General features: G+C 69.4%; 48 protein-coding genes. 21 read left to right on the forward strand and 27 right to left on the reverse strand.

The genetic code is table 11. From position 1 onward, the window contains the following. Positions 1–69 precede the first annotated feature (69 nt). On the reverse strand, positions 70–1,644 hold the full coding sequence (locus ACWDTP_RS09130; RefSeq protein WP_450018741.1) for a PucR family transcriptional regulator: 1,575 nt from the start codon (positions 1,642–1,644) through the stop codon (positions 70–72). Positions 1,645–1,727: 83 nt separating this feature from the next. Here ACWDTP_RS09130 and pruA point away from each other — a divergent pair, with 83 nt between their 5' ends. Both pruA and ACWDTP_RS09140 read left to right on the forward strand, forming a co-directional pair. After that, the gene (pruA, locus tag ACWDTP_RS09135; protein WP_450018743.1) at positions 1,728–3,356 is read left to right on the forward strand and encodes an L-glutamate gamma-semialdehyde dehydrogenase; all 1,629 of its coding nucleotides are present in this window, start codon (positions 1,728–1,730) and stop codon (positions 3,354–3,356) included. Positions 3,357–3,409: 53 nt separating this feature from the next. Next, a complete protein-coding gene (locus tag ACWDTP_RS09140; protein ID WP_450018835.1) occupies positions 3,410–4,342 on the forward strand; it encodes a proline dehydrogenase family protein in 933 nt (310 codons plus the stop codon). Positions 4,343–4,355: 13 nt separating this feature from the next. On the opposite strand, the gene ACWDTP_RS09145 is transcribed toward ACWDTP_RS09140, so the two are convergent. The 4 genes from ACWDTP_RS09145 to ACWDTP_RS09160 form a co-directional block, all read right to left on the reverse strand. Beyond that, the gene (locus ACWDTP_RS09145; protein ID WP_450018745.1) at positions 4,356–5,054 is read right to left on the reverse strand and encodes a GntR family transcriptional regulator; all 699 of its coding nucleotides are present in this window, start codon (positions 5,052–5,054) and stop codon (positions 4,356–4,358) included. 78 nt (positions 5,055–5,132) lie between these two features. Then, entirely contained in the window at positions 5,133–6,839 is a 1,707-nt protein-coding gene (locus ACWDTP_RS09150) for a dihydroxy-acid dehydratase (RefSeq protein ID WP_450018747.1), read from the reverse strand. A gap of 21 nt (positions 6,840–6,860) precedes the next feature. Then, entirely contained in the window at positions 6,861–7,835 is a 975-nt protein-coding gene (locus ACWDTP_RS09155) for a cyclase family protein (protein WP_450018749.1), read from the reverse strand. A 16-nt stretch (positions 7,836–7,851) separates the two neighbouring features. Further along, entirely contained in the window at positions 7,852–8,724 is an 873-nt protein-coding gene (locus ACWDTP_RS09160; protein ID WP_450018751.1) for a carbon-nitrogen hydrolase family protein, read from the reverse strand. Between the two features lie 118 nt (positions 8,725–8,842). On the opposite strand from ACWDTP_RS09160, the gene ACWDTP_RS09165 reads away from it, so the two are divergent. The 4 genes from ACWDTP_RS09165 to ACWDTP_RS09180 are packed head-to-tail and all read left to right on the forward strand — an operon-like array spanning position 8,843 to position 14,380. Beyond that, on the forward strand, positions 8,843–9,619 hold the full coding sequence (locus ACWDTP_RS09165) for an SDR family NAD(P)-dependent oxidoreductase (RefSeq protein WP_450018753.1): 777 nt from the start codon (positions 8,843–8,845) through the stop codon (positions 9,617–9,619). 29 nt (positions 9,620–9,648) lie between these two features. Continuing rightward, positions 9,649–10,665: an ABC transporter permease gene (locus ACWDTP_RS09170; RefSeq protein ID WP_450018755.1), complete on the forward strand. Its 1,017-nt coding sequence runs from the start codon at positions 9,649–9,651 to the stop codon at positions 10,663–10,665. Positions 10,666–10,691: 26 nt separating this feature from the next. After that, on the forward strand, positions 10,692–11,840 hold the full coding sequence (locus ACWDTP_RS09175; RefSeq protein WP_450018757.1) for a substrate-binding domain-containing protein: 1,149 nt from the start codon (positions 10,692–10,694) through the stop codon (positions 11,838–11,840). Beyond that, positions 11,837–14,380: an ATP-binding cassette domain-containing protein gene (locus ACWDTP_RS09180; protein ID WP_450018759.1), complete on the forward strand. Its 2,544-nt coding sequence runs from the start codon at positions 11,837–11,839 to the stop codon at positions 14,378–14,380. Before ACWDTP_RS09175 ends, ACWDTP_RS09180 begins: the two co-directional genes overlap by 4 nt. Positions 14,381–14,404: 24 nt before the next feature. Here the strand turns inward: ACWDTP_RS09180 and ACWDTP_RS09185 are convergent, their stop codons facing one another. Genes ACWDTP_RS09185 through ACWDTP_RS09220 form a run of 8 tightly spaced genes read right to left on the reverse strand, consistent with a single transcriptional unit; the run spans position 14,405 to position 21,610 of the window. Then, positions 14,405–14,956, reverse strand: coding sequence for an NUDIX domain-containing protein (locus tag ACWDTP_RS09185; protein ID WP_450018761.1), 552 nt, complete (start codon positions 14,954–14,956; stop codon positions 14,405–14,407). Positions 14,957–14,963: 7 nt separating this feature from the next. Beyond that, complete coding sequence (locus tag ACWDTP_RS09190) at positions 14,964–15,458, reverse strand: DUF309 domain-containing protein (protein WP_450018763.1); 495 nt, start codon at positions 15,456–15,458, stop codon at positions 14,964–14,966. A gap of 16 nt (positions 15,459–15,474) precedes the next feature. Next, positions 15,475–15,993: a MaoC/PaaZ C-terminal domain-containing protein gene (locus tag ACWDTP_RS09195; protein WP_450018765.1), complete on the reverse strand. Its 519-nt coding sequence runs from the start codon at positions 15,991–15,993 to the stop codon at positions 15,475–15,477. Between the two features lie 56 nt (positions 15,994–16,049). Continuing rightward, positions 16,050–17,063 carry a LacI family DNA-binding transcriptional regulator gene (locus tag ACWDTP_RS09200; protein WP_450018767.1) on the reverse strand — a complete coding sequence of 338 codons (1,014 nt, stop codon included), beginning with the start codon at positions 17,061–17,063 and terminating at the stop codon, positions 16,050–16,052. A gap of 15 nt (positions 17,064–17,078) precedes the next feature. After that, positions 17,079–17,861: an SDR family NAD(P)-dependent oxidoreductase gene (locus ACWDTP_RS09205; protein WP_450018769.1), complete on the reverse strand. Its 783-nt coding sequence runs from the start codon at positions 17,859–17,861 to the stop codon at positions 17,079–17,081. Position 17,862: 1 nt separating this feature from the next. Next, positions 17,863–19,227, reverse strand: a complete 1,365-nt coding sequence (locus ACWDTP_RS09210) for an MFS transporter (RefSeq protein WP_450018771.1) — start codon at positions 19,225–19,227, stop codon at positions 17,863–17,865. 44 nt (positions 19,228–19,271) lie between these two features. Then, positions 19,272–20,804 carry an acyl CoA:acetate/3-ketoacid CoA transferase gene (locus tag ACWDTP_RS09215; RefSeq protein ID WP_450018773.1) on the reverse strand — a complete coding sequence of 511 codons (1,533 nt, stop codon included), beginning with the start codon at positions 20,802–20,804 and terminating at the stop codon, positions 19,272–19,274. Next, positions 20,801–21,610, reverse strand: a complete 810-nt coding sequence (locus ACWDTP_RS09220; protein WP_450018775.1) for an enoyl-CoA hydratase/isomerase family protein — start codon at positions 21,608–21,610, stop codon at positions 20,801–20,803. Before ACWDTP_RS09220 ends, ACWDTP_RS09215 begins: the two co-directional genes overlap by 4 nt. Before the next feature lie 120 nt (positions 21,611–21,730). On the opposite strand from ACWDTP_RS09220, the gene ACWDTP_RS09225 reads away from it, so the two are divergent. Both ACWDTP_RS09225 and ACWDTP_RS09230 read left to right on the forward strand, forming a co-directional pair. Further along, entirely contained in the window at positions 21,731–23,137 is a 1,407-nt protein-coding gene (locus ACWDTP_RS09225) for an acyl-CoA synthetase (RefSeq protein WP_450018777.1), read from the forward strand. After that, on the forward strand, positions 23,128–23,475 hold the full coding sequence (locus tag ACWDTP_RS09230) for a VOC family protein (RefSeq protein ID WP_450018779.1): 348 nt from the start codon (positions 23,128–23,130) through the stop codon (positions 23,473–23,475). Before ACWDTP_RS09225 ends, ACWDTP_RS09230 begins: the two co-directional genes overlap by 10 nt. Positions 23,476–23,578: 103 nt before the next feature. On the opposite strand, the gene ACWDTP_RS09235 is transcribed toward ACWDTP_RS09230, so the two are convergent. Next, positions 23,579–25,027 (reverse strand): cell division protein FtsK, encoded by a 1,449-nt coding sequence (locus ACWDTP_RS09235; RefSeq protein WP_450018781.1) that lies wholly within the window; start codon positions 25,025–25,027, stop codon positions 23,579–23,581. 998 nt (positions 25,028–26,025) lie between these two features. Here ACWDTP_RS09235 and ACWDTP_RS09240 point away from each other — a divergent pair. After that, positions 26,026–26,235, forward strand: coding sequence for a hypothetical protein (locus ACWDTP_RS09240; RefSeq protein ID WP_450018783.1), 210 nt, complete (start codon positions 26,026–26,028; stop codon positions 26,233–26,235). 536 nt (positions 26,236–26,771) lie between these two features. Continuing rightward, positions 26,772–28,061: a glycoside hydrolase family 27 protein gene (locus tag ACWDTP_RS09245; RefSeq protein WP_450018785.1), complete on the forward strand. Its 1,290-nt coding sequence runs from the start codon at positions 26,772–26,774 to the stop codon at positions 28,059–28,061. A gap of 65 nt (positions 28,062–28,126) precedes the next feature. On the opposite strand, the gene dapD is transcribed toward ACWDTP_RS09245, so the two are convergent. After that, positions 28,127–29,080, reverse strand: coding sequence for a 2,3,4,5-tetrahydropyridine-2,6-dicarboxylate N-succinyltransferase (gene dapD, locus ACWDTP_RS09250; RefSeq protein ID WP_450018787.1), 954 nt, complete (start codon positions 29,078–29,080; stop codon positions 28,127–28,129). Between the two features lie 25 nt (positions 29,081–29,105). On the opposite strand from dapD, the gene dapE reads away from it, so the two are divergent. The 3 genes from dapE to ACWDTP_RS09265 all read left to right on the forward strand — a co-directional run bounded on the left by dapE (position 29,106) and on the right by ACWDTP_RS09265 (position 33,220). After that, positions 29,106–30,170: a succinyl-diaminopimelate desuccinylase gene (gene dapE / locus ACWDTP_RS09255; protein ID WP_450018789.1), complete on the forward strand. Its 1,065-nt coding sequence runs from the start codon at positions 29,106–29,108 to the stop codon at positions 30,168–30,170. Between the two features lie 170 nt (positions 30,171–30,340). Next, on the forward strand, positions 30,341–31,360 hold the full coding sequence (locus tag ACWDTP_RS09260) for a mechanosensitive ion channel family protein (protein WP_450018791.1): 1,020 nt from the start codon (positions 30,341–30,343) through the stop codon (positions 31,358–31,360). A gap of 231 nt (positions 31,361–31,591) precedes the next feature. Next, entirely contained in the window at positions 31,592–33,220 is a 1,629-nt protein-coding gene (locus tag ACWDTP_RS09265; RefSeq protein WP_450018793.1) for an ABC-F family ATP-binding cassette domain-containing protein, read from the forward strand. On the opposite strand, the gene ACWDTP_RS09270 is transcribed toward ACWDTP_RS09265, so the two are convergent. Both ACWDTP_RS09270 and ACWDTP_RS09275 read right to left on the reverse strand, forming a co-directional pair. After that, on the reverse strand, positions 33,195–33,914 hold the full coding sequence (locus tag ACWDTP_RS09270; RefSeq protein WP_450018795.1) for a type VII secretion target: 720 nt from the start codon (positions 33,912–33,914) through the stop codon (positions 33,195–33,197). The genes ACWDTP_RS09265 and ACWDTP_RS09270 overlap by 26 nt on opposite strands. A gap of 34 nt (positions 33,915–33,948) precedes the next feature. Continuing rightward, positions 33,949–36,024, reverse strand: a complete 2,076-nt coding sequence (locus ACWDTP_RS09275; RefSeq protein WP_450018797.1) for an AAA family ATPase — start codon at positions 36,022–36,024, stop codon at positions 33,949–33,951. Between the two features lie 75 nt (positions 36,025–36,099). On the opposite strand from ACWDTP_RS09275, the gene ACWDTP_RS09280 reads away from it, so the two are divergent. The 4 genes from ACWDTP_RS09280 to ACWDTP_RS09295 all read left to right on the forward strand — a co-directional run bounded on the left by ACWDTP_RS09280 (position 36,100) and on the right by ACWDTP_RS09295 (position 40,473). Then, positions 36,100–36,654, forward strand: a complete 555-nt coding sequence (locus ACWDTP_RS09280) for an LOG family protein (protein WP_450018799.1) — start codon at positions 36,100–36,102, stop codon at positions 36,652–36,654. A 74-nt stretch (positions 36,655–36,728) separates the two neighbouring features. After that, positions 36,729–38,510 (forward strand): long-chain-acyl-CoA synthetase FadD6, encoded by a 1,782-nt coding sequence (gene fadD6 / locus ACWDTP_RS09285; protein ID WP_450018801.1) that lies wholly within the window; start codon positions 36,729–36,731, stop codon positions 38,508–38,510. Between the two features lie 116 nt (positions 38,511–38,626). Next, on the forward strand, positions 38,627–39,523 hold the full coding sequence (gene folP / locus ACWDTP_RS09290) for a dihydropteroate synthase (RefSeq protein WP_450018803.1): 897 nt from the start codon (positions 38,627–38,629) through the stop codon (positions 39,521–39,523). Then, positions 39,520–40,473: a glucosyl-3-phosphoglycerate synthase gene (locus ACWDTP_RS09295; RefSeq protein WP_450018805.1), complete on the forward strand. Its 954-nt coding sequence runs from the start codon at positions 39,520–39,522 to the stop codon at positions 40,471–40,473. The genes folP and ACWDTP_RS09295 overlap by 4 nt, the downstream gene beginning before the upstream one ends. A 10-nt stretch (positions 40,474–40,483) precedes the next feature. Here the strand turns inward: ACWDTP_RS09295 and ACWDTP_RS09300 are convergent, their stop codons facing one another. The 10 genes from ACWDTP_RS09300 to ACWDTP_RS09345 form a co-directional block, all read right to left on the reverse strand. Further along, positions 40,484–41,599 (reverse strand): Gfo/Idh/MocA family protein, encoded by a 1,116-nt coding sequence (locus ACWDTP_RS09300; RefSeq protein ID WP_450018807.1) that lies wholly within the window; start codon positions 41,597–41,599, stop codon positions 40,484–40,486. Continuing rightward, positions 41,596–42,642 carry a class II fructose-bisphosphate aldolase gene (gene fbaA / locus ACWDTP_RS09305; protein ID WP_450018809.1) on the reverse strand — a complete coding sequence of 349 codons (1,047 nt, stop codon included), beginning with the start codon at positions 42,640–42,642 and terminating at the stop codon, positions 41,596–41,598. Before fbaA ends, ACWDTP_RS09300 begins: the two co-directional genes overlap by 4 nt. 18 nt (positions 42,643–42,660) lie before the next feature. Further along, a complete protein-coding gene (locus ACWDTP_RS09310; RefSeq protein ID WP_450018811.1) occupies positions 42,661–43,968 on the reverse strand; it encodes an MFS transporter in 1,308 nt (435 codons plus the stop codon). Positions 43,969–43,996: 28 nt separating this feature from the next. After that, on the reverse strand, positions 43,997–45,184 hold the full coding sequence (locus ACWDTP_RS09315) for a DUF993 family protein (protein WP_450018813.1): 1,188 nt from the start codon (positions 45,182–45,184) through the stop codon (positions 43,997–43,999). 37 nt (positions 45,185–45,221) lie between these two features. After that, positions 45,222–46,472, reverse strand: a complete 1,251-nt coding sequence (locus tag ACWDTP_RS09320) for a CaiB/BaiF CoA transferase family protein (RefSeq protein ID WP_450018815.1) — start codon at positions 46,470–46,472, stop codon at positions 45,222–45,224. Continuing rightward, positions 46,469–48,067: an acyl CoA:acetate/3-ketoacid CoA transferase gene (locus ACWDTP_RS09325; protein WP_450018817.1), complete on the reverse strand. Its 1,599-nt coding sequence runs from the start codon at positions 48,065–48,067 to the stop codon at positions 46,469–46,471. The genes ACWDTP_RS09320 and ACWDTP_RS09325 overlap by 4 nt, the downstream gene beginning before the upstream one ends. Beyond that, entirely contained in the window at positions 48,064–48,855 is a 792-nt protein-coding gene (locus tag ACWDTP_RS09330) for an SDR family NAD(P)-dependent oxidoreductase (RefSeq protein WP_450018819.1), read from the reverse strand. The genes ACWDTP_RS09325 and ACWDTP_RS09330 overlap by 4 nt, the downstream gene beginning before the upstream one ends. Further along, positions 48,852–49,364 (reverse strand): MaoC/PaaZ C-terminal domain-containing protein, encoded by a 513-nt coding sequence (locus ACWDTP_RS09335; protein WP_450018821.1) that lies wholly within the window; start codon positions 49,362–49,364, stop codon positions 48,852–48,854. Before ACWDTP_RS09335 ends, ACWDTP_RS09330 begins: the two co-directional genes overlap by 4 nt. Positions 49,365–49,395: 31 nt before the next feature. Continuing rightward, positions 49,396–50,415, reverse strand: coding sequence for a D-erythronate dehydrogenase (denD, locus tag ACWDTP_RS09340; protein WP_450018823.1), 1,020 nt, complete (start codon positions 50,413–50,415; stop codon positions 49,396–49,398). A 62-nt stretch (positions 50,416–50,477) separates the two neighbouring features. Next, positions 50,478–51,809 (reverse strand): four-carbon acid sugar kinase family protein, encoded by a 1,332-nt coding sequence (locus ACWDTP_RS09345; RefSeq protein ID WP_450018825.1) that lies wholly within the window; start codon positions 51,807–51,809, stop codon positions 50,478–50,480. A 111-nt stretch (positions 51,810–51,920) separates the two neighbouring features. On the opposite strand from ACWDTP_RS09345, the gene ACWDTP_RS09350 reads away from it, so the two are divergent. The 4 genes from ACWDTP_RS09350 (at position 51,921) to ACWDTP_RS09365 (ending at position 53,989) form a co-directional block, all read left to right on the forward strand. After that, positions 51,921–52,577 (forward strand): GntR family transcriptional regulator, encoded by a 657-nt coding sequence (locus ACWDTP_RS09350; RefSeq protein ID WP_450018827.1) that lies wholly within the window; start codon positions 51,921–51,923, stop codon positions 52,575–52,577. Positions 52,578–52,643: 66 nt separating this feature from the next. Beyond that, positions 52,644–53,033: a DivIVA domain-containing protein gene (locus tag ACWDTP_RS09355; protein WP_450018829.1), complete on the forward strand. Its 390-nt coding sequence runs from the start codon at positions 52,644–52,646 to the stop codon at positions 53,031–53,033. Then, a complete protein-coding gene (locus ACWDTP_RS09360; protein ID WP_450018831.1) occupies positions 53,030–53,653 on the forward strand; it encodes a DNA-3-methyladenine glycosylase I in 624 nt (207 codons plus the stop codon). The genes ACWDTP_RS09355 and ACWDTP_RS09360 overlap by 4 nt, the downstream gene beginning before the upstream one ends. A gap of 168 nt (positions 53,654–53,821) precedes the next feature. Further along, positions 53,822–53,989, forward strand: coding sequence for a DUF3117 domain-containing protein (locus ACWDTP_RS09365; protein ID WP_019510482.1), 168 nt, complete (start codon positions 53,822–53,824; stop codon positions 53,987–53,989). Positions 53,990–54,028 lie beyond the last annotated feature (39 nt).

The following is a 54,028-nucleotide window of genomic DNA, read 5'->3' on the forward strand; positions in this document are numbered from 1 at the left end:
CGCCGCGGTACCCGACACGCCCGGGATTTGGGTACCGGCGCGTCTGCTCGCCAAGGGATTGGCGGGGATTCAGGCGGTCGCCCGCAGGCTCAGCGCCAGCAGCAGCCGCACATCGGCATCGTTGAGCGAGGCTGCCAGCAACTGCTCGACCCGGCGGATCCGGTACCGCACGGTGTTGGGGTGCACGTGCAGGTGCCGCGCGGCCGCGCCGACATCGCCGAAACAGTCCAGATAGACGCCGAGGGTTTCGGCCAGCACCGGTTCGTCGGCGCGCAGCGTCCGCACCCGCGGATCGATCAGCCGGTCGTCGGCGCCGATCGCGGTGACGATCTCGTCGAGCAGCACCGTGGTGCGTGCCTCGGCCAGCGAGGTGACTGCGGCCAGCGTTCCGGGGTGGCGCTCGGCGGTGTCGAGCACCCGGTCCACATCGGCGCGGGCGCCCGCGGCGCCGCCCAGCCCGGTCACCGGGCCGGCGATCACCGCGCGCAGTTGCAGCCCGAGTTCGGCGCGCAGCGCCGCGACGGTGCCGCGGACCCACGACGTCACCGCCTTGCCGGTGCTGGGAAACAGCACATAGACCCGTGAACCCGCCGAGGCCATCTGGGCGTCGTGACGAAAAGCGCTGGCGCTCAACGCCAGCACGTCGGCGAGCCGGGTACCTGGGCTGCCCCCGTCGAATCCGACCACCGTGGCGCGGCCGTCGGCGCGCACCCCCAGCTCCCTGGCGATCAGCTCCACGTCGAGAACCGCGTCCGGCTCGCCCAACCCCAGCAGTTCCTGGACCCGGACGGCGTGCGTCGACGGGGTCGCGGCCAGCCGCGCCATGATGCGCGCGGCCAGCACCGCGGCCCCGCGGAGGATCTCCGCGGCGTCGTCGGCCAGTGGGCGCGCGCCCTGCTGCACCCAGATGGTGCCGACGAAGGCCGGGGCCCGGCGCTCGTCGGCGGCGGGTGCGAAGATGCCGATCGCCAGCCGGGGGCGCAGACCCAGTTCGGGGCGCTCGGCCACCCGCACCGCCTCCGGTCGCGAGCGCAGCGCGTCGAAGATGCCCCACTGGGCGATCCAGGCCAGATGTTCCGGCGGCCCGGCCCGGCCGAGGATCGACAACCGGCGCAACTCGTCGGCCTCGTCGCTTGAGGCCGAATAGGCCAGCACATGTGACTGGGCGTCCTCGATGCTGACCATGCCGTGCGTGCGCTCGGCGACCGATTGGGCCAGACCGAACAGATCGGTGCCCGAATCGTGCAGGGCGCCGTCGCCGTGATGGTGTTCGAAGACGTGGTCGACCAACCGGTACAGCCGTTCCCAGCGGGCCCGCGGGTCGACGGCCACCACCGCGGTACCGGCCGCGACGGCCCGTTCGACGACGGCGTCGGAGGGCTCCTTGATGAAGATCGCGGCAGGAGGCCGCCGGGCGCCCTGCTGCTCGACCCAGCGCAGCGCGTCCGGCTCGGACACCCCGAGCAGGAAGAACACATCGGCCGCCCCGGCCGACGGGGCCAGACCCAGGCGCACATCGTCGGAATCGATCAGTGCGGCCGAGGCCACGGCCAGGTCCAGGCCGCGCGGTGCCCGCACCAACCGGACCAGCGTGGCATCCAGGGCCAACAGCAGTTGGCCGAGGCTGACACCCGTCGTCCGCATATTGTCCGATTTTACGGATAGTCGGCGGCAAGGTTGTCGGATCAGACAAGAGTTGCGTGGGACACATCGGGGATTCTTGACGTATGGATGCCATCACCGCCGTGCCGATGCCGGCCAACGAACCGGTCCACGACTACGCCCCCGGCTCGGGTGAACGCACCCGGCTCGGTGCCGCACTGTCCGCACTCTCCGACGCCCCGATCGACCTGCCGCACGTCATCGGCGGCCGGCACCGGATGGGCGGGGGCGCCCGCATCGACGTGGTTCAGCCGCACCGCCACGCGGCCCGGCTGGGCACCCTGACCAACGCCGAGCACGCCGACGCCACCGCGGCGATCGATGCGGCACTCGCCGCCAAGAACGACTGGGCCGCGCTGCCGTTCGACGAGCGCGCCGCGGTGTTCCTGCGGGCCGCCGATCTGCTGTCCGGGCCGTGGCGCGAGAAGATCGCCGCGGCCACCATGCTGGGCCAGTCCAAGACGGCTTACCAGGCCGAGATCGACGCGCCGTGCGAGCTGATCGACTTCTGGCGGTTCAACGTCGCCTTCGCCCGCGAGATCCTGGCCCAGCAGCCGGTCAGCAGCCCAGGGGTGTGGAACCGCACCGATCACCGGCCGCTGGAGGGGTTCGTCTACGCCATCACGCCGTTCAACTTCAGCGCGATCGCGGGCAACCTGCCGACCGCGCCTGCCCTGATGGGTAACACCGTGGTGTGGAAGCCCTCACCGACCCAGACCTTCGCCGCCTACCTGACCATGCAGCTGCTGGAGGCGGCGGGCCTGCCGCCCGGCGTGATCAACCTGCTGACCGGTGACGGGATCGCGGTCTCCGATGTGGCGGTGGCCGATCCGCGGCTGGCCGGGATCCATTTCACCGGCTCGACCGCGACCTTCCAGCATCTGTGGCGCGAGGTCGGGGCCAACATCGACCGCTACCACACCTATCCGCGGCTCGTGGGGGAGACCGGCGGCAAGGACTTCGTGCTGGCACACTCCTCGGCCCGGCCGGATGTGCTGCGCACCGCGCTGATCCGCGGCGCGTTCGACTATCAGGGCCAGAAGTGCTCGGCCGCCTCGCGGGCGTTCGTCCCGCGCTCGGTGTGGCAGCAGATGGGCGACGATTTCCTCTCGGCCGCATCGGAACTCAAGTACGGCGACGTCACCGACCTGACCAACTACGGCGGTGCGGTGATCGACGAGCGCGCCTTCGCCAAGAACGTCAAGGCCATCGAACGAGCGAAGGGCGCGCCGGGGGTCACGATCGCCGCGGGCGGCGAATACGACGACAGCGAGGGGTATTTCGTCCGGCCGACGGTGCTGCTGTCCGACGACCCGACCGATGAGGCGTTCTCCACCGAGTACTTCGGCCCGATCCTGTCGGTGCACGTGTACCCGGATGCCGACTACGACAAGATTCTCGACGTCGTCGACACCGGTGCCCGTTACGCCCTGACCGGTGCGGTGATCGCCGACGACCGGAGCGCGGTGCTCGCCGCGCAGGACCGGCTCCGGCACGCCGCGGGCAACTTCTACGTCAACGACAAGCCCACCGGCGCGGTCGTCGGCCAGCAGCCGTTCGGCGGCTCACGCGCCTCGGGCACCAACGACAAGGCCGGTTCGCCGATGAACCTGCTGCGCTGGACGTCGGCGCGGTCCATCAAGGAGACCTTCGTGCCGCCCACCAACCACACCTATCCCCACATGGAGGTCTGACGGTGCGTACCCGAGCAGCGATCGAGTCGACATTCCAGCGGGTGGCCCGGCCGATGATCATGGCCGCGTCGCGGTCGCGGCGGCTGCGCCGGACCGCCGAACGGCTGCCGGTGACCCGGCGCGTGGTGGACCGGTTCGTCGCCGGCGATACCATTCCCGACGCGCTCGACACCGTTGCGGCACTGAGTGATTCGGGGCGCCTGGTCACGGTCGACTATCTCGGTGAGGACACCACCAGCATCGACGACGCCGAGCGGACGGTGCAGGCCTACCTGGCACTGCTGGACGGGCTGCAGCTGCGCGACGCCGACCGGGCGGCGCCGGTGCGCCCACTGGAGGTGTCGCTCAAGCTGTCGGCGCTGGGTCAGGCGCTGCCCCGCGACGGCGAGAAGATCGCCTACGAGAACGCGCACACCATCTGTGTCAAGGCGCGCGAGGTGGGCGCCTGGGTGACCGTCGATGCCGAGGACCACACCACAACCGACTCGACGTTGTCCATCGTGCGCGATCTGCGGACCGAATTCGACTGGCTGGGAACGGTTCTACAGGCCTACCTGAAGCGCACCCAGGCCGACTGCGCCGAGTTCGCCGCGGCCGGGGCCCGGATCCGGCTGTGCAAGGGAGCCTACGACGAGCCCGCTTCGGTGGCCTACCGCGAGGCCGACGAGGTCACCGACTCCTACCTGCGGTGCCTGCGGATCCTGATGGCAGGCAACGGCTATCCGATGGTGGCCTCGCACGATCCGGCGATCATCGGGGCCGTGCCGGCGCTGACCGCTGAATTCGGCCGCGGTGTCGATGATTTCGAGTATCAGATGCTCTACAACATTCGCGACGGCGAGCAGCGCAGGCTGGCCGATGCCGGTAACCACGTCCGGGTCTACGTCCCGTTCGGCCAGGAGTGGTACGGCTACTTCGTGCGGCGCCTGGCCGAGCGACCGGCCAACTTCGGCTTCTTCCTGCGGGCGCTGGCCGAGCGCGGGTGAGGCCCGCGCCGCGCTAGTCCACCGGAAGGGGAGGCGGCGTATAGGCGCCGGCCATGGTGTCGTCGCCGGTGGATTGCGTCAGCAGCAGCCGCACCGTCTCGACCAGGTGATCGCGCATCCGCCCGGCGCTGGCCGCGGGGTCGCGGCCGGAGATCGCGTCGAGGATCCGCTTGTGCACCAACAGGATGTCGGCGAGGGTTCGGGTCGCCGTGGTGGACAACCCGCGGTCCATCATCTGGATCCGGGTGTTGGCGGCGGCCTCGGAGACCCGGCGGTTACCCGCGGCGGCGATGATCGCCGCGTGGAAGTCCACATCGGCCGCGCGGAAGCGGGACTCGTCGCCGGCCTCGGCGGCCTCGGCCATCCGGTCGAACGCCTCCTGCACCGGCGCCAGCAGATCATCGGTCATCAGCTCGGCCGCCCGATACGCCGAGGGCACCTCGAGCATCATCCGCAGCGAGTAGATCTCCTCGATGTCCTGCGTGGACACCTCGAGGATACGTACCCCCCGGCTGCGTTCGAACCGCACCATCCCGTTGCCGGCCATCCGCAGCAGCGCTTCGCGCACCGGGGTCCGCGAGACCCCGAGCCGGCCCGAGATCTCGACCACGGAATGCATCGTCCCCGGCCGCAGCTCGCCCTCCCGAACGGCGCGCATCAGCTCGTCGTAGACCCGATCGGTCAGCGACACCTGCTCGGCGTCGAACACCATTCACGCCCCCTGCTCAACCGGCATTCGGTTCAGCATAGATGCATGCAGCATGCGCCGTGCCGGTCCACGTCCGCGTTGCTAGAGAAATGACAGGTCCGCGCCCTGGCTGGCAGGCAACACCGTCTCCTCGTACAGGCGCCGCCACCCGCGGGCCGCCCGCGGCGGCGGGGTGAACGACCGCAGCCGCTCGGCGATCTCCTCGGCGGGCACCAGCAGATCGATCGACCGGTTCGGCACGTCCAGCCGGATCAGGTCGCCGTTGCGGACCACCGACAGCGGCCCGCCCGCGGCGGCCTCGGGATCGCAGTGCAGGACCACCGTTCCGTACGACGTGCCGCTCATCCGGGCGTCCGAAACGCGCACCATGTCCCGCACCCCGGCCCGCGCGAGTTTCGCCGGGATCGGCAGCGCACCCGATTCCGGCATACCCGCCGCGACCGGTCCGGAGTACCGCATCACCAATACGTGCTCGGGGGTCACGTCCAGATCGGGGTCGTCGAGGATCATGGCCGCGTCGGCGGGGTTGTCCACCACCAGCGCCGGCCCGGTGTGCTGCATCAGCTGCGGGCTGGCCGCCGACGCCTTGATGATGGCCCCGTTCGGCGCCAGGGATCCCGACAGCACCGCCAGCGCCCCCGGCGGCCCCAGCGGTTCCTCGAGATGACGGATGGTGTCCTGCCATTCGGCCGGTTTCTCCGCCCGGGCGATCAGCTCGCCCACCGACCGGCCGCTCACCCCCCGGGGGTCGTGGTGCAACAGCGGCGCCAACTCCGTCAACAGCGCGGGCACGCCACCGGCCCGGTGGAAATCCTCCATGTAGCCGACGCCGGAGGGTTTGCAGTCGACCAGAAGTGGGGTGTCCGAACCGATCTTGTCGAAGTCCGCCAGCTCCAGCGGGACTCCGGCCCGGCGCGCCACCGCGACGATATGGATCAGCGCATTGGTCGACCCGCCGATCGCCGCCAGCACCCGGATCGCATTCTCGAAGGCCTCCCTGGTCATCACCTCACGCGGCAGTGGGCCGCCGGTGCGCGCCAGTTCGACGGCGCGCCTTCCAGTTTCGGTGGCGTGCCGCAGCCGTGCCCCGCTCACCGCCGGCGGGGTGGCACCGCCGGGAAGCATCATGCCCAGCGTCTCGGTCACCGTCGCCATGGTCGACGCGGTGCCCATCACGGTGCACGTGCCGGTGGTCGAGACCAGTTCCTGGCGCACCGAGACGATCTCGTCGCCGTCGAGTTCGCCCCCGCGGTGCGCACCCCAGAACCGCCGGCAGTCGGTGCACGCACCGAGCCGCTCACCACGCCACGACCCGGTCATCATCGGGCCGACGACCTCCAGCAGCACCGGGACATCCGATGACGCGGCCGCCATCAACTGGGCAGGCACGGTCTTGTCGCAGCCGCCCAGCAGTACCGCGGCGTCCATCGGCAACGCCCGGATCATCTCCTCGGTGTCCATCGCCATCAGATTGCGGAACAGCATCGTGGTCGGCGAGGTGAGAATCTCGCCGAGCGAGATGGTCGGGAAGTCCATCGGCAGACCACCGGCCTGCTCGACGCCGCGCCGGACCGCGGCGAGCAGCGCGGGCATGTCACGGTGGCAGGTGTTGTAATCGCTTTGGGTGACCGCGATTCCGACGATGGGCCGCTCCAGGCTCTCGTCGTCGTAGCCCGCAGAGGCCAGGAACGCCCTGCGCAGATAGCGGCTGAAGCCGGCATCACCGTAGGACGTGCGACTGTTGTCGACGGCCGAGGTGCCCGCCCGGTACCCGGACGATTCAGACATGTGAATCCTTTCAGTGCCAGGTCAGGGCAGCAGCGGCATCGCCAGCGGGCGCATCGGCGCCCCGGTGGCGCCCCGCACCTTCATGCAGGCACCGATGAATGCGAACTCGTAAAGCCCTTCGCCGGCCAGGGTTTCGCAGTCGACCACCTCCATGATCGGCACACCGGCCTCGGCCAGCAGATAGGTGTGCACCACCTGCCAGTTCTCGGCGTCGGGGGAGGGGGACTGCTCCAGTGCCAGGTTGTCGCCGCCGATGACGGCCGCTCCGGCCTCGGCCAGAAACTCCGCGCCCTCGCGGTTGAGGCCGGGCGCGTTGTCGATGTAGCGGTCGGTGTCGGGCCAGTGGCGCATCCGGCCGGTGCGCACCAGGGCGACGTCGCCGGGGCGGAACTCGACCTGCTGGCGGGTCAGCGCGTCGGCGAGGTCCTTCGCGCCGATCCCGTAGTTGTCGGGCAGCACGTCGACGCCGTGCAGGCCGGCGATGTCGAACAGCACCCCGCGGGTGATGATCGGCGGGAACTTGTCGGCCCCGCACTTGATCCAGTGCCGCGAGCTGATGCATTGCGCGGCTTCGTATCCGTTGAAGATCTTGCCGTGATAACCGAAGTGGTTGAGCGTGTCGATGTGGGTTCCGCAGTGGGTGTACATCGACATCGCATCACCCGAATAGGACACTAGGTGGTTCTGGTCGACTCCGACGCCGGTGATGTCGTCGAGCACGGTTCCCGGCGGGGTGTGGGTCATCCACTGCTGAAAGCCCGGGTCGCCGGCCTTGGTCCACGATGGCATGCCGACGAAGTAGTCCACCGAAAGGTCGATCGCCGCGCCGCCGTCGGCGGCACGCATGACCTCTCGCGACTTCTCGGCGCTGATCAGGTTCAGCATGCCGGTCTCGTCGTCGGGCCCGAACGGGCTCATGGTGACCTCGCGGAACTTCGCGGCGTGCGCGGCGATGAGGTTGCGGGTGCGCTCGTCGATGATGCCCGGTCCACACATGGCGTCCTCCTCCTGTCTAACGGTCCGTGGGGTTGGTGAGCGCCGAGTACAGCTCGGGGCGGCGGCCTTCGAACACCGGGAGCGAGTACGGCGGATCGTCGAATGTCAAAGTCTTGGTGCGGGATCGGGTGAGGTCGATCGACGCCACGGCGATCCCCTCCGCGGTGCCCGCGTTGACCAGGACCTCACCCGACGGTGCCACCACCTGGCTGCGGCCGAGGAAGTCGGTGCCGGTCTCGCGATCGCACCGGTCGGCGACGGCCAGGTAGACGAGGTTCTCCACGGCGCGCACCCGGGTCATGTGATCGGCCAGGAATCCCGCCGTCATCGGCCAGTTGGTCGGCATGGCAATCACATCGGCGCCGCCGAGGGCCGCGGCCCTGGCGCATTCCGGGAATCGCAGGTCGAAGCAGATCATGATGCCGACCCGCAGCGCACCCGCCTGGTAGACGCGCTGGGCACCGTCACCGGGGTCGACGAATCGGTCGGCGCCCAACATCGGCAGGTGCTGCTTGCGGTAGGTGCCCGCGATGCCGTCCGGCCCGATCAGCACCGCGGCGTTGTAGACCTTGTCCGCGTCGCGTTCGAGCAGCCCCACCACGGCGAATGTGCCGGTAGCCGAGGCGGTCTCGACGAGTGGCGCCAGCCGGTCCTCGGTGGCCTCGATCGCCGCGGCCTGGACCTGGGCCCGCGAGTCCATCATGTAGCCCGACAGGGTGCACTCGGGGAAGACGGTCAGCCGCACCCCACCTGCCGCGGCGTCGCGCATCCAGCCGGCCGTCGACCCGATATTGGCGTCCGGGTCGCCGAGCACCGAGGGGACCTGGGCGACGGCGACGACCGGGTGCTGCGCACCCGCGTCGACGCGGCTCGAGTGAGTGTCCGACACCTGTTCCTCGCTTCCGATCGGCTGCTGCCACATTGACATGCTGCATGCAGCATGTCAATGTGTGTGACGTGGGATACTCTGCGTGCTGCATGCAGTATGTCGAAGGGTGGTCGGGCTCATGACCGACGCCACCTCGACCACTGCGCGAACAACCTTGATCACGGGCGCTGCCAGCGGAATCGGCGCGGCGACCGCCACCCTGCTGGCCGGGCGCGGACACCGGCTGGTGCTCGCCGACATCGACGGCGAGCACCTGGAACGGGTCGCCGAGGACGCCCGGTCGGCCGGCGCCGAGGCGGTCACTGCCATCGCCGACGTCTCCGGGGAAAGCGCCGCCGCGGCCGCGGTCGACGCCGGATATCGGGCCTTCGGCGGCATCGACGGGCTGGTCACCTCGGCCGCGGTGATGATCTCCAAACCGCTGACCGAGACCACGCTGGGCGACTGGAACGCCCTGCAGTCGGTCAACGTGACGGGTGTCTTCCTGATCTGCCGCGAGTTCATCCGCCGTCTCGTCGACACCGGCCGGCCGGGCGCCATCGTCAACCTGTCCTCCATCTCGGGCACCGTCGCGCTGCCCAACCAGGCCGCGTACTGCGCCTCCAAGGGCGCGGTCGCGCAGCTGACCCGCCAGATCGCGGTCGAGTACGCCGCGCGCGGCATCCGGGCCAACGTCGTCAGCCCCGGGACCGTCGAGACCCGGCAGCTGGCGACCTACCTCGGATCGCAACCCGATCCCGACGCGGCCCGCCGCGCGCTGTATGCCGCGCATCCGATCGGCCGCGTCGCCGAGGCCGCCGAGGTGGCGTCGGCGATCGCGTTCCTGCTCGGGGCCGACTCGAGCTTCGTCACCGGTGCGGCCCTGGCCGTCGACGGTGGCTACACCAGCATCTGACCGGCACAACACCTTTCGAGGAACCCACCATGTCAACTCTCACATCACAGACCGGGCCGGACAGTGAGCTCAGCCCCGCCCACCCCGGGCTGTGGCAGCGGATCCGGACCGACCGGTTCATGCCGATCTGGTTGCTGGCCATCGTGGTCTTCGTGATCAGCCCGTTGATCGCACCCGGCAGCATGACGCCGTCGGCGCTCACCGCCATGCTGCCGTTCGCCGCGGTGATGGCGATCGCGGCGCTGGGGCAGACCCTGGTGATCACCCACGGCGGTATCGACCTTTCGGTGCCGGGAGTCATGGCGATCGCCGCGGTGTGCGTCACCAAGCTGGCCCAGGGCGGGCTGCCCACCGTGCTGTGCGTGCTGCTCGGGGTCGCCGCCGGGGCGGTCTCCGGGCTGGTGATCGGCGTTGCGGTGGTGCGCTTCTCGGTGGCCGCGTTCGTCGCGTCGCTGGCCGTCAACTCGCTGCTGACCGGCCTGGTGCTGGTGGCCTCCAGCGGGTTCCCCGGTACCGCCGACCCCGCCGTCAGCGCATTCGCCGTCAGCTCGGTGGCCGGCATCCCCACGGTGTTCCTGCTGGCGGTCGGGCTGGTGATCGTCACGCAACTGGTGCTCAAACGGAGCGTGGCGGGCCGCCGGTTCGTCGCGGTCGGTGCCGGCGTCCCCGCGGCCCGCATCGCGGGGCTTCGCACCTCCACCAACGGTGTGATGGCCTACGTCCTGGCCGGAATCGCCTATGCCGCGGCCGGAATGCTGCTCGCCGCCTATCTGCGCACCCCCGACCTGCAGCTGGGGCAGAGCTATCAGCTCACCACCATCGCCGCGGTGGTGCTGGGCGGCACGTTGCTGCGCGGCGGCATCTCCTCGATCACCGCCACCGCGGTCGCCGCGCTGTTCCTGACCCAGCTCGGCCAGGTGGTGCTGGCCGCCGGTGCGTCGACGGCCATGCAGCTGCTGATCCAGGCCCTGGTCCTGGCCGCGGCCATCGTGCTGCGCGGGGTGGACTGGCGGCGCTTCGTCCGGCTCCGCGGCACCGCAGCCTAAAAGCCTCGACCAACAGGAGAATTGGCGTGAACACTCGAATCAGGGCGGCCCTCGCGGCGCTGCTGGCCGGCGTCACCGTGACGTCGTGCGCCGGCGGACCGTTCAGCGAGCCCGCCGCATTCCAGGTCGACCCGGTCTACCTGGACCCCACCCTGAGCGGCTCGGTCGAACAGCTCAAACCCATCAGCGACTTCTGCGGCGACCGCCCGGTCAAGGTGGCCCTGGCCGACGGTGTCGGAGACAACGCCTTCCGCAAGACGGCCAGGGCCGAATTCGAGGACGAGGCCGCCAAATGCCCCAACATCGAGGTACTGCCCTACGCGGACGGGCAGAACAACCCGCAGAAGGCGATCAGCGATATCAAGGCCCTGGTCGCGCTGGGAGTGCAAGCCCTGGTGGTGTTCCCCGACGCCGGGCCCGCCCTGCTGCCGACCCTGCGCGAGGCGTTCGAGGCCGGTGTGGCCGTGGTGCCCTACACCGCCAGCCCGGGAGGGACCGCGGGTGTCGACTACACGACGTTCGTCGGGCACAACACCGTCACCGACGGTGCGAAATGGGCCCAATGGGTGTGTGGCGCACTCGGTTCCAAGGGCGGCAACGCGATATTTCTGGGCGGCACCCCCGGTAATGCCCAGAGCCTCAGCGAGATCCACGGCATCGAGGACGAACTCGCCGACAACCCCGACTGCAGGAACGTGACCCTGCTCAACGATCCCGGCGCCCCGATCGACACCGGCTGGAACCCGGCGCAGACCCAGCGCGTCGTCGCGGGCCTGCTGGCCAAGTACGCCAAGATCGACGCCGTCATCACCGACTCCGGTGACAGTTCGCTCGGCGGCATCCGCGCGTTCCTGCAAGCCGGGCGGCCGCTTCCGGTGTGGACGGCCAACGACAACAACGGATTCGCGTGCGCCTACGCCGACAACAAGCCCAAGCAGCCGCAGTTCCAGATCGTCGCCGTCACCGCGCGCACCTGGATCGTGCGGCTGGCACTGCGCAAGGCCGTCGCCGCCGCCCAGGGCATTCCAGAACCCGAACCCGACATCGTCAACGTGCCCATCGTGATGAACTCACTGGACCCCAAGCTCATTCCGGAGTGTGACCGCGCCCTGCCCGCCAGCGCCGTCACCTCCTCGGAGCTGAGCACCGAGAAACTCGCGGAGATCTACCGATGACCCAGAACCCCACCGCACCGGCCCGGACTGACCAGCGGTCAAAGACCCTGCCCCGCACCAAAGGTCGCGGACTGTCGGTGGCCGGCGTCACCAAGACGTTTCCCGGTGTGACCGCACTCGACGATGTCGGCTTCGACGCCGAACCCGGTGAGGTGCACGCCCTGGTCGGCGGCAACGGGGCCGGGAAGTCGACCCTGATGGCGGTCGCCTCGGGAGCCCTGGCCCCGGACCGCGGCACCGTGCACATCGGCGCCGACGAACTGCGGGCGGCATCGCCGTTGGCGGCCAAGGAGGCCGGCCTGGCCATCGCCTACCAGATCCCGGCGATCCTGCCCGACCTCACGGTGGCCGAGAACCTCGCGCTGGCCGTACCGCCGAGCCTGCGCCCACGGCTCGGTGAACTCGACGCGTGGGCGGCCGAAAAGCTCACGCCGATGGGCATTCCGATCGACCCGGCGCTGCCCGCGGGCCAGCTCGGTCTTGCCGAGAAGCAGGCCATCGAGCTCTGCGGCGCGCTCGCGTGCGAGCCCAGCGTGCTGATCCTCGACGAACCGACCGAACCGTTCGCCGCGGCGGAATCCGCGCGGCTGTTCGAGCTGATCCGGGAACTGTCCGCATCGGGTGTGGCGGTCATCTACATCAGCCACCGGTTGCCCGACGTGTTCGAACTGGCCGACCGGATCACCGTCCTGCGGGACGGGCGGATCCGCGGCCGGTTCGCGGCCACCGAGGTCACCGAGGACGAGATCGTCACGCTGATCGCCGGGCGCACGGTTGAGGCGCTGTTCCCGGCCCGCTGCGGCGATCCGGGCGATCCGGCCGTGGTGGTTTCCGACTTCGGCGCCGTCGACGCCCCCGGCGTGTCCACATCGATCCGGCGGCACGAGATCCTCGGGCTGGCCGGCGTCGAGGGCAACGGGCAGCGCGAGTTCATCCGGGCGCTCGGCGGCGCCGTCGCCTCGCGCGGCGAGGTGTCCGTCGACGGCGGCGGGCTCAGGCTGTCGTCGCCGCGCGCGGCCCGCGACAAGGGGATCATCCTGATGCCCCAGGAACGCGGCATCGAGGGCATCGCCCCGATCCTGTCGGTACGCGAAAATCTGTCCCTGGCCGCCTTGCGCCGGGTCTCGCGGGCCGGTTTCGTCGCACCGGCCGTCGAGCGCGAGCTGGCTCATGAGCAGGTCGCCGAACTCGGCGTGAAAACGGCCTCCATCGACGCCGAAGTGGGCACGCTGTCCGGCGGCAACCAGCAGAAGGTGGTGCTGGGCCGGGCCCTTTTGGCGGCGCCCGAACTGCTGCTGTGCGATGAGCCCACTCAAGGTATCGACGTGGGCGTCCGCTCGGAGATCTATCACCGGCTGCGCGACGTCGCCGATGCGGGAACTCCGGTGGTGGTGCTCAGCTCCGACGATGTCGAGCTCGCCGGGTTGTGCGACCGTGTGCTGGTGTTCTCCCGGGGCCGGGTGGTCGCCGAACTCACCGGCGACGAGGTGACCGAGCATGCGATCACCCAGGCCTCGCTCACCGCCGGCCGCGGCGACACCGAACGCGAGACCGTGACGGCGCCGCGGGTCGGCCGACCCGGCCGCTGGCAGCGCCTGATCGGCAGCCAGCAGTCACCGAGCCTGGTGCTGCTGGCGGTCATCCTGGCCCTCGGCGCGGTCACCACCGCGGTCAACGGGCGGTTCCTCTCGGAGTTCAACATCGCCAACCTGCTGATGCTGATGGCCCCCGTGCTGTTCCTGGCGGCCGGGCAGCTGGTCGTCATGCTGACCGGCGGTATCGACCTGTCGGTGGGGCCGCTGAGCGGGACGCTGGTGGTGGTCGCATCGTTCTTCATCGTGGAGGGCTACGGATTCGGCTGGTGGATACTGGGATTCGTGCTGATGTTCGCGCTGGCGGCCGGCGTCGGCGCGGCGAACGGCGCCATGGTCCGCTATTCGCGGGTGGTGCCGGTGGTGGCCACCCTGATCACCTACACCGCGCTGCAGGGCCTGTCGCTGGTGTGGCGCGACGCGCCGGGCGGCATCATCGCGCTCGACGTCGTCGAGGCGATCAACACCCGCATCGGACCGTTCCCGATCGCCGTGATCATCGGCGTCGCGGTGCTGGTCCTGTTCGAATTCGCCTCGCGCCGGACCACGTTCGGGTTGCGGCTGCGCGCGTCCGGGTCGGATGAGGCGGCCGCCCGCAAGCGCGGTGTCGGCGTCGGCTCGATCCAGCTGATCGCCTATGTCGCCAGCTCGGTGCTGACGGCGGTGGGTGCGTTGCTCTTGATGGCCCAGATCGGCGTCGGTGATCCCACCGCGGGCATCACCTACACGCTGGCCGCCATCACCGCGGTGGTCCTCGGCGGGGCCTCGATCTTCGGTGGCCGTGGCAGCTTCGTCGGGGTGGTCTTCGGTGTGCTGCTGCTGCAGGTGATCAGCAACGCGACGATCTTCCTCAAACTGTCGCAGGCCTGGCAGTACCTGTTGGTCGGCCTGATGGCCCTCGCGGCGACCGCGGCCTACGCCCAGGTGCAGCGCAGAACCGCACGGTGACGGTGTCCCGGTGGCCGGGCCGGGTCAGCCGCGCCGGTGCAGCAACAGCATCGCCCACGCGGCGATCGTCTGCGCGTCGGTGATCTCGCCGTCGCGGATCATCCGCTCGACCTCGGCGGGCGAGAACCATGCGCTGTGCATGTCCTGCTCCTCGTGCTCGCGTTCGTGCTCACCCTCGGTGAGCTCGGTGGCCAGGAACACCCAGCCGCGCTGGCTGCTCATGCCCGGCGCGACGTCGAGTTGGCCGAGCCGCACCACGCTCGCGGCGCGCAGCCCGGTCTCCTCGCGCAGCTCCCGCTCGGCCAGCGCGGCCGGTTCGAGGTCCTTGCGCTCGGGTGCGGTGCCCTGCGGGAACTCCCAACGCCGCAGCCGCAGCGGATACCGGTACTGCTCGACGAGGTGATATCGGTCCCCTTCGGAATCCGACACACACGGGATCACCAGCGCATAGGTCGGTTTGTCCACCACGGCGTAGATCCCGGTGCTGCCGTCGGGGCGCACGATGTCGTCCTCGCGAAGCGTCATCCAGTTGTTTCGATACACCTCACGCGTCGCCGTCGGCCGGATTTCTCCCATCGCCCCATTATCCCGGCGCGGTGCCGACCAGGTGGATGCGCATCCGCTCGGCGGCGATGTCGCCGGGCTGCTCCAGATCGTCGGCCAGGGCCGTGGCATAGCCGGTCAACCGGGCGACGTCGACGCCGTACGGTGCGGGTTGTGCGACGAGGGCGAGCCGCGCCGCCGCGCGCCGGAGCAGGGCCGCACCGCCGTTCCGATTTCCGCGCTGCACATGGGTGATGCCGACGGCCAGCTGGGCCAGCCCCTGCCACAGCGGCCGCTCGTCGTCCGGGCCGTTCTTCCAGGCCGCCTCGAGGACCTCATGGGCGCCGAAGGCCTGACCGTCGTCGAGCAGGCGCTGGGCGTAGCCGAGCGATTCGGCCGGCGCGAGGTCCAGATCGTCGGGGATCCGCGGGACGCCCTCGCTGCCATAGGGCAGTGGCCTGCCGAGCGCGTCGCGGGGACGCGTATTGCGCGGCCGGCCCGAATCGTCGCGGTCGCGCCGCGCTGCTGTGCCCATGGGGACCAGCCTGTCGTCAACCGCGCGCGCTGTCGAGTCCTGGGCCGTGGCCGGTCGGGGCGTGCAACAGCAGGGCCTTGCGCCCGGATTGGGTGACCTCGGCGCGCTGGTTGACCACCTCGACCTCGAAGGTGGCGATACCCTGTTCGGGTTTGCTTGTACGGCGCCGCAATTCGGCGATCTCGAAGTCGACGTGGATGGTATCGCCGAGGGCTATCGGCGCGCGAAACGACCAGTCCGAGAGCCCGAGGAAGGCGATGGCGTTGCTGCCGAGCAGCCCGCTGCCGAACATCAGACCGTGTGCCACGGACAGGCCGAGCAGCCCGTGGGCGATGCGCCCGCCGAACTGCGACTGCTCGGCGAACTCGCGGTCGATGTGCATGGGGGAGTAGTCCGCGGTCAGCCCCGCGAACGACCCCACATCGGATTCGGTGATGGTCCGGGCCGGGCTCCGGAAGCGTTGTCCGACCGTGAGTTCCGGCCAGGACAGCGCGCGGTTCAGGGGTTGGCGGTTGGTTCGGTCAGTAGCGGGCATACCCCCAAGGTAACCGGTTACATTCCGGCCGGCAACATCCTGCGACCGGATCGGTCCTATCGAGCGCGCGGGCCCGTCGAATCCCGGAAGACCGGATCGGCCCGAAACGTCGTGTCGACGGTTTCCGGCGTCGTCGAGAGCAGCCGCTTCATCGCGTCCCAGGCCGCACGCCCGAGTTGGTCCTCGTGCATCCGTGCGGTGGTCAGGCGCGGGGTGACCCAACGCGCCAGCGGTGTGTCGTCGAATCCGGTCACCGAGATATCGCCTGGCACACGGAGTCCCATTTCGGACAGGGTGTACATCACGGCCGTCGCCATCAGGTCGTTGACCGAGATGATGGCGGTGCAGCCACGCTCGACGAGGCCACGCAGATCGGCGGTGAGGTCGCCGAGCGCATCCGAGAGGTCGGCCATGACGGCGTCGGCACCCGCGGCCGACACCATACGTTCGATCACGCCCCAGCGGATGGCGTTCTGCTGAGACTCCAGCCCCGTCACCACGAACGCGAATGAGCGGTGGCCGAATCGAAGTAGCCCGTCGACGATCTGTTCGGTGGCGTCGACCACATCGGTGCGTACCGACGATGCGCGCGGCGATTCCGGGAACGGCCGGTTGATCGTGACCACCGGCTTGCCACCCTCGAGGATCGGCCGCAGATCGGTGAACGAGGACCGCGGGCTGCACAGGATCAAGCCGTCGGAGCGCAACAGCATCTCGGCGGACAGTGCGACCTCCAGATTCGGGGAGTTCAACGAGTCCCCGACGAATACGTGCATCGAGTCCTCGCCGGAGGCGTGGATCAGCGACTGCACGATGATGGTGAAGTGCTGGTTGCTGAGATCGGGAACCAGCACCGCCACATTGCCGTTGCGGCCGGTCGCCAGCGATTTGGCGGCGACGTTCACTTCGTATCCGAGACGCGCGGCCGCATCCAGAACCCGTTTCTGGGTCCGGTCGGTCACCACCTTGGACGTGCCGGCCAGCACGCGCGACACCGTCGCCACAGAGACCTGCGCCTCGGCCGCGACATCGCGCACCGTCGGCTTCCTCGCGTCGGGCCGCACAGTCATCGCCGGGATTCTATTTCACGGCATCACCCCACCACCATTGACATGCAGTGTCTGACCGTGCAGCAGCACCGCGGCCGGGGAGGCCAGGAACACCACGGCCGGTGCCACCTGTTCGGGGGTGGCCAGTTCACCGGTGACCGAGCCCGTGGTGCGTTCGCGCACCCAGGTGGGATCGGTGACGAGATCAGCGATCAGCGGTGTCGCGACCGGCCCGGGGGCGATCGCGTTCACCCGGATCCGGGGCCCCAGTTCGCGGGCCAACGCCCGGGTCAGGCCGAGCACACCGGCCTTGGCGGCCGAGTACGACACGAAATTGTGCGCGCCCTTCACCGCCAGCTGGGACGACACGTTGACGATGCAGCCGCGCGCGTCGGGCTGACGGGCGAACCGCTGCGACACCAGCATCGGTCCGGTCAGATCACCGGTGATGGTGGCGTTCCACTGCCGCAGCGACATGTCGACGAATGCGGACTCCTCCATCATCCCGGCGTTGTTCACCACGATGGTGCAACGCCCCAGATCTCGCGCCACATCGGCGAAGATCCGGTCCACCTGTGCCTCATCGGTGACGTCACCCCGCACGGCCGATGCCGTTGCCCCGTGGGCGGTCAGCTCCGCGACGAGTGCGTCGGCGCGGACCGCGTCGTCGAGATGATGAACGGCCACCGACGCGCCGGCGGCGGCGAACGCGCGGCACATCGGGGCGCCGAGACCGCCCGTGCCCCCGGTGATCAGGACCACCTCGCCGTCCAGCCGGAACGGTCCCGGCGCTGCGGCGGTCATCGATGCGGTGGTCATCTCAGCCACCCGCCGGGGCATACGACGATGCCGGAGCCGACGACTCCCGGCGCGCGCGGACGGCGGCGATGCGCAGCGACAGCAGGGTGACCGCGCAGCACACCCCGAGCAGAACCGCGACCAGCCAGGGCTTTCCGCCGCCGGCGATGACCAGGCTCGCGGCCACCAGCGGCGCGGGCCCGCCGATCAGGGTGCCCGCCAGCTCGCGGCACAGCGCGACACCCGAGAACCGCACGTCGGCCGGGAACAGATCGACCAGGAAGGCGCCCTGCGCGCCGGCCATCGCGCCGAACGACACCGAATAGGTGAGCACCAGCGCCAGCCCGATGAGCACCGGTGTGCGGGTGTCCAGCAGGGCGAACATCGGGAACGCCATCAGCAGACAGAACGCCGCGCCGAACGCGAAAACCTTTGGAGCTCCGACCCGGTCGGCCGCGGCGCCGAAGAAGGCCGCCAGGAACGCACCGATCAGTGAGGCGATCAGCGATGCGGTCAGCGCGACACTGCGCGGCATGGTCAGCGTGCTGGTGATGTAGCTGAGGGCGAACGTCGTGGTGATATAGGACATGGCCTGGTGCCCGGCCATCGCGCCGAACCCGATCAGCACACCGCGCCAGTGGCCGCGGACCAGGCGCCAGGCCGGGATGCGCGCCGCGGGTTGCTGTTCGGCTCTGGCCTTGGCCGCCAGGAATTCCGGTGCTTCCTCGACGCGTTTGCGGATGAACACCGCGACGCCGAAGATGACGGCGCTGAACAGGAACGGGATCCGCCAGCCCCAGGTGAGGAAGACGTCGCCGGGCAGGGTGGCCACGATCAGGAAGGTCACCACGCCGAGTGCCGAGCCGATGGCGGTGGCGCCGTTGGGAACCGCCGTCCCGAAGGCCCGGCGGCTGGGCCGGATCGTCTCGGAGATGATCGTCATGGTGCCTGCCAGTTCGGCTCCCGCCCCGGCGCCCTGGCACAGCCGCAACGTGACCAGCAGGATCGGTGCCCAGATGCCGATCTGTTCGTAGGTGGGCAGGCAGCCCATCAGGAACGTCGACAGGCCCATCAGCACCAGGGTGAAGATCAACGCGGGTTTACGGCCGAACCTGTCGCCGAAGTTGGCGATCAGCATCCCGCCGACCGGCCTGGCGAAGAAGCCGACGGCGAAGGTGGCGAAGGCCGCCAGGGTCGCGGCCGAGGCCGAGAGGTCCTCTGAGAAGAACAGCGGGCCGATGACGAGGGCCGACGCGGCGCCGAACAGGCCGAAGTCGTACCACTCGACGACGGATCCGACGGTGCCTGCGACCAGCACCCGTCGTTCCTGTACCGGATTCACTCCGGGCGGTGGGGCGGAGGGTTCCGCGGGAGATTCCTGGGTCATGGGACGTCCTTGTCTGCGAGGGTGGGGCTTGCCGGGGTGGGTTGTCAATACGAACTGTCGAACAGCGCGCGGTCCATCTGCTTGGGCTCGTAGGGCATCGAGACGTCGAATCCGATGTGGGGCAAAACATCACGATCCACATCGATACCGGGCGCGACCTCGACCAGCTGGAGCCGGCACCGGTCGTCGAGCTCGAACACCGCCCGTTCGGTGATGAACACGACCCGCTGCCCCCGGTCGCGGGCCAGCGCGCCGTTGAACGAGATCTGTTCGACGGCCGAGACGAATCGCCGGGAGCGGCCCTCCTCCTCGATCGACAGCCGCGCGGCCCGGGCATCCCATGAGGTCCGCAGCCCGCCCGCGGTGAGGGTGCCGCTGAACACCACGGTGCGCGCGCCCTGGCTGATGTTGACGAAGCCGCCGACGCCGACGATCCGGCCGCCGAACCGACTGATGTTGACATCGCCACGGGCCGAGACCTCCGCGAACGACAGGAACGCGATGTCGAGTCCGCCGCCGTCGTAGAAGTCGAACTGGTAGGGCTGATCGATCATGGCGTCGTAGTTGACCGCGGCGCCCGCGTCCAGCCCGCTCATCGGCAGACCCCCGACCAGACCCTGTTCATTCGTCAGCACGACGTCGTCGAGGATGCCGGTCTCCGCGGCGGCCATCGACACCCCGGTCGAGATTCCGGAGCCCAGATTGCAGACCGCGCCGCGGTAGAGCTCCTGCGCGGCCCGCCGGGCGATCAGGCCGCGCGGCCCGTTCGGCAACGGTTCCAGCGTGTCCAGGGCCACCCGCTCCAGGCCGGCATACGCATCGCTGGTGGTCTGATAGGTGGTGGGCTGGTCCTCGTCGACTACGACGAGATCGACCAGAAAGTGCGGGATCTTCACGGATTTCGGTGGGATGGCGTGGGTTTCGACGACGCGGGACACCTGGACGATGACCGTGCCGCCGTTGTTGCGCACGGCCTGGGCCATCGACAACATCTCGCCGAAGTAGGCCTCGCCCTCCATCGAGATGTTGCCGAGCCGGTCGGCGGTGGTGCCGCGCAGCAATGCGACCTGCGCGCGGATCGGCCGGTAGTGGATCAGCTGTCTGCCGTCGATGTCGATGGCCGCCGAGGGGCCGTCGGTGCAGGGTGCACCCTGGCTGCCGCCACCCTGACGCGGATCCACGTAGGTGCCCACCCCCACGTCGGTGAACAGCCCGGGCCTTGCGGCCGCTGATTCGCGCATCAGCTGGGACAGGGATCCCTGTGGGACGGTGAAGAGTTCGATCTCGCCGCGCATCGCGGCCTCGGCGATGCCGGGGGCATCCACCACGGTTCCGCAGACGACGCGTTTGAGCAGACCCGGGTGGCGTAACCGGTGTGCGCCCTTGGTCGCCTTGTCCCCGATGCCGACCGGGTGGATGGTGGTGATGCCCCGGGGTTGCGCGTCGCGAAGAAAGCGTCGCTCCAGGGCTTCGATGAGGAGTTCGGGGACGGCGTGGCCGCCGCCGGACCCGCCGATCAGCACGGTGTCGGCCGAATCGACTGTGCGGGCTGCCATATCGGCGTCGACGATCTTCACCGGGCCGAACCCTCCAGTCCCGGCAGCCGGTGGGTGAACTCCGGGGTTCGTTTCTCGATGAACGCGCGGGCTCCCTCCCTGGCGTCGTCGGAGCTGTAAATCGCCGAGATGGAGTCGATCTCGGCCTGCCGGCCGGCGGTGCGGCCATGGCGCAGCCCGGTGTTGACGCAGTGCTTGGTGGCGCGCAGCGCCAGCTGCGGCAGCTCGGCCAGTTGGCCCGCGATCCGCATGGCCTCGGCTTCGCCGTGCCCTTCGGTCGTCACCGCCGTGACCAGCCCCCACTCGAGTGCGGTCGCCGCGTCGACCGGCTCACCCAGCAGGAGCAGGTGGCGGGCCCGGCCCGCGCCGACGACCTCGGGCAGGCGTTGGGTGCCGCCGCCGGATGCGAAGACACCGATCCGGACTTCGGGCAGGCCGATGGTGGCGGTGTCCTCGGCCACCCGGATGTCGGCGACCAGCGACAGCTCGAGGCCGCCGCCGAGGGTGTGGCCGCGGATCACCGCCACCAACGGTTGCGGCATGTTCTCCAGTGCGTCGTAGGCCGCGTGTTCGGCGGCCGACACCTCCCGGCCCGCCTCGGGGGTGGTGGGGAACCCCTTGATGTCCGACCCGACCGACAACGCCATGGGGCTGGCCGAGGTGAGGACGACGGCGCGGACGTCGTCGCGGGTGGAGATGATCTCGGCAACCTCGCGCAGCCGGGTGCGCATGGTGTCGGTCAACGGGTTGAGCGGCGGGTTGACCAGGCGAATCACGCCGACGGCCCCGACCGTTCCGAACTCGACACGCGCTTGGGTGCTAGACATCGAACCTCTCAGGTAACCGGTTACATTTGTGGTGACGGACGTTACAAGTTCTGCGGACCGGCTGCAAGGGGGCCGGTCGGGCGATCTCGCCGGGACGGCCCGCCCGGTAGCCTCACAGGCGTGTTGCTGGCCTCCCTGAACCCCGCAGCGGTCGCCGCAGGCGCCGACCTCGACGGTGCGGTCCGTATCGACGGCGCCGTGCTGAGCCGCAGCGACCTGGTCGGCGCGGCCACCTCGGTCGCCGAACGCGTCGCCGCCGCCGATCGGGTCGCGGTGCTCGCGACACCGACCGCGACGACGGTGCTGGCCATCACCGGCTGCCTGATCGCCGGTGTGCCCGTGGTGCCGGTGCCTGCCGACGTCGGCGTCGCCGAACGCAGGCACATCCTCACCGATTCCGGCGCCCAGGCCTGGCTGGGGGAGCGGCCCGACGCGCCGGAAGGGCTGCCGCACATCCCGGTACGCCTGCATGCCCGGTCCTGGCACCGGTACGCCGAGCCGCCGCCGGAGGCGACCGCGATCATCATGTACACCTCCGGCACCACCGGGCCGCCCAAGGGCGTGCCGATCAGCAGGCGCGCCATCGCCGCCGATATCGACGCGCTCGCCGGGGCCTGGCAGTGGACCGCCGCCGACACCCTGGTGCACGGGCTGCCGCTGTTCCACGTCCACGGGCTGGTGCTGGGTCTGCTCGGCTCACTGCGGATCGGAAACCGGTTCGTGCACACCGGAAAACCCACCCCCACCGGGTACGCCGAGGCCGGCGGATCGTTGTATTTCGGGGTGCCGACGGTGTGGTCGCGGGTGGCCGAGGACGCCGAGGCGGCCCGGGCCCTGTCCGCGGCGCGGCTGTTGGTGTCGGGCAGTGCGCCGCTGCCGGTGCCGGTGTTCGAGCGGTTGACCGCACTCACCGGCCACCCGCCGGTGGAGCGGTACGGCAGCACCGAATCGCTGATCACGCTGAGCACCGTCGTCGACGGTGAACGCAGGCCCGGCTGGGTGGGGCTGCCGGTGGCCGGGGTGCGGACCCGCCTGGTCGACGCCGAGGGTGCCGACGTCGCCCACGACGGCGAAACCATCGGCCGGCTGCAGATCAAGGGGCCCATGGTGTTCGACGGATACCTGAACCGGCCGGACGCCACCGCGGAGGCCTTCGATGTCGAGGGCTGGTACCAGACCGGCGATGTCGCGGTGATCGACGCCGACGGGATGCACCGTATCGTCGGGCGCGAGTCGGTGGACCTGATCAAATCCGGCGGATACCGCATCGGCGCCGGTGAGATCGAGACCGTGCTGCTTGGGCACGCCGGGGTCAGCGAGGTGGCCGTGGTCGGTGTGCCCGACGACGATCTCGGCCAGCGCATCGTCGCGTTCGTGGTCGGCGATGCCGAGCCCGCCGAGTTGATCGACTATGTGGCGCAGCAACTTTCGGTGCACAAACGGCCACGCGAAGTGCGCCTGGTCGACAGCCTGCCGCGCAACGCGATGGGCAAGATCCTGAAAAAGGAGCTCGCGCAATGGGGCTGAGGTTCTCCGAGATCTGCATCGACGCCCATGACCCGGAAGCGCTGGGAGCCTGGTGGTCGAAGGCGCTGGGCTGGCCCAGGCACACCGGCGAGGACGGTGACGTGGAGCTGACCCCGCCGCCCGGGGCCGGGCCGGTGTGGCTGTTCCTGGCGGTGCCGGACGGCAAGGTGGTCAAGAACCGCCTGCACCTCGACTTCACCCCGGACGATCAGCAGGCCGAGGTGGACCGGCTGACCGGTCTGGGTGCCCGGCATGTCGACATCGGCCAGGGTGAGCAGAGCTGGGTGGTGCTGGCCGACCCCGAGGGCAACGAATTCTGCATCCTGGCCGCCGACTAGACGAGCACCGACCAAGCACCGCGAGCGCGCGTCTGCACGCCGACACGCCGCAATTCGTGTGCATTTTGGTGTCGCTCGTCGTGTCCTCTGACGAGCTATTGGCTCACCCGCCGGACTCGGTCGGCCGGTGTCCGAATTCCGCGGTTCCGTCCCTCTTGTCGCGGCCGGTTGGATCGGCCCAGACGGCTGGGCCCATGGAGGCGGTGGACAGGAGATCCAGTGGGTCGGCAGCGAGACCCGCGTTGGCCCGGATGTGTTCGCGCACCGCATCGTCGGAAACGACGGGGCTTCTGAACCGAACCTCCAGGCCTTCGAACGAACTGACGCCGACATCGGTAGGAGCACCAACCAGACTCGCCGCCGAATCCGTCGGGAAGTCACCCAGCACTGCCACTGCCGCTTCGCGGTTACGAACGGAGAAGCACACCCGTAGCGCACAGTTGTCACGCGTACTGGCCGGGATGCTGTCAGCGGTCGGCCTCTGGGTGCTGAGAATTACCAGGATGCCGGCGGACCTTCCGCGCTTGACCAAATCCCGAACGATGGCATCGATCTCCGCGCCAAGGGCTTTCGACTCCGCCGAGAGAAAAGACCGGGCATCCAAATACCATTGGCACTCGTCGATGACGACAACCACAACGGGATGAAGCCGACTGGGCCCGGCAGACCAGAGGTCGGCGTGGCCATAGAGCTCGCGCGCTTTGCGCAAGCGGTCGTGCATCAACATCCGCACGTCCCGCAAGGCATCTCGGACCGTCTCGAGCTCCCCGGCAGCGTCGCCACTGATATAGCGATAGGCCCGCCTGGCCAGCCCCTCCAGGTCATAGCCCTGCCTGCCGTCAATCAGCAGCCATTGGATGTCGTCTCGTTGCGCCAGCGAAGCGAGTGCGAATGTCAGCCAGTTGCCCGCGCCACTGCCTGGGACTCCGCCGACGACCACCCCACTCAGATTGCGGCAGGGTCCCGCGATCGAGCGGCCTTGCTCGTCGACGCCGAGCGGCAATTCCCAACCGTGTGAACGCGGAACGGATGAAAGCTCATTGGGTGTGCCGAGCGGATCCCGCACGCGCAACTGCAATTCGAATGTCCCTGGGCTCGGCTCGTCCACTGCCACTTCCCGCACCCTCAGCGTGGAGCTCAGTTGACCGCTGTGGCTCTCCCACACATCGCGACTTTGGCCGGGCGCACCGGCCACCATCACCGCCATCCCATATGGCGCCTTGCTCACCCCGGCCACAGTCGGCGTGTATCGAACCGAGCGTCGTTCGTTCCACGCGACCCCATTCACGACACCCCGTGCTCGAGCAGACCGCGTTCGCCGCACGTCGGCATCGACACACAGACCCAAGATGTCCATCAGGTCCGCCCACTTGTCGCGGTTCAGGACGATAGAAGATGCGTAACGCAGTTCCGCCCCGAACCTCGCGAAACGCTGATAACGCCAGATTCGGATCGCGGCAACTATTACAGCGCCAAGCACTGCCGCGTATACCAACCAGGACAGAACATTGCCGAACCCAGCCAACGCGGCAATCAACCACGCCAAACCCACGATCCCCGCGATAACTACGATCCGACGAGCACGCACGGTTCGACGTCCTCTCCGCGTCTCCGGCGAACTTCCGGCGCATTCGGATGCCGGTGCCACCGGTCGTTCTCAACTTTCACGAGCGTCGACTCGTCCGGAATCGCCTGACGCACATCGTCGATAGCCCGTTCACGGTAACGTTCGACCATCCGATCGCCTTCGCGACATGCCAAGCAACGGATCAATCCCGGGACACGATCCCGAGCGATAGAGTGCCCAGAACGGTTGCTGGAGGCCACCGGCACGGGATCAAAGTATTTAACGCGAACGTCGGAAAGGCGTTGTCTCGAAGCCGTTTTGGGAGGTCTCGGCGATCCGCACTTGTCAAGGACGAGACGCGGCGGGCATGTTGTCGTGCCGCGGGCCGTGATTGCTACCCGGATGTCCTCGGCCGACCTGTAACGACCCATGCCGGGCACTTCACCCCTCTCCCACGCCGGGCGACAGACGAGCCTTCGGACAATGGCCGCTTGACGGTGCAAAGGGAACGCGGCCAACAGATCTGCCACCTCACGAACCCGCAATTCCACACGTTACAACATATGATGGCCCTCACACCACCCATCAAGATCGCCGGAATCCGTTGCTCGGTCCTCATCGACGAAGGCCGGGTTATGGCCTCCACCAGGGCGGGTGTGCGTTCGGCGGCACGTGTCGTTCGGCGTTCCGGCGCGGTGTGCTTTGCTGCAGAACGCTTCGGCCAGTTGCCCCTGGCCTCTCGTGTTCGCGGCGGCGCGCCGCCACCAAGGCCGGGCCCGAAATGCGCGGCCCCAGGGAGTTCGAGCACTACATTGACACGCGCGGTGCTGACCAAGGCCACGTGTGATTGGATTGGCTCGGCGTTCGATTCCACGTGCGACGTGGTGACCGAATCGCCACCGTAGCAACGTCTACCGTAATTGTCCGCGGGGTAGATAGCTACATGCACCCCGGAGATGAGGTGGCAGAATGGATGGAGGCACATGAACACCGGCAAGATTTTCAGCGGGATCGCGGTCATTTGGTTGGTGAGCGGTGGGATTGCCGCCTATCAGCGCGATTACTTCTCCTCGGGCGAAATCACCTGTGCGACAGTGACCAGCATCGCCATGACCGTGATTGTCGGGCCGTTGAACTACAGGGGAGTCAATGCGGAGGCCACCGACTGCGACCTGCCGGAACCCAGCCAGTAGTCAACTGGCAGTGAATGATTGAATGACCATGAATGTTCTTTGCTGGACCGCGAGAATTGCAGGATCATCGCCGAGCGCCGCGGCGGGTTTGCCGGACCTGTTCGCCCGGGCCGGTTGAAACGCCGACGCGGCTCGTGACGATCTCGTGACCACGCCGGCGACGCCGGCCCGCGTGGGCACACCCTGACCGACCGCGCCCGGTATTTGCCCAAGTCCTCGATCGAGCCCCGACCGCTGTGACCAACCGGGAATCCCGCAGCAGGACAGGGGCTTTGCGGACAAGCCCGGGCCGACCCCCTACCTGCGCGAAGACGTGCCCACCCATCCCGGCCCGATCTGCGTGGACGGGCTGCCTCAGGGCCGCGCCACCGCAACCGCCCTGACTGGCAGCGCTTTGCCAGTCGGCGGCGGTGCGCACCGTCGAAGGCGACACGCCGCTCGTGGATGTGCCCCTCCAGGATTCTCTACAGCTATCGACAGCAGAGCCACAGCTATCGCTCGACCCTTCCCCAGAGCCCGATGGAACACTGGCCGGGATGCGTCGACTCCGCTCCGTGGTGGCAGGTCTGCTGGGCGCGGTCGTTCTCACTGTCTCGGCGTGTTCGGCGCCGCCCGCTGCCGACCTGCCTGCGCCACCGTCACCACCGATGGGCTGGAACTCGTGGAATTCGGGGATGCCGTTGAGCGAGCGGACGGTGACCCAGACCATCGATGCGATGGTGGCAACGGGGATGCGCGATGCGGGCTACCGCTACGTCAACCTCGACGCCGGCTGGGCCGCGCCGACCCGCGATGGCGACGGTGATCTGCGCGCCGAACCGGACCGGTTTCCCGGGGGGATCGCCAGGATCGCCGACTATGCCCACCATCACGGGATGTACCTGGGCCTCTACGCCAGCCCGTTCGACGAGATCTGCGGTCAGGATCCTCGGGTGGCCAGCGCCGGGCATGAGCGTCAGGACGCCCGGCTCTTCGCCGAATGGGGAGTCGACTACCTCAAATACGACTGGTGCCGCACCGCCGCCGACCATGACGATCAGGTCGAGAGGTTCACCACTATGCGAGATGCCCTGCGGCACAGTGGACGTCGCATCATCTTCAGTATCAACCCGAACAGTTCGGGGGACCCGACCGCCGGTTCGCGCTACGACTGGTCGGCCATCGCCGACCTGACCCGCAACACCGTGGATCTGGTTCCGGCATGGGGTGATTCGGCGCTGCCGGGGGTGGGGGTGTTCGGTATCGCGCAGCAGTTCGCCGCGGCGGGCGATGTCAAGACCCGCAGCCGGCCGGGATACTGGCCCGACCCGGACATGCTGGTGATCGGAATACCCTGGGCCACTTTCACCGCCGGGCATCCGACGCTGCGCCTCGGGGCGCCGCGGCCGGATCTGACCGAGGCCGAGCAGCGCGCCAACCTGTCGCTGTGGGCCATGCTCGCGGCGCCGCTGCTGGCCGGCAACGACCCGCGGTCGATGTCTCAGGCGACCCAGTCCATGCTGACCAACCGCGAGGTGATCGCCGTCGATCAGGATCCGGACGCCATCCAGGGCCATTTCCTGCCCGGCGACGCGCCGGTGGTGATCAAGCCGCTGGCCGACGGGTCGGTGGCGGTCGCGCTGATCAACGACGGGCTCGGTGACGGCCGGCCGATCCCGATGGCCACCGATGCCGCCGCGGTGGGTCTGCCCGCCGCGCCCTGCTACACGGTGCGCGACCTGTGGGCACACACGTCACACCCGACCCCCGGCCCGATCCGGGCCGATGCGGTACCGCCGCACGGTGTGGCGCTGCTGCGGGTCAGCCCCGGGGAGTGCTCGCGCTGAGAGTTGGCTTGGGTGCGAGTTTCCGGCGGATTTTCGTACAGAAGCCAACGTTGGGCGCCGGAGAATCAGTTGGCGTGCAGTGCCTCGTTGAGGGTGATGCCGGTGCCGTCGCGTTTGACCACCTCGACCGCGCCCGACAGCGAGTTGCGCCGGAACAGCAGGTTGCTCGCCCCGGACAGTTCGATGGCCTTGGTGGTCTGACCGTCCGCGGTGGTGACCTTGGTGCCGCCGGTGACATACAGGCCGGCCTCGATCACGCAGTCATCGCCCAGCGAGATGCCCAGGCCGGCGTTGGCGCCCAGCAGGCAGCGTTTGCCCACCGAGATGACCTCCTTACCGCCGCCGGACAGTGTGCCCATGATCGACGCGCCGCCGCCGATGTCGGAGCCGTCGTCGACCACGACACCCGCCGAGATCCGGCCCTCCACCATCGAGGTGCCCAGCGTGCCCGCGTTGAAGTTCACGAAGCCCTCGTGCATGACCGTCGTCCCCGCGGCCAGGTGCGCACCGAGGCGGACCCGGTCGGCGTCGGCGATGCGCACACCGGCCGGCGTCACGTAGTCGACCATCCGGGGGAACTTGTCGACGCCGTATACGGTCACCGCGCCACGCCGGCGCAGCTTCGCCCGCACCGTCTCGAAACCCGCCACGGCGCACGGCCCGAAGTTGGTCCACACCACATTGGCCAGCGCGCCGAAGATGCCCTCCAGACTGGCCTCGTGCGGTTTGGTCAGCCGGTGCGAGAGCAGGTGCAGCCGCAACCAGACATCGTGGCTGTCTGCCGGCTTGTCGTCCAGCGAGGCGATCGTGGTGCGCACGGCGACGACCTCCACGCCCCGGTCCTCGTCGGCCCCGGTCAGCGCGGCCAGCTCGGCGGGTACGTCGTCGCCGGTCAGCCTCACGGTGCCGGCCGCGCCGGAGGCGGTCAGCTCGGGAGCGGGAAACCAGGTGTCCAGAACGGTTCCGTCGGCGGCGATGGTGGCCAGGCCGACGCCAGATGCGGCAGTCACGTTGGCCAAGGTTACTGGACTAGCCTCGGACACCATGGGGCTAGACCTGCGCGCCGATCCGATCGCGCTGACCGCGGCACTGGTGGACATCCCCAGCGAGTCACGCCACGAGCAGCGCATCGCCGACGAGATCGAGGCCGCGTTGCGGGCCCAGGCACCGCAGTTCGAGGTGATCCGGTCCGGCGACGCGGTGCTGGCCCGCACCAACCTGGGCCTGCCGTCGCGGGTGATGCTGGCCGGCCACATCGACACCGTGCCCGCCGCCGACAACCTGCCAAGCCGCATCGAGAACGGCGAGATGTGGGGCTGCGGCACCTCGGACATGAAGTCCGGTGACGCGGTGTTCCTGCACCTGGCGGCCACCATCGCCGAGCCGGCCCACGACCTCACCCTGGTGATGTATGACTGCGAGGAGATCGAGTCCGGCGCCAACGGGCTGGGCCGCATCGAACGCGAACTGCCGGACTGGCTACGGGCCGACGTCGCGATCCTGGGCGAGCCGTCCGGCGGCTTCATCGAGGCGGGCTGCCAGGGCACCATCCGCGTCGTCGTGAGCACTGCGGGAACCCGGGCGCACTCGGCGCGATCATGGCTGGGCGACAACGCGATCCACAAACTGGGCGCGGTACTGGACCGGCTTTCGGCCTACCGCGCGCGGGAAGTCGACATCGACGGGTGCGGGTACCGCGAGGGGCTGTCGGCGGTAGGCATCGACGGCGGCATCGCGGGCAACGTCATCCCGGACGCCGCGTCGGTGACGGTCAATTTCCGGTTCGCCCCCGATCGCAGCGTCGATCAGGCGGTGGCCCACGTGCACGAGGTGCTCGATGGGCTCGACGTCGGCATCGAACTGACCGACGCCGCGGCCGGTGCGCTGCCCGGCCTGAGCCAGCCGGCCGCGGCCGCACTGGTGGCCGCCGCCGGGGCGGTCCGGGCCAAATACGGCTGGACCGACGTCGCGCGTTTCGCCGCGCTCGGGATTCCGGCGGTCAACTACGGGCCGGGCGATCCGAATCTCGCGCACAAGGTCGATGAGCGGGTGGAGATCGCGCAGATCACAGCCGCCGCGGGCATGCTGCGCGGCTACCTTTCGGCCTGAACGCGTCTAGCAAAGGCTGGCTAGGGCCGCCTCAATCGGGTTAGGGTGACTGTGCGGCTCGGCTGCAGGGGGCTCCTTGGGGGGAACTCTCTTAACACGTTTCCTCGTGTGACGTGTTGTTTTCGGTAAACGGTCTGGGCCGCGTCCGATAACTCGATAAAGGAGAGACAGTGTCAACCGCCTATCTGGCGATCGACTTCCAGGGGGGATTGTCCGAGGCGTGGTCCTCGGTAGCAACCTTCGTTCCGAAGCTCGTCGCCTTCCTGGTGATCCTGGTCATCGGCTGGATCATCGCCAAGATCGTCGCAAAGATCGTCAAGACCCTCCTCAACAAGATCGGGTTCGACCGCATCGTCGAGCGGGGTGGCCTCAGGGAAGTGCTGGCCCGCAGTAATTACGACGCGTCGGAGATCCTGGCCAAGCTCGCCTATTACGCGATCCTGCTGATCACACTGCAGATGGGCTTCGGCGTGTGGGGCCCCAACCCGGTCAGCGAACTGCTCGCCAGCGTGGTCGCCTGGTTGCCGAAGCTCTTCATCGCGCTCGTCATCATCGTGATCGTCGGGGCCATCGCCAAGGGCCTCAAGACCCTCATCACCAATGTGCTCGGCGGCCTGTCCTACGGCAAGCTGCTGGGGACTCTGGCCTCGGTCTTCGTGTGGGGCGTCGGCATCATCGCCGCGCTCAACCAGATCGGCATAGCCACCACGGTCACCACGCCGGTGCTGATCGCCGTGCTCGCCACGATCGGTGGTATCGCGGTCGTCGGCGTCGGTGGCGGACTGGTGCGTCCCATGCAGGAGCGGTGGGGCCGGTGGCTGGGCAACATCGAGGCCGAGATCCCCGCGTTGCGCAGCCAGACCGAGGCCTACCGGTCCAGCCAGGCCAGTCAGGCGGCCCAGACCGCTCAGGCTGCCGAGGCTTACCGGAGCCACCCGGCACCGCAGGCCGGCTACGGCCAGCATGGCGACACGCCGACCACGCATATGGAGGCCGCACAACCGCAGTACCCGCCGCGCCATGCCGAACCGCCTGCCGGCGGCCCCGACCCGCGGCACTACCAGGAGCCCTACCAGGATCCGGGCCAGTATCCGGGGCAATATCCCGGCCAGGGTTACGATCCCGGCCAGGGCTACGGCCCGCCGCCCGGCAACTACCCGCCACAGGGCGGCGGATACCCCCAGCGCTGATCTCCTGCTGTGGCCGGCGAGTCGAGTACTCGCCGGCCACGGCTCGTTTAAACCGGTTGCGTGCGCGGCTAACATAGGGAGTCGCATCTGCTGCCAACCGAAGTGGGAAAACATGCTGGGACACAGTGACAACGAAGAGGCCGTCTCCGGGTAAATCCCGGCCCTTCGTTCTCGTCGTCCTGTCCTTATCCGCGTGCGCGCTGTCGTACGCGTTTCCCGTGGGGTTTCAGCATGTCTATCGTCTGTTCGAATCTTTCCTTCTCCTGGCCCGATGACACCGAGTTGTTCTCGGATCTGTCCTTCTCGGTCGGCCAGGGCCGCACCGGCCTCGTCGCACCCAACGGTGCCGGCAAGAGCACACTGCTCAAACTGATCGCCGGTGAGTACCGGCCGGCGGCCGGGTCGGTGACCATCGAGGGCACCGTCGGCTATCTGCCGCAGACGCTTCCGTTCCAGGCCGATCTGACCGTCGCCGCGGTGCTGGGGGTGGCGCCGGTGCTCGACGCGCTGGCGGCGCTGGCCGAGGGCGATGCCAGCGACGAGGTGTTCGGCACCATCGGCGACGACTGGGACATCGAGGAACGCTCCCGTGCCCAGCTGGACCGGCTGGGCCTGGCCGAACTCGACCTGAGCCGTCGGCTGGGGACGCTGTCCGGTGGGGAGGTCGTCTCGCTCGGCCTGGCCGCCGAACTGTTGAAGCGTCCCGACGTGCTGCTGCTCGACGAACCCACCAACAACCTGGATGGCGATGCGCGGCAGCGGCTTTACTCCGCGCTGGACGACTACACCGGATGTCTGCTTCTGGTCAGCCACGACCGGGTGCTGTTGGACCGGGTCGACCAGATCGCCGAGCTGCATCGAGGCGAAATCATCTTCTACGGCGGCGATTTCACCGCATATCAGGAGACGGTGCAGGCCGGGCAGCTGGTGGCCGAGAGCAACGTCCGCACGGCCGAACAGCAGCTCAAGCGGGAGAAGCGCCAGATGCAGGAGGCGCGCGAGCGTGCGGCCCGCCGGGCCGGCAACGCGGCCCGCAACGTCAAGGACGCCGGGTTGCCGAAGATCGTCGCGGGCAAGCTGAAACGCGATGCGCAGGAGTCCGCGGCCCGCTCCGACGGCGTGCACTCGCGCCGGGTCGACGATGCCCGGGCCCGGCTCGACGATGCCGAACGTGCGCTGCGCGATGACAAGGTGATCGTGCTGGATCTGCCCGGCACCGTGGTGCCTGCCGGCCGCACCCTGTTCTCCGGGGAGGGTCTGCAGGTCGGTCGGGGTGAGCAGAAACTGTTCGCCGACAACGGGATCGACCTTTCGGTTCGCGGACCCGAACGGATCGCACTGACCGGTGCCAACGGCGCGGGCAAGTCGACGCTGCTGCGGATCATCGACGGTGGGCTGCAGCCGGACTCGGGCGAGCTGCAGCGCGCCGACGGGCGGATCGCCTACCTGTCGCAGCGGCTCGATCTGCTCGACCCCGAACGGACCGTGGCCCAGAGCCTGGCCGCGGCCGCTCCCAGCCTGTCGCACACCCGCAGGATGCACCTGTTGGCGCAGTTCCTGTTTCGCGGTGACCGGATCCATCTGCCGGTCGGTGCGCTGTCCGGTGGTGAGCGGTTGCGCGCGACGCTGGTGTGTGTGCTGTTCGCCGAGCCGGCCCCGCAGCTGCTGCTGCTCGACGAGCCGACCAACAATCTGGACCTGGTCAGCGTCGCGCAGCTGGAATCCGCGCTCAACGCCTACCGGGGGGCGTTCATCGTGGTCAGCCACGACGACCGGTTCCTCGACGCGATCGGCATCGACCGCTGGTTGCGGCTGGAGCGAGGCGGGCTCGGCGCTATGTCGGCGGGTTCTGCGGTCTGATGCCGCGGACCTGGGTGACGCCGGCGCCGGCCTGACCACCCGGCCCGATGGTGGAATCCGCCCGCCCACCGAGCTGTTCGGGGTGGGGCTCCTCGCCCCGATCGTCCCGGCCCGGCGGGTCGGCCTCGCCAGCGGATTCGGCCACCGCATCGGGCACACCCGCGTCACCGGCCGCGCCGGTGGCGGACTCGACGATGCCCTGCACACCCTGCAACACCTGCTGCGGGATCTGGCCAAGGCCTTGGGACATCGCCTGCAGCGGCTGGGCGACCTGCTGACCCATCTGCCCGGCCATCTGGCCGAACTGGCTCAACATCTGGCCGGCCGCCTGCCCACCGCCACCCGCGGCGGGCGCCGCCCCGGCCGAGGCGGGGGAGCCGCCTTCGAGCTGCTGAGCCTGGGCCCGCAGGCCGTCGGCGGCCGCGGTGTCCCCGCGCTCATAGGCCTGCGCGGCCCGGCCGAGCAACTCGGAGATCTGCGACGACGCGGCCCGGGTGGCGACCATCGCGCCGCCCCTGGCGGACCGAGCCGCATCGAAGGACGTCTGCATCGGGTAGCCGATCGCGCCGTGGCTGCTGGTCACCCCCGACGTCGCGGGCGCACCGTCGATCAGGTTCGTCACGTCGGCGCTGACATCGCCCAACTGCTGCTTCCAGTTGTCCATGGCGCTGAGATGGGCGCTGAACTGTGTCATCGGGTCCCCTCACGATCACGCGGCGGCTGGAATTTTACCGGGCGGCCTGCCGAGTGGCGTCCGCGGCGGCCGCCGCCATGCCGTGCGCCGCGTAGGACGACGAAACCCGCTGCAGCCCAGCGCTGTCGCCGCTCGTCAACGCCCGGGCGTGCTCCCGGGTCAGCCGGCCGAACACGCAGTCCAGCCCGACACGTTCCAGCCCGTCGACGGCACGGGTATCGCCCAACCGCACCGCGTCGTGCATGGCCCGTAACGCCACGGCCGACTGCCCGCCCCGCTCGGCTGCCTTGGCCGCATCGCGGGCGGCGGTGACCGCGCCGACCGGATCCTTGCGGGCGTGGCAGGTCCAGGCCCGCGCCAATCCGAGCTCGGGGGCGAACAGCATCGACTTGAGCCCATGCCGGGATTCGGCGCGGGACAACGCTTTCACCGCCTCCATCGGCATGCCGCGCTGTCCGAGGGCCTGTGCCAACAACATCCAGGCCAGCGGCCCCCAGGAGTAGCCGGTCGGCGCCAACGCGCCGGTCGCCCTGCGCAACAACGCGATCGCGTCATCGCACTGTCCGCGCACCAGCAATACATCGGCGATCAGGACCTCACCGATGGCCCGGCCCGGCTGCTGCAACTGCACGAAATCGGTCAGCTGCCCGGCCAGGGTCTGCGCCCGGTCCAGCTCACCGGCCAGCAGCAGCGTTGTCGTCTGACCGAATCCACTGGTGAAACGCAACAATCCCGGCTGCCCGGCGTCCAGCGCACGCTGCGCCATGGCGTCGACCTCGCCGAACCGGCCGATCCGCGCACAGCTCAACGCCGCGGCCGACGCCGCCCACCCGATCGCGGTGTCATCGGCATCGGGTGCGCCCAGCACCTCGGCCGCGGTCTCGACAGCCCGTTGCGGCGCACCGGAATTCATCGCGAACGTGGCCGAGAGCGCATCCAGCGTCACCCGCGCAGCCGACGACACCCGGCGCTGCGTCGCCTGCAGGAACGCGGTGGCCCGCTCCGGCTCCGAGAGCATCCAGAACTGGTTGGCCGCCCGCGGCAGCGCCCACGCCATCAGGTCGGGCTCGTCGAGCCCGGCCGGGTCGATCTCGTCGAGCACCGCACCGGCCTCCCGGCCGCGGCCCTGCCAGGCCAGCGCGTAGGCCAGGTTCAGCCGGGCCGCAAACCCGCCACCGGCGTCCACCGCGGCCCGGCCCAGCCGTTCGGCCAACCCCAGATCGCCGACGCGCAACGCCTCGGCCGCCGCGGCCGACAGTTCGGCGGCGGGCATGGCGCAATCGCTGTCGAGGGCCAGGACCGCGAGCCGCAGCCGGTCGACCACCCCGTCCCTGGGCGCGTCGGCCATCCGCCGCACCAGCGCGGTCCGCAGCCTGCGCAGGCCCGGCCCGCCCACCGACGAGCGGACCGTCTCGAGAAACAGCGGATGCGCACAACGCACCATGGCGCCGTCGACCCGCAGCGCGCCGGCGCCCCGGGCGTGCTCGACGGCGTCGGCACCGGTCAACGCCACCACATCGGCCAGCGGCAGCGGATCGTGCACCGCAAGGTAGCCCAGCGGGCCGACCGCGTCCCCGGGCAGGTCGGCGATGAAATCGGCCACCTGGTCGGCCAGCCGGGCGTCGTCGTGCCCGGGCGGCCGCACCTCGATCCGGGCCAGCAGCCCGTCACGCCACAGCGCCGACACCTCGTCGAGCACCGGGCGGTCGGCCGCGGCGGTGACGATGAGCTTGGCGGCCCCGCCGACCGCCAACTGGAAGACCAGGGCCGCCGACAGCCGGTCCAGCAGATGCGCGTCGTCGACCACCACCAGCAGGTCGGTGCCCAGCGACTCGCGGGCCCGGCGCAGCACCTCGGCGGTCTTACCGGTATCGGGGACGTCGATGAGATGCGCGACGGCCGCGAACGGGACCGCGGCCCCCGACTCGGTTCCCGAGATCCACAGCGTCCGCCGGAAATCCGGGCCGATCCAGTCCGCAGCCGCGCGGGCCAGCGTGGTCTTACCCACGCCGTCGGGCCCGAGCAGCGCCGCACCTGAACGCTCCCGCAACCCGGCCTCCACACCGTCGAGCGTGCGATCCCCTGGCGCGATCACCCAATCGACAGGCATGGTGCCGAATCTAGTGGCGACCGAACTACCCCGGCCGGAAATCCGACGTTCATGCCGAACCCTTACGTTGGGCGGGTGTCAGATGAAGGTGACCGCCAGTGGGCGGTGTGTGTGTACTGCGCGTCGGGTCCGACGCATCCGGAACTGCTCGCGCTGGCCGGCCAGGTCGGTTCGGCGATCGCCGGTCGCGGCTGGACGCTGGTCTCGGGCGGCGGCAACGTCTCGGCGATGGGCGCGGTGGCCAGGGGAGCACGGTCCAAGTCCGGTCAGACCATCGGGGTGATCCCCAAGGCGCTGGTCCACCGTGAACTCGCCGACGTCGACGCCGCCGAACTCGTCGTCACCGACACCATGCGGGAACGCAAGAAGGAGATGGAAGACCGCTCCGACGCGTTCATCGCGCTGCCCGGCGGCATCGGCACCCTCGAGGAGTTCTTCGAGGCCTGGACTGCGGGGTACCTCGGCATGCACGACAAGCCGCTGATCCTGCTCGATCCGTTCGGGCACTACGACGGCCTGCTGACCTGGCTGCGCGGGCTGGTGGGGACGGGGTATGTCGCGCCGTCGGCCCTGGACCGCCTGGTGGTCGTCGACGAGGTGGAGGCCGCGCTCGACGCCTGCGCCCCGTAGGTGGAACCGGCGGTAACACCCGTCACCTGCGTGGCTAAGGTGTTGCCCACACCAACGTGAGGGGATTCGACCGGATGACCGACGAGAAATCGGGGACCAGGAGCAGCGTCGGCCTGCTCGACATCGCCACCCAGGTGCCGAGGCTTCTCATGGACGCGCCGGTGATCGTCCGGGGGGTGCTCACCGGGTTTCTGGCCAGGCCGACCGCCAAGACCTCGATCGGCAAGGTGTTCCAGGACCGGGCCGAGCAGTTCGCCGACCGGGTCTTCCTCAAGTTCGGCGATGAGCGGATCACCTACAAACAGGCCAACGAGACCGTCAACCGGTATGCGGCCGTCCTGGCCGCCAAAGGCGTCGGCCACGGCGATGTGGTCGGGGCGATGCTGCGTAACTCGCCCGACGCCGTGCTGCTCATGCTCGCGGTGGTCAAATGCGGCGCGGTGGCGGGCATGCTCAACTATCACCAGCGTGGCGAGGTGCTGGGGCACAGTCTCGGGCTGCTCAACGCCACCGCTGTCGTCGCCGAGTCCGATCTGATCGACGCGATCACCGAATCCGGGGCCGAACCGCAGGGCCTGATGACCGTCGAGGAACTGCGCAGGCTCGCCGCCACCGCCCCGACCGGCAACCCGGCCAGCGCGTCGGCGGTGCTCGCCAAGGACAAGGCGTTCTACATCTTCACCTCCGGCACCACGGGGATGCCCAAGGCCAGTGTGATGACGCACTACCGGTGGTTGCGGGCGCTGGCCGGATTCGGCGGCCTCGGCCTGCGGCTGCACAGCGACGACACCCTGTACTGCTGCCTGCCGCTCTACCACAACAACGCGCTGACCGTCGCCGTCGGATCGGCGCTCAACTCGGGTGCCGCGCTGGCGCTGGGCAAATCGTTCTCGGCGTCGCGGTTCTGGGATGAGGTGATCGACTACGGCGCCACCGCATTCGTCTACATCGGCGAGATCTGCGGCTACCTGCTCAACCAGCCGCCCAAACCGACCGACCGGGCGCACCGGATCCGGGTGATCGTCGGCAACGGTCTGCGGCCGGCGATCTGGGACGAGTTCACCCAGCGGTTCGGCATCGACCGGGTCTGCGAGTTCTACGCGGCCAGCGAGGGCAACACCGCGTTCGTCAACGTGTTCAACGTGTCGAAGTCCACCGGGATCTGCCCGAGCCCCGTCGCGTTCGTCGAATACGACGCCGAGAGCGGGGAACCGAGGCGCGGTGACGACGGGCGGCTGCGCAAGGTCAGATCGGGTCAGCCGGGCCTGATGCTGTCCAAGGTCAGCGCGTTCCAGCCGTTCGACGGGTACACCGACAAGTCGGCGACCGAGAAGAAGCTGGTCCGGAACGCCTTCAAGGACGGGGACGTCTGGTTCAACACCGGTGACCTGATGCGCTCGCAGGGATTCGGGCACGCGGCGTTCGCGGACCGGCTCGGCGACACCTTCCGCTGGAAGGGCGAGAACGTGGCCACCACCGAGGTCGAGGCCGCCGTCAGCGGGCACCCGATGGTCGAGGAGTGCACCGTGTTCGGGGTCGAGGTTCCCGGTGCGGGCGGGCGGGCCGGGATGGCCGCGGTGCAGCTCAAGGACGGTCAGGAGTTCGACGGCAAGGCGCTGGCCGATGCGTTCTACGGACGCCTGCCCGGCTACGCGGTGCCGCTGTTCGTGCGGGTGGTGACCGAGCTGGCCCACACCTCGACGTTCAAAAGCCAGAAGGTTGACCTGCGCAAACAGGGCTACGCATCCGATATCGAGGACCCGCTGTATGTGCTGGCCGGCCGCGACGAGGGATATCTGCCGTTCTACCCGGAGTATCCCGAAGAGGTCGTCGCGGGTAAGCGGCCCAAGGGCTGAGCAGGTCTCGCCGCTTTCGACGTGAGGGCTGGTGAACCCGCGTTTCGACGACCCCGGGGTGGAAAACGGCCGACGGGCCCGGCGGACCGGACCCCACCCGAAGGCGACCAGGCACTATGGAAGGCGTGTTGACGGGCGAGGGGAGAACGTTCTGCGGACGCCCGGTCGCTGGTGACCGGGCGCTGATCATGGCGATCGTCAACCGCACCCCGGACTCGTTCTACGACCGGGGCGCCACCTTCACCGATGACGCCGCCAAAGCAGCGGCGGCCCGCGTCATCGAGGCGGGCGCCGACGTGATCGACGTCGGCGGCGTCAAAGCCGGCCCGGGCAGCACGGTCGACGCCGACGAGGAATCGGCCCGCGTGCTGCCGTTCATCGAATGGCTGCGGGGCCGCTACCCGGACCAGCTGATCAGTGTCGACACCTGGCGGGCGAGCGTCGCCAAGCAGGCCTGCGCGGCCGGCGCCGACCTGATCAACGACACCTGGGCCGGCGCCGACCCGGGCCTGCCCGAGGTGGCCGCCGAGTTCGGTGCGGGATTGGTGTGTTCGCACACCGGCGGTGCGGTGCCGCGGACCCGGCCGTTCCGGGTGAACTACGGCATCACCGAACGCGGCGTGGTCGACGACGTCGTTGCCGAGGTCACCGCGGCGGCCGAGCATGCCGTGGCGGTGGGGGTGCCGGCCGAGAAGATCCTGATCGATCCGACCCACGATTTCGGCAAGAACACTTACCACGGCCTTAGTTTGTTGCGCCACGTAAAAGATCTTGTTAAGACCGGATGGCCGGTCCTGATGGCCCTGAGCAACAAGGATTTCGTCGGGGAGACTCTGGGTGTGGACCTGACCGAACGCCTGGAAGGCACGCTGGCCGCGACCGCACTCGCTGCCGCGGACGGCGCCGCCATGTTCCGGGTGCACGAGGTGGGGCCCACTCGGCGCGTACTGGAAATGGTCGCGTCGATCCAGGGAGTGCGGAAGCCCGCACGAACAGTGAGGGGACTGGCATGACAGACCTGCTGCCTGAACTGACCGTCGACGATGGCGTTGCCGGACACCGCTGGCTGACCGACCACAGCTGGAACCGTCCGGCGTGGACGGTTGCCGAATTGCTGGCCGCGAAGGCCGGGCGCACCGTATCGGTGGTGCTGCCCGCCCTGGACGAGGAAGAGACCGTCGGATCGGTCGTCGAGACCATCGCACCGCTGCTGGGCGGCCTGGTCGACGAGCTGATCGTGCTGGATTCGGGTTCCACCGACGACACCGAGATCCGGGCCGTCGCCGCGGGCGCCCGGGTGGTCAGCCGTGAGGTGGCGCTGCCCGAGCTGGCCCCGCAACCCGGCAAGGGCGAGGTGCTGTGGCGGTCCCTGGCCGCGACCACCGGCGACATCATCGTGTTCGTCGACTCCGACCTGATCGACCCCGACCCGATGTTCGTCCCGAAACTGCTGGGCCCGTTGCTCACGACCGACGGTGTGCACCTGGTCAAGGGGTTCTACCGGCGCCCGCTGAACATCAGTGGCCGCGAGGACGCCAACGGCGGTGGCCGGGTCACCGAACTCGTCGCCCGCCCGTTGCTGGCGTCGCTGCGCCCCGAGCTGAACTGTGTGCTGCAGCCGCTGGGCGGCGAATACGCCGGCACCCGCGAACTGCTCACATCGGTGCCGTTCGCCCCCGGCTACGGCGTCGAGGTCGGCCTGCTCGTCGACACCTACGACCGGCTCGGCCTCGACGCCATCGCGCAGGTCAACCTGGGGGTCCGCACGCACCGTAACCGGCCGCTGACCGAGCTGGCGTCGATGAGCCGGCAGGTGATCGCGACCCTGCTGTCGCGCTGCGGCATCGCCGACTCCGGCATCGGGCTGACCCAGTTCTTCGCCGACGGCGACGGGTTCACCCCGAGGGTGTCCTCGGTGTCGCTGGCCGACCGGCCGCCGATGAGCACGCTGCGGCCGCGCTAGTTATCCCGGGTCAGGGGACCGTGGACCGCACCGTCTCGGGGATGGTCACGGTGCCGGGCGCCGAGGCGAACCGGACGGGTCGTCCCGTCCGTGCGGACTCGTAGACGGCGAGCAGGATGCGCAGCGCCCGGGTGGCGTCGGGCCCGTCGACCGCGGGTCGCCCGCCACGGCGGAGCGCCGCCACGAAGTCGGCCACCTGCGCGGTGTGGTGCGGGAGGAGCCGGCGATTGATATCGCTCAACTCCACGTGGGGTTCGGCGTCGGCCGGGAACGGTTCCTCGGACCGCAACCGGCCGTTCTGGGCCCAGACGTCGATGCGGGCGTCGGTTCCCTCCGGGAATTCGGTGAGCTGCACGCTCGCCCCGGAAGAGGTGGTGACCCGTACCTGGGCACCCAGCGACGGGTTCGCCGCGGTGGTGGCCTGGAGCGTGGCCATCGCGCCCGAGGTGAACGCCAGCGTGGCCACGGCGGAGTCCTCGACCTCGATGTGGTCGCCGTGGGTGAACGTCGTGACCCGCCCGTAGACCTCGGCGATGTCGCCCATCAGCCACTGCAACAGGTCCAGGTGGTGAATCGCCTGCGTCATCAGGACACCCCCGCCGTCGCTCACCCAGCTGCCCCGCCACGCGTCGCGCCCGTAGTAGTCGGCCGTGCGTTCCAGCAGCACGGTGCACTCGCCGAGGATCGGCGTGCCCAACTCCCCGGACGCCAGCGCCGTGTGCATCCGCTGTGCCGCAGGCCAGAACCGGCGCTGGAGGCAGACCCCGAGCCGTACCCCGGCCTCGTCGCAGGCCCGCACCATATGTTCGGCCGCCGCCAGGTCGGTGGCGATCGGCTTCTCGCACAGCACATGAACACCGGCCGCGGCGGCGGCCAGTACGACGGCCTCATGTGTCGGATGAGGTGTGCACACCGACACCAGGTCCACCCCGTGCGCCAGCAGCTGCCCGACGCTGCCGTACGCGGACCGGACCCCGAATTCCTCCGCCGTCGCCCGCGCCCGCCCTGGATCCACATCGCACACCGCGACCACCTCGGCGCCCGCCACCGACCCGAACGCCGCGAGGTGATTTCGGGAGATGCCGCCGCAGCCCACGATGCCCACCCGCAGGACCGCCGCGCTCATATCGCGGACCCGACGGGGCCGCGGGACCTCCCGGCCGAGCCGAGCGAACGCGCCGCGTCGGCGACGCGGACGGCCATCGAGTCCTCGGCCGCCTCGCCCCAGGCCTGCGGCTGGTAGAGCCGCTTCGAACCCGCCTTGCCGTCCACCCTCAGCACACCGTCGTAGTTGCGCAGCACCCAGTCGGCGATCGCCCTGGTGAATGCGTACTGCGTGTCGGTGTCGATATTCACCTTCACCACGCCGTGGCCGATCGCCGCGGTGATCTCCCCGTCGCTGCAGCCGGACCCACCGTGGAAGACCAGGTCAAGAGGGTTGGGGTCGGTGCCGTACGTCGAGGCGATCAAACCCTGGATCTCCCCGAGCAGCTCGGGACGCAGCTCGGCCGTCACACCGGTGGCGACGCCGTGGATGTTGCCGAAGGTGAGGGCCGCGATCCACGGCCCCCGCTCGCCCAGGGACAGGGCTTCCACGACGCGCACCACATCGGCCGGGTCGGTGTACCGCTCGGACTCCGGCCCGTGATGTTCCACGCCGTCCTCCTGGCCACCCACTGCGCCCACCTCGATCTCCAGCAGAGCACCCAACTCATGGGTGCGCCGCAGGAGGTCACCGGAAATCTCGATGTTGCGCGCCACGGGAAGCGCGGACCCGTCCCACATGTGGGACTGAAACAACTGCGGGCGATTGCTGCGCAACTCCCGCTCGCCTGCCTCGAGCAGGGGGAGCAGGAACGAGTCGAGGGAGGCGAGCGGGCAGTGGTCGGTGTGCAGCGCCACCCTGACCGGATAGTTTTCCGCCACCTCCCTGGCGAAGCGGGCCATGGCGACGGCGCCGGCCACCTGCCCGTGCCTGGTGTGCCCGCCGAAGTGCGCGGCCCCGGCCATGGTGACCTGGATGATCCCGTCGGAGCCCGCCTCCGTCAGTCCCTGCAGGGCAGCGTTGAGGGTCTGGGAGGAGGTGACATTGAACGCCGGATAGGCGAAGCGGTCCGCCTTGGCCCTGGCGATCATGTCCAGGTACTGCTCGGGCGTGGCGATGGGCATGAGAATTCCTGTCGGGGGTCAGCCGCGGGAGACGGCCTTGTCCCGGCGAAGGGTGAACATCGCGATCAGACCGATCACGCTGGTGGCCACCACGTACCAGGTGGGGCTGCGCAGATCACCGGTGACCTCCACCAGCAGGGTCGCGATGAACGGTGCCGTGCCACCCGCGATCACCACGGCGAGATTGATGATCAGCGCCGAGCCGGTGTAACGCACCTCCTCCGGAAAGAGCCGGGGGATCAGCGAATATGCGGAGACCTGCAGCACCGACATGTTCACGATGATCAGCATGTAGCCCAGGGTGGCGACCGTCAGGTTGTTCAGATCCATCAGGAGCAGGCCCGGGTACGTCAGGACCGCGTAGCCCACCAGGCCGAGGACCGCGATGGGCCACAGGCCGACCCGGTCGGCCACCCGCGCCGTGAACGGCATCACCGCCACCGAGAAGAGCTGCACGCCGCAGGTGATCCAGTACACCGCGCTCTTCGGATAGCCGAGGTCGTTGACCAGGTAGATGGCGATGAAGGTGGAACCGATGAACGCGCCGCCCTGGATCCCGATGCCCAGGCCGAGCCCCTTGATCAGCGGCTTGGGGTACTTGCGCAGCAGACCCATGAACGGGAAGCCGTGTTTGGCCGCGCCCCCGGTGATGGCGTCCATATCGGGCAGCCTGCGTCGGATCACGTAGCAGAAGATCGTCAGCGGCAGGCCGATCAGGAACGGGATCCGCCAGCCCCAGGACGTCAGGTTGGCGTCGCTCATGAGGCCGGCCACCACACCCATCGCACCCGAGGCCACCGCGTACCCGGCGTTGCAGCCGATCGGCACGTAGGCGCCGAAGCGCGAACGTTTGTCGGCGGGCGCGAACTCGGAGATCACCGTCGCCGCGCCGCCCATCTCGCCACCGGCGAAGAAGCCCTGGGCCAGGCGCACCACGAAGAGCATCGCGGGAGCCCACAAACCCACCGTGGCGTAGGTCGGCAGCACGCCGACCAGCGAGGTCGCCGCGCCGACGCCGAGGATGGTGATGAGCAGGGCTCGCTTGCGGCCCAACCGGTCACCCACGGCACCGAACACGATGCCGCCCACCGGACGGATCACGTAGGACAGGGCGAACACCGCCAGCGCGGACAGCAGCGAGGCGACCGGGTCGCTGCTCGGGAAGAACAGCGGCGCGATGACCGTCGTCGCGTAACCGTAGAGGGCGTAGTCGTAGTACTCGATGAGGGTGCCGACGCCCCCGGCGAGGGCAATGCGCTTGACGGACTTCTCGTCCAGCGGCGCGCGCGCCGGGGCGGCCGCGACGGCTTCGGGGTTGAGCGTCATTGCTCGGTCCTTTCGGGGGATGGGGGTCTCACTCGATGCCTGCCGCGGCCAGGACGAGACGCATCCGGTGGGCGGCGAGGTCGGGGTTGGGCAGCAGGCCGAGCCGGTCGGCGCCGATGAACAGGTCGGTGAGGTGCTGTACCGAGCGCTGCCCTTCGCGGCCGGTGACCTGGCGGTAGTGGTCCTGGAACCCGGACAGCCAGGCCATGAAGACGGTGCCGGTCTTGTAGCGCGCCGCCGGGGCCTCGAACATCTTCACGGCGAACGGGATGGTGGAATCCATGACGGTGCGGAAGGTTTCGCGATCGCCGCGGTCCAGCGCCGCGAAGGCCTGCGAGGCGATGGGGGCGATCGGGTCCAGGACGCCGAGCAGGCCGTGCGAGTGTGACTTGTCGTCGCCGAGCAGCAGCTCGGTGTAGCCGTAGTCGTCACCGGTGAAGACGTCGATGCCCGAGGGGACCAGTTCGCGGAACTCCTTCTCGAACTCGGCGTCGAGCAGGCTGAACTTGATGCCCTGAATCTTCGCCCGGTTCTCCGCGGCCATGGTCAGCACCACGCGCATGGCCTCGCGGAGGTCGGTGTGGCCCCAGTAGCCCCGCAGGCTCGGGTCGAAAACCGTGCCGAGCCAGTGCACCACAACGGGTTTGGTCGCCTTCGCCAGGATCTCGCGGTAGACGTGCAGGTAATCGTCCTCCGTCGTCGCGGCGGCGACGAGGGCGTGGGAGGCGCGGATGACGGCGGCGCTGCCGCAGCTCTCCACATACTCGATCTGCTCGGTGTAGGCGTCGACGACCTGCTGCAGTGTCGGGTTCTCGGCGGTGAGCTGGTCGGTACCCGCACCGGAGACGATGGCCGCGCCTGCCTGCGCGGCGGCCTCGTTGCCGTAACGGATGAGGGTCTTGGCCTGGTTCCAGTCCAGGCCCTGCGGGCCGCGCTCGGAGGTGTCCATGCCCTCGGCGATGCCGATGCCATAGGAGAAGAGGTACTTGCGGAATTCGACGGTGGACTCCCAGTCGACGGGGGCCAGGACGCCGGGCTGGTAGTCACCGCGGATATCGGCCACCACATGGGCGGCGGCGTACACCTTGCGGGAGGTGAACTGCGCCGGGTGCGTCTCGAAGCTCGCCGGCTCATGCATGGTGTATTCCGCGATGGTGCCGTCGGCGCGGGGCAGGCGAAGCGTGGTCGCGGTCTTGGCCGTGGTGGACGCCGTCATGAGGTCTCGTTCCTTATCGGTGGGAGGGATGGGTTGGTCACCAGCGCGTGCGGGCGCCGGCACGTTGTTCGTCGCGTTCGCTACCGACCACCCCGGCGGTCTTCAATTCGGCGATCCGCTGCGGATCGAGGCCGGCCTCGGTGAGGACCGGATCGTTGTGCTCGCCGAGGCTCGGCGGCACCATGCGCAGGCGGCCGGGTGTGTCGGAGAGCTTGACCGGCATCCCGACGAACTTCACCGGACCCACGCCGGGCACCTCGGCCGCCAGCACCATCTCGTTGTGGAGCACCTGCGGATCGGAGAACACCTCGGCGTAGTCGTTCACCGGGGCCACGAGCACGTCCTGCGCCGCGAAGCGCTCCATGAGCTCATCGCGGTCGAAGCGCAGGCTGGCCTCGCGCACCAGCCGGGTGGTCTCCTCCGCATGCATCAGCAGGCCCTCGTTGTCTTGGAACCGCGGGTCGTCGACGACGTCGTCGGGCAGGCCGAGCGCGGTGGCGCACTGCTGCCAGGGCCGGGGGATGTAGAACTCGCCGACCAGGACGTACCAGCTGCCGTCCCTGCACCGGTAGGTGCCGTACAGGGCGGTGTTGTGCGAGTGCGCGATACCCGCGGCCGGACGGGGGTATTCCTGCCCCTGGGTCAGGTAGGTGGTGCCCTCCTGCAGGTGGCTGGCCACAGCGGCGTTGAGCAGGCAGGTATCCACGACCTGGCCGCGCCCGGTGCGCTCGCGCGCGGCAAGGGCGATCATCATGCCCTGGGCGAACTGCATCGAGGCCAGGTAGTCGATCATGAACGTGCCCGACGGTGTCGGCGGGCCGTCCTGTGCGCCGGTCAGTGACATCAGTCCCGAGATGGCCTGCGCGGCAAGGTCTTGCCCGCGATTCTGCGCATAGGGACCGGTCTGGCCGTACCCGGAGGCGTACCCCACGATGATGCGGGGGTTGACCTCGGACAGGTCTGTCCAGCCGAGTCCGAGCTTGTCCATGACGCCAGGGCGGAAATTGCTGGCCACGATGTCGGCGTCCTTGACCAGATCCAGGATCAGCGCACGCCCCTCGGGGTGCTTCAGATCGACGGAGATGGAGCGCTTGTTGCGGTTGGTCGCCGACCAGTGCGGTGAATAGTCGTCGATGGTGGGGAACTGGCGGCGGCCGATCTCCCCGGCGCCGATACGCTCGACCTTGATCACATCGGCGCCGAAATCGGCGAACACCTGGGTGGCACTTGGGCCCTGCTCCAGTTGGGTGAAGTCGAGGATCCGGATTCCCTCGAAGGCATCGGTCATGGCGTGCTGATCCTTTCGGGCTCGGCGCCGCGAGAACGAACCCGCCGGGGCCGCAGGGTGAGGCCCATCGGGGCGTCGGCGAACAACCGGGCGTCCATCTCACGAAGTTCGGGAGCCACCCTGGGCAGGAACGGCATGGCCGAGAGCAGGTCACGCTCGAGGTCGAGGCCCGGTGCCAATTCGATGAGAGTGAGTCCGTCCGTGCGTAATTCGAAAACCGCGCGTTCGGTGACGTAGACGACCCGCTGGCCGTCGCGCAGCGCCCGCGCGGCGGAGAAGGTGACAACGTCGACTTCCTCGACGAACTTGGGGTAGCGCCCCTCCCGCACGATCCGCAGTGCGCCATTCGCGATCTCGGTGTGCAGCCCTCCGCCGGTGACCGTGCCGCAGAACACGACGGTGCCCGCGCGCTGCGAGATATCGACGAAACCACCGGGACCGATCACGGTGTCACCGGCCTTGGTGACGTTGACGTTGCCGTGGCGGTCGATCTGCGCGAAGGCGAGCCCGGCGAAGTCCAGGCCGCCGCCGTCGTACAGATCGAACTGGCTACTCATGTCGATGATGGCCGTGGGGTCGACGGCGGTGCCGGAGTCCAGCCCGATCCCGGGGACCCCGCCGTAGATGCCCTGCTCCACGGTGAAGGTCACCTGGTCGATCAACCCCTCCTCGTGGATCACGTGGGAAATCCCGTTGGCCATGCCGACCCCGAGGTTGGCCAGGGCGCCCACCTCCAGTTCACCGGCGGCACGGCGGGCCACCACCTTGCGGTGATCGAGGTCGATGGGTCCGATGACGCCGTCGCGGGGTGGCAACATCCCGGTCCGGGCGGGGTCGAATGCGGTGACCGGGGTCTGCATCGGGTAGTCGGTGAGCACCAGGTGATCGACCAGCGTGCCGGGCACCCGCACCTCGGCTCCGGGGATGGTGCCGGTTTCGACCACCCGCTTGACCTCGGCGATCACCAGCCCGCCGGAATTGCGCACGGCCTGCGCGATGGCGAGGTTGTCGCTGAACGCGGCCTCATCGCACATGCTCAGGTTTCCGGCCTGATCGGCCGTCGACGCGCGCAGCAGCGCCACGTCGATGTCGAAGACCGGATAGTGCAACCATTCCCGGCCGCCCAGCTCCACGATCTGGCTGAGGCAGTCCGTCGTCGCATCGTTGAGCCGCCCCCCACCGACGCGGGGGTCGGTGTGGGTCCACAGGCCGATGTCGGTGAGCAGACCGGGTCTGCGGGCGGCGATCTCGCGATAGGTCAACGACAGCGTGCCGGCCGGGAGCGCGAACGCCTCGACCTCGCCGTCGGCGATCATCCGCTGCTGACGTGGACTGAGCACGAAGTGCGAGCCGATGAAGCGGCGGACCAGGCCGGGCCGGGCGAGGTGGTCGGTGCCGCGGCCCTCGTGGTTTCCCAGCCCCATGACATGGACCACCGTCAGATCGGTGGGGGACCGGGTGGCCTCGAAGCGGTGACCGAGCGCCCCGAGCAGGGACTCGGGTACCTGCAGCAGCGAACCGCTGCCGCCCACAGCGACCGTGGCGCCGGACGGCACCAGGCCGGCGGCGTCGGCGAGAGCCAGAAGTTTGTTCATAGCATCAGGTCTCCGCCACACACGTGAAGGCATTCGCCGGTGATGTAGGAGGCGTCGGCGGACAGCAGGAAGGCCGTTGCGGCCGCCATGTCGGCCGCGGTGCCCGGCCGCCGCAGCGGCACGGCGTCGATCCGCGCGGCCCTGGCCTCGCCGGCGTCCTGGCCTTTGATCGCGGACAGCGCCGCGTCGGCGCGGTCCCACAGCGGGGTGTCGACGATGCCGGGGGCCACCGCGTTGACCCGGATACCCTGCGGCGCCAGCGCCATCGCGAAGGACTTCACCAGGCTCAGCACCGCGGCCTTGGAGGCGGAGTAGTGCGGGTAGTACGGTCCGGCCAGGCGGCCCTGGATGGAGGCCATCGCCACGATCGCCGGGGCCTCGGACGATCCGGGCTCGGCGTCGGCCATGGCACGGGCGGCCATCTGCAGGCAGTAGAGGATGCCGCGGGCGTTGGTGTCCAACACGGCATCCCATTCCTCGGTGGTTATGTCCACCGCGCGGGTCCAGGTCTGGATGCCGGCATTGCACACCAGCAGATCCATCGCGGTGCCGAATGCGGCCTGCGCCGCCCCGGGGAGGGCGTCGACGCCTGCGCGGTCCGTCACGTCGACCCGGAAGGGTGAGGCGGCGCCGCCAAGGCGCCGGGCGGTTTCCTCGGCGGCCCCGAGGTCGAGGTCCGCCACCAGCACCTTGGCGCCCTCGGAGACGAGGCGCTCGGCTACGCCGGCGCCGATGCCCTGGGCCGCGCCGGTCACGACGGCGGTGCGTCCTTGGAGCCGACCGCTCACTTGGTGTCCTCTGGGGTGGGGTGTTGACCGGAGGCGGTGACGGCGGCCAGCGGCACCTTGGAGCACAGCAGGGCCTTGCGCCCCTGCTGCACGGTCTCGCCGCGCTGGTTGACGATCCTGACGTCGAACGTCGCGATCGCCTGGTCCGGCTTCGACTCGCTGTCCCGCAGCTCGGCGATCGCGTAGTCGACGAACATCGTGTCGCCGACGAACAGCGGGCCGCGGAAGCGCCAGTCGCTGATCCCGAGGAACGCGATGGCAGTCTGGCGCAGTTCACCCGTGCGGGGCCACATCAGGCCGTGCGCATAGGCCAGGCCCAGCATGCCGTGCGCGACGCGGCGACCGAACTGGCTGGCCTCCGCGTACACGTCGGAGGTGTGCAGTTCGGAATAGTCGCCGGTCAAACCGGCGAAACCGACCAGGTCGGCGTCGGTGACGGTGCGGCCGGGGGACCTGAACTCCATCCCGACGTAGAGATCGTCGTAGGTGTAACCCTGTGCGTTGCTCATGGCTGTGACTCCTTCGGCTGTGGGGTTCTGGTCAGGCGTCGGCGGTGACCGCCACGGTGGTGAGGTATTCGGAGACGATCTCGTCGAACGAGGCCGCGGGGCGCAGACCGAGGCGCCGCGCGCGGGCCGTCGTGAACCGCGAGGGCCAACTCCCCACGATCGCGGCCACATCGTCGTCGTTCCCCCACTCGATGAGGGAGCTGCGGTCGGTGCCGGTGACGCGATCCATGGCGTCGGCCATCCGGCGCGGGGTGGTGGTCAGGGCGGGCAGATTCATGGCGGTACGGCTGCCCCACCCGGCGGTGTCGACGGCGGCGGCGGTGACGATGCCGTCGACGGTCAGGCGTGGGGACGAGAGCGCAATCTCGGTGTCCGGGGGCACCGGGCACGGCGCGGTCACCCCGGCGAGGGGTTCACGGACGATGCCGGACATGAAGCCGGACGCCGCGGCGTTGGGTCGGCCGGGCCGCACCGAGACCGTCATCAGGCGCACGGTGCGGCCGTCGATGAACCCCTTGCGGGAGTAGTCGGCGACCAGCTGCTCGCTGATGAACTTCTGTATGCCGTAACTGGATTGCGGCCGTGGCAGGGTGTCGTCGTCCACGTCCCCGACCGGACCGATCGCCGGATCGGCCCCGTATACGGCCAGGGAACTGGTGAACACCAGTACGGCCGGGGTGGCGAAGCCGCGGGCATGTTCCAGCAATTGGCGGGTGGCGTCCACATTGGTCCGCATGCCCAGGTCGAAGTCGGTCTCGGCGGCGCCGCTGACCACGCCGGCGAGGTGGAAGATCACGTCGAACTCGCCGAGCTCCGCCACGGTGTCCTGCACCGAACCGACGGCGACCTGCACACGGCCGTCGGCGGTGATATGCGCTTGGGGCGCAACGATATCCAGCAGTGTCAGCTGCCCCAGCGCGCCGAGCTCGCGACCGCAGGCCGTGAAGGATTCGGTGGCGAGGAGTCGCTGCGCCAGCAGGGTGCCGAGGAAGCCGGCGGCGCCGGTGATGAGGACGGACGGGGAAGCCTGAGCGTCGCTCGTGGTGCTCATGCGGTTGCCTCGCAAGCTCGGCTCCCGCATTTCAGATCGTTGATTCGCTCCGCAAGCGTCGCTCATGCGCGCTGTGTCTCCTTTGATGTGACGTGGATGCCGATCGCCTCGATGACATCGATGAGTGAGCCGGTGTCGCCGACGTTGCCCGGGACGACAACCTGGGTGCCGGGCGCGCCTTCGGTGTGCAGGTCCCAGACGGAGATGCCCGCGGCGACCTGCCCGCGCACCGTGGCCTCGGTCGCCCCGAAACCGATCCGCGCGACCTCGGCCGAGGTGATGCCGCCCTTGGAGACCACGGTGCGTACGGTGCGCAGGACGGTGGCGGTGGCGGCCATGAGGGCGCGCATGACGAGCTCGCCATGGGACAGGGAGTCGTCGCCGGCGCGCCGGTGCCGTTCGCTGGAAAGCACCATCAGGTTCGCGGATTCGAACGCCTGCAGAACCTGTTCGGCGGCGGTGGCCCCGGCGGCCCCGGGGTCGGCGAAGGCCTCATCGGTCGGGATCTGCACCGGCCGGATCCCGTGCCGCTCACACAGCGCGGCGAGCTGGCGGGTGCTGGCCCCGGTGTGCGACCCGCAGACCAGCAGAACTTTGGCGGCGGTGTCGATTCCGCCCGCTACCGCGATGGGACGCGGTAGCAGCGAGGTGCTCAGGGCGCCCGCGCACAGGGCGGCGAGCGTCGCGGCGCAGCGGGTGACCACGGCGCGCCCCTGGGCCTCGGCGGCCTCGAGGGCCCGGTGGATCAGGTCGATGTCCTCGTCGGTCTCGGCGTCCGGCACCACCCAGGCACCCGCCGGGGCGTTGATGAGGAGCTCGGCCAGCCCGCGGCCGCCGCTGGCCCGCAGGTTCTCGACGGGGAATGCCAGACCGTGCGCGCCGCCCTTCTCGCGAACCCAGTCCACCAGGTTCGAGGACGAGAACCCGAAGACCGGATCCCGCGCGAACTCCGTCTCACCGACCGGCATCCGCACCCCGTCCACCACCAGGTAGTGCACCGACTTGGACGTGGTCCGCCCGCCTTGCGGGAAGGCGGGCACGAACAGCACCGGGCTGGAATCGCCTGCGAAGACCTCGGACTCGGCGAAGACGTGGCCACGCAGTGTCGAGTCACCGCGCAAGACCACCCGGACCGGTCGGCCCAGCTCGTCCGACGCCGAGGCGACGGCGTCGCGCAGCGCGGTGGCGAGCTCGACCGCGGCCTGCTCCTCCAAGGCGCGGGAGTTCGTCTGCACGTACAGCGACCCCTCGGCGGACAGCACCTCGGCGATCCGCCGGGCCGACCAGTCCAGCAGGACAGTGACACCGGTCGCCATCTGGGTTCCGGTCGGGTCGTCATCCAGGACGACGGTCGGAACCCGGTGTCCGGTGTGCGATGCGCTGTGCTGCGGCAACGCCGCCTCCTCGGGATGGTGTGATGGTCCGCACAGCATACTGCCGACATGTCGACAGTTCGTCAACCCGACATATTGATCACGGTGTCGTAGTCTCACCACGGAGGTTCTATGACTCAATTCGACCTGGGAGTGCCGACCCGACTCACCCTGCGCGAGTCGGTCGTCGACCATCTGCGCTCCGCCATCTCCGACGGCTCCATCGCCCCGGGAACGCACCTCGGGGAGGTCGACCTCAGTACGTCCATGAAGGTCAGCCGGGCCACGCTCCGCGAGGCCCTACGTCAACTGCAGCAGGAGGGACTGCTGACCCAGGACAGCCGCGGCCGGGTCTCGGTCCGCAAAGTCTCACCCTCCGAAGTGGACGACATCTTCGAAGTGCGTCTCGGCCTGGAATCCATCGCGGTGCGCCGCCTGTGCACGCGACAGGACCGGGCCGCAGATGTCAGGGTGATCCGCTCGAAACTCGAGCGCCTGCGCGAGCCGCTGTCGCTGGCCGACGACATGGACGCCGACCTCGACTTCCACGGGACCATCTGCGCTCAAGCCGGCAATGCGGCCTTGGTGCAGGCCTGGACGAGCATCAGCGGCGTCATCCGGATCACCATGATCGCCGCAGGCGACGCGCCCGCCCGCGCCAACGCCTCCTATCACCGGCATGTCCCGATCGTGGATTTCATCGAGGCCGGCGACGCCTCCGGCGCACTCTCCTTTCTGCACGAACACATGTCGTCTGCCGCGGAGCAGCTGATCGCCAGGATGACCTAGCGTCCGTCGGTGACATGGCGGCCGCGCGCGCCCGCCATGTCACCCGCGTGAGGCAGTATCGAAGACGTGACACTGATACTGCTGTACCTGGTGGTGCTGGTCCTGGTCGCCACGGTGCTGTTCGGGCTGGGCAGCGTCATCTTCGGCCGCGGCGAGACGCTGCCGCCCCTGCCCCGAGGGACCACCGCGACCGTGCTGCCCGCATCGGGCGTCACCGGCACCGATGTCGGGGCGCTGCGGTTCGCCCAGGCCGTGCGCGGCTACAAGACCAGCGAAGTCGACTGGGTGCTGGACCGGCTCGGCACCGAACTGGACGCGCTGCGCGGCGAGTTGGCCGCGGTGCGCGCGGCGTACGGGGTGCCCGACGAGGACGCCGACCCGGACGACGAATCCGGGGATGTCGAGGTGTCGGCGACGGCCGGGCGGGTGCGGCCGGCATCCGACGAGCCGTCATGAGCGACGATGGCCGGACTGTCGGCACCGCCGACGATGGCCGGACTGTCGGCACCGCCGACGACGGTCGCGTCCGCTGTGGCTGGGCTCAGCCGGGCGCCGGTGGCGACACCCTCTACCGCGACTACCACGACACCGAGTGGGGCCAACCGCTGCATGATTCCAAGGCCCTGTTCGAGCGGGTCAGCCTGGAGGCCTTCCAGAGCGGGTTGTCCTGGCTGGTCATCCTGCGAAAGCGGGAGAACTTCCGCAAGGCGTTCGGCGGTTTCGACGCCGAGCGGGTCGCGCGCTACACCGACGCCGACGTCGAGCGGCTCCTGACCGACGCCGGCATCGTGCGCAACCGCGCCAAGATCGAAGCCACCATCGCCAACGCCAGGGCCGTGGGTGATCTGGACGTCGACCTGGGTGAGCTGCTGTGGTCGTTCGCGCCGCCGCGCCGTCCGCGGCCTGCCGACCTGTCCCAGGTGCCCGCCGTGACCCCGGAGTCGAAGGCGATGGCCAAGGAACTCAAGAAGCGGGGTTTCAAATTCGTGGGCCCGACGACGGCCTACGCGTTGATGCAGGCCACCGGAATGGTCGACGACCATATCGCCGCCTGCTGGGTTCCGCGGGCGAGTTAGGCGCCACGCGGTCGGCATCCGACGGGTCTTTGCACACCCTGCGTCGCCGATAGGGAAGAATAGGGGTAGTTCAGTAGCAGTTCAGCGCCGGGTGCCGTCAACGAGTGGACGGCTTCGGCCCCAACCTGGCCCGCTGAGGCGGGCCGGCTCAGTTGGAGGGAGCACTCGATGGCGGCGATGAAGCCCCGGACCGGCGACGGTCCACTGGAAGCAACCAAAGAGGGGCGAGGGATCGTGATGCGGGTACCGCTGGAGGGCGGTGGGCGCCTCGTTGTCGAACTGACTCCAGCCGAAGCCGCGGCCCTCGGCGACGAACTCAAGGGCGTCACCAGCTAGCGGTTCCGGCGCGGCGCGTGCGGGTTCGCACGGGCGGCG

The sequence above is a fragment of the Mycobacterium sp. NPDC003449 genome, from assembly GCF_053588415.1.

Bases quoted from the DNA above. Each gene is read 5' to 3' on its own strand.
- ACWDTP_RS09130 (WP_450018741.1), bottom strand. From the start codon at position 1,644: ATGCGGACGACGGGTGTCAGCCTCGGCCAACTGCTGTTGGCCCTGGAT.
- pruA (WP_450018743.1), top strand. From the start codon at position 1,728: ATGGATGCCATCACCGCCGTGCCGATGCCGGCCAACGAACCGGTCCAC.
- ACWDTP_RS09140 (WP_450018835.1), top strand. From the start codon at position 3,410: ATGATCATGGCCGCGTCGCGGTCGCGGCGGCTGCGCCGGACCGCCGAA.
- ACWDTP_RS09145 (WP_450018745.1), bottom strand. From the start codon at position 5,054: ATGGTGTTCGACGCCGAGCAGGTGTCGCTGACCGATCGGGTCTACGAC.
- ACWDTP_RS09150 (WP_450018747.1), bottom strand. From the start codon at position 6,839: ATGTCTGAATCGTCCGGGTACCGGGCGGGCACCTCGGCCGTCGACAAC.
- ACWDTP_RS09155 (WP_450018749.1), bottom strand. From the start codon at position 7,835: ATGTGTGGACCGGGCATCATCGACGAGCGCACCCGCAACCTCATCGCC.
- ACWDTP_RS09165 (WP_450018753.1), top strand. From the start codon at position 8,843: ATGACCGACGCCACCTCGACCACTGCGCGAACAACCTTGATCACGGGC.
- ACWDTP_RS09170 (WP_450018755.1), top strand. From the start codon at position 9,649: ATGTCAACTCTCACATCACAGACCGGGCCGGACAGTGAGCTCAGCCCC.
- ACWDTP_RS09180 (WP_450018759.1), top strand. From the start codon at position 11,837: ATGACCCAGAACCCCACCGCACCGGCCCGGACTGACCAGCGGTCAAAG.
- ACWDTP_RS09185 (WP_450018761.1), bottom strand. From the start codon at position 14,956: ATGGGAGAAATCCGGCCGACGGCGACGCGTGAGGTGTATCGAAACAAC.
- ACWDTP_RS09190 (WP_450018763.1), bottom strand. From the start codon at position 15,458: ATGGGCACAGCAGCGCGGCGCGACCGCGACGATTCGGGCCGGCCGCGC.
- ACWDTP_RS09195 (WP_450018765.1), bottom strand. From the start codon at position 15,993: ATGCCCGCTACTGACCGAACCAACCGCCAACCCCTGAACCGCGCGCTG.
- ACWDTP_RS09200 (WP_450018767.1), bottom strand. From the start codon at position 17,063: ATGACTGTGCGGCCCGACGCGAGGAAGCCGACGGTGCGCGATGTCGCG.
- ACWDTP_RS09205 (WP_450018769.1), bottom strand. From the start codon at position 17,861: ATGACCACCGCATCGATGACCGCCGCAGCGCCGGGACCGTTCCGGCTG.
- ACWDTP_RS09210 (WP_450018771.1), bottom strand. From the start codon at position 19,227: ATGACCCAGGAATCTCCCGCGGAACCCTCCGCCCCACCGCCCGGAGTG.
- ACWDTP_RS09220 (WP_450018775.1), bottom strand. From the start codon at position 21,610: ATGTCTAGCACCCAAGCGCGTGTCGAGTTCGGAACGGTCGGGGCCGTC.
- ACWDTP_RS09230 (WP_450018779.1), top strand. From the start codon at position 23,128: ATGGGGCTGAGGTTCTCCGAGATCTGCATCGACGCCCATGACCCGGAA.
- ACWDTP_RS09240 (WP_450018783.1), top strand. From the start codon at position 26,026: ATGAACACCGGCAAGATTTTCAGCGGGATCGCGGTCATTTGGTTGGTG.
- ACWDTP_RS09245 (WP_450018785.1), top strand. From the start codon at position 26,772: ATGCGTCGACTCCGCTCCGTGGTGGCAGGTCTGCTGGGCGCGGTCGTT.
- dapE (WP_450018789.1), top strand. From the start codon at position 29,106: ATGGGGCTAGACCTGCGCGCCGATCCGATCGCGCTGACCGCGGCACTG.
- ACWDTP_RS09265 (WP_450018793.1), top strand. From the start codon at position 31,592: ATGTCTATCGTCTGTTCGAATCTTTCCTTCTCCTGGCCCGATGACACC.
- ACWDTP_RS09270 (WP_450018795.1), bottom strand. From the start codon at position 33,914: ATGACACAGTTCAGCGCCCATCTCAGCGCCATGGACAACTGGAAGCAG.
- ACWDTP_RS09275 (WP_450018797.1), bottom strand. From the start codon at position 36,024: ATGCCTGTCGATTGGGTGATCGCGCCAGGGGATCGCACGCTCGACGGT.
- fadD6 (WP_450018801.1), top strand. From the start codon at position 36,729: ATGACCGACGAGAAATCGGGGACCAGGAGCAGCGTCGGCCTGCTCGAC.
- folP (WP_450018803.1), top strand. From the start codon at position 38,627: ATGGAAGGCGTGTTGACGGGCGAGGGGAGAACGTTCTGCGGACGCCCG.
- ACWDTP_RS09295 (WP_450018805.1), top strand. From the start codon at position 39,520: ATGACAGACCTGCTGCCTGAACTGACCGTCGACGATGGCGTTGCCGGA.
- ACWDTP_RS09300 (WP_450018807.1), bottom strand. From the start codon at position 41,599: ATGAGCGCGGCGGTCCTGCGGGTGGGCATCGTGGGCTGCGGCGGCATC.
- fbaA (WP_450018809.1), bottom strand. From the start codon at position 42,642: ATGCCCATCGCCACGCCCGAGCAGTACCTGGACATGATCGCCAGGGCC.
- ACWDTP_RS09310 (WP_450018811.1), bottom strand. From the start codon at position 43,968: ATGACGCTCAACCCCGAAGCCGTCGCGGCCGCCCCGGCGCGCGCGCCG.
- ACWDTP_RS09315 (WP_450018813.1), bottom strand. From the start codon at position 45,184: ATGACGGCGTCCACCACGGCCAAGACCGCGACCACGCTTCGCCTGCCC.
- ACWDTP_RS09320 (WP_450018815.1), bottom strand. From the start codon at position 46,472: ATGACCGATGCCTTCGAGGGAATCCGGATCCTCGACTTCACCCAACTG.
- ACWDTP_RS09325 (WP_450018817.1), bottom strand. From the start codon at position 48,067: ATGAACAAACTTCTGGCTCTCGCCGACGCCGCCGGCCTGGTGCCGTCC.
- ACWDTP_RS09335 (WP_450018821.1), bottom strand. From the start codon at position 49,364: ATGAGCAACGCACAGGGTTACACCTACGACGATCTCTACGTCGGGATG.
- denD (WP_450018823.1), bottom strand. From the start codon at position 50,415: ATGAGCACCACGAGCGACGCTCAGGCTTCCCCGTCCGTCCTCATCACC.
- ACWDTP_RS09350 (WP_450018827.1), top strand. From the start codon at position 51,921: ATGACTCAATTCGACCTGGGAGTGCCGACCCGACTCACCCTGCGCGAG.
- ACWDTP_RS09360 (WP_450018831.1), top strand. From the start codon at position 53,030: ATGAGCGACGATGGCCGGACTGTCGGCACCGCCGACGATGGCCGGACT.
- ACWDTP_RS09365 (WP_019510482.1), top strand. From the start codon at position 53,822: ATGGCGGCGATGAAGCCCCGGACCGGCGACGGTCCACTGGAAGCAACC.